Source organism: Lysobacter sp. K5869 (assembly GCF_018847975.1).
GTDB lineage: Bacteria > Pseudomonadota > Gammaproteobacteria > Xanthomonadales > Xanthomonadaceae > Lysobacter.
Genome location: NZ_CP072597.1, coordinates 1,141,790 through 1,199,460 on the forward strand (window position 1 = coordinate 1,141,790; position 57,671 = coordinate 1,199,460).

Genomic DNA, 57,671 nt, shown 5'->3' on the forward strand with positions numbered 1-57,671 from the left:
GCCAGCGCGGTCGGGGTCGGCCAGCGGCGTTCGACCAGGGCGTTGAACAGCGAGGTGAACATCGGCGACAGGGTCACCACCACGGTGAAGATGCCGGCCGGGATCCGCGCCAGCACCCAGTTGCCGACCAGGGCCGAGCCGGTCACCGCGATCAGGCCGGCGATGCCGTAGAAGCGCAGCGCGGCCGGGTCCAGCGGCAGGCGCTGGCCGCGGCCGCGCAGCACGGCCAGGATCAGCCCGGCGGCGCCGGCGGTCTGCACGAAGGAAACGATGAACGGGTTCAGCCCGGTGCTCAGCAGGAGCTTGCTGAGCACGAAGATGGCGCCGACCAGGCTGCCGGCGGTCAGGGTCAAAACGAGGCGCAGTGCGGTGGCGTTCATGGCGGCGGGGCGCGGGAGCAGTGAGGACGCGCTCAGATTAGGCGTCGCCGGCGCGCGGATAATCGGCCTCGGAGTGGCTAAACTGTTTCCCTATGTCAACAATCCTGCTGCAGAAGCTGCCGGTGCCCGACCTCGCCGGCCTGCTCGCCTTCGTTCGCGTCGCCGAACTCGGCAGCTTCGTCCGCGCCGCCGACGCGCTGGGGCTGTCCAAGGCGGCGGTGAGCAAACAGGTCTCGGCGCTGGAACGCCGGCTCGGCGCCCAGCTGCTGCACCGGACCACGCGCCGGCTCAGCCTGACCGAAGCCGGGCAGGCCTATCTGCGCCACGCCCAGAGCGCCTTCGCCGAGGCGCGCGCGGCCGAGGACGCGGTCGCCGGCACCCACGCCGCGCCGCAGGGACGGCTGCGGGTGTCGGCGCCGATGACCTTCGGCGCCCTGCACGTGGCGCCGTGGCTGGCCGGTTTCCTTGCGCGTTATCCACAGGTCGATCTGGACCTGCAGCTCGACGACCGCGAGCACGATCTGGTCCAGGGCAGTTTCGATCTGGCGATCCGCCTGGGTCGATTGGAGGCTTCGAGCTTGGTCGCGCGCACGATCGCCTACAGCCGGGTGGTGGTCTGCGCCTCACCGGCTTATCTGGAACGCGCCGGCCGCCCGCAGCGCCCCGACGAACTCGGCGCGTACGACTGCCTGCACTTCACCTTGTCGGCGAGCGGCCGCACCTGGAGCTTCGCCCGCGGCGCCGAGCTGGTGCGGGTGGCGCTGGGCGCGCGCCTGGACGCTAATTCCAGTCTGGCGTTGAAGGCGGCGGCGCTGGCCGGCGCCGGGATCGTGCGCGTGCCCGAGTTCGCGGTCGCGCGCGAGCTGGCCGACGGCGCGCTGGTGCGCGTGCTGCCGGATTGGGAGCTGCCCGGCCTGGACGTGCACGCGGTCATGCCCGAGCGGCGCTACGTGCCGGCCAAGGCGCGCGCCTTCGTCGAGCATCTGGTCGAAGCCTGGATGGGCGGCGGCGGTTGGAGCGACGCGGCGTCGCTGCAGCCGCGCCCGCCGGCCGCGCATCTCAGAAGCTGAGACTCACGTGGTTAGACTAATGGCCCATAACCGCACCTCGAACGTGGATCGCCGCCGCGCCGCGCGCGCCCGCGTTCGCCGTTCCGCCCGCCGCCGCACCGGCTCCGACCGAGCGACCCGATGCCCCTGACCGCCGCCCTCGTTTCCATCGCGTTCGCGCTGCTGATCGGCGCCGTCCTGGCGTGGCTGCTGGCCCGCGCCGGCGCCGCGCGCGCGCAGGAGGCCGCGCGCGCCGAACTCGGCGCCCAGCTCAACACGGCCAACACCGAGCGCGCCCAACTGGCCGAGCGCTGCGCGCGCATTCCCGAACTGCAGGCGCGGCTCGACGAACTCGACGCGCAGCGCCACCAACTGGTGCGCGACGGCGGCGTGCTGCGCGAAGCCATCGGCCGCAGCGGCGCCGAACTCGACAAGGAACAGCAAGCCTTGCAGCGCCTGCGCATGGAGTTCGAACAGCTCGAACGCGAGCGCGACGCGCTGGCCGGCGAGCTCAACCAGCGCAAGATCGAACTCGGCCGCATGGCCACCCAACTCGAAGCCGAGCGCGGCCAGGCGCAGGAAAAGATCGCCCAGCTGCGCGAGGTGCGCGACGAACTCAGCGCGCAGTTCCGCAACCTCGCCAACGAGATCCTGGAAGAGAAGAGCCGCCGCTTCACCGAGCAGAACCGCAGCCACCTGGGGCAGTTGCTCGACCCGCTGCAGCAGAAGCTGGCCGAATTCCAGACCCGGGTGGAAACCGTCTACGACAACGAAACCCGCGACCGCACCGCGCTGGGCGAGCAAGTGCGCCAGCTGATGGCGCTCAACCAATCGCTCAGCGAAGACGCCAAGAACCTCACCACCGCGCTCAAGGGCTCGAACAAGACCCAAGGCGCCTGGGGCGAACTGGTGCTCGAACGCGTGCTGGAGTCGGCCGGCCTGCGCAAGGGCGAGGAATACGACGTGCAGGAAAGCCACGGCACCGAGGACGGCGAGCGCCGCCCGGACGTGACCCTGCACCTGCCGGAAGACCGGCACATGATCGTCGACGCGAAAATGTCGCTGGTCGCCTACGAACAGTTCGTCAGCGCCGAGGACGAGGACACCCGCGCGCGCGCGCTCAAGCGCCACATCGAATCGATGCGCCAACACATGCGCGGCCTGTCGGAGAAGCGCTACGAAGAGCTGTACGGCCTGCGCTCGCTCGACTTCGTGCTGATGTTCGTGCCGGTGGAACCGGCGTTCATGCTCGCCGTGGCCAACGACCGCGGTTTGTTCATGGAAGGCTGGGACCGCAACGTGCTGATGGTCAGCCCGTCGACGCTGCTGTTCGTGCTGCGCACGGTCAAGCATCTGTGGCGGCAGGAAGCGCAGAGCCGCAACGCGCAGGAGATCGCCAAGCGCGGCGCGCTGTTGTACGACAAGCTGGCCGCGTTCGTGGCCGATCTGGACAAGGCCGCGAGCCAGCTCGATGGCGCCAACAAGACGCTGGAAGCCGCGCGCGATAAGCTCGGTCGCGGAAAAGGCAACGCGATCCGTCAGGCCGAAATGCTCCGCGACTTGGGGGTCAAGCCGAACAAGGCGATGCCGGCCAAGCGGGTGGAAACGGCGCTGGATGAAGACGAGGGCGAGAGCGAAGACGATTCGGCGCCGCTGGCCTTGCCGGCGGTCGATGACGACGCGGCTGCGTTGGAGCCCGATGGCCCGCGGCCGATCGAAGGCGCGGCGGGTTTGCCGGAACCCGACCCGAGCTGACGCTGTCGCGTATTCCCGGTAGGAGCGGCGCGAGCCGCGGCTGCGCAACCTCGCTTACGGCGCGAGCGGGCGACCCCGCGGTCGCGGCTTGCGCCGCTCCTACAGGGGGAAACCGATGGTTCGCGGCGGCTCAAAACAAAACGGCCCGGATTCGCATCCGGGCCGTTCGTTCGTCCAGCGCTGCGTGACGCTTCAGCGCACGCCGGCCCCATCCGTCGGCATCACCGGCATCGCGTTCGCCGGCACGCTCGGGTTGCTGTCGTCCTGCAGGTAGTCCGGCAGCTGGGTCTCGCCGTTCTTCTCCAGGCGGTCGCCGAAGATCTGGTAATCGCGGCGCTGCATCCACGAATCGCGCACCAGCGCGTACTCGTCCTCGGCGCCTTCGCGCAGGTTGTCCAGCGGCAACAGCTGGGCGCGGATGTCGACCAGCTGCAAACCCTGCAGGCCGATGCGGATGCGGTCGCGCTCGATCCGGCGCAGCGGGCTCAGCGGAGCGTCGCCGACCGCGCCGAAGGCGTCGCGCACGGTGCGCGGGCCGAAGAACGGCAGTTCCAGGTAACGCGAGCGCTTCCAGCCCCACACGCCCAGGGTCTGGCCGAAGTCCTCGCTGCGGTTGGGCAGCTTGGCCGCGGTGGCCGGGTCGAAGATGCCGCCGATGCCGAGCGTGGTGTTGAGCGCGAACCGGCCCAGCGACTGCGCCGCCTGCTTGGGCTTGCCCTGCAGCAGCGCGTTGACCATCGACACCGGCTGGCCGAGGTTGTTGAAGAAGTTGCTCACGCCCAGGCGCACCGGCCGCGGCACCACCTTGGTGTAGGCGCGCGCCAGCGGCTTGGCCACGCCGCGGTCCACCGCGTTGTTGAAGCGGTGCATCTTGCGGTTGTACTTCTCCCACGGATCGAAGCCGCCGGGCACGTTGGCCGGCGCCGGCAGGGTGGGATCGGCGACCGGGTTGTACTCGGCCTGCGGGTTGCCGTAGAGCGCGTCGAAGTCGCGTTCGGCGTCGGTGCGCGGGTCGTCGGTCGCGGCCGGTTCGGCCGGCGGCGGCGCGGCCGCGGCGGTCGGATCGACCTGGGCGACGGCGTAGTCGAGCGCGTGCGCGTCGGGCGCCGGTTGCGCCTCGGCGCTCGGCGCGTCGGCGGCCGCGACATCGGCCGGCGCGACGCCGGCCGAGGCCAGCGCGCGCGCCGAATCGGTCTGCACCGGCGCGGTCGCGGCTTCGCTCGCGGACGGCCCGGCGGCGCCGGCGTGCGCCGCAGCGGCGGCCGCCAGCGCGGCCGAATCGATCATCAGCGCGGACGAGTCGCCCGGCAGGGCCGGCGCGGCGTCGTTCGCCAGGGCCGGGACGGTGTGCGCGGCCAGGGCCAGGGCCAGCGCGAGAGGGAGTGCGTGGGGGCGCATGGTTGCAGTCTAGTCTTCCGGGACAGCGGTGGGGGCGGCCAGGCCACGTCCGTGGGCGTCGGCGACCGCAACGATGGGGGATGGGCGACAGCGATCCGGCGGCGCGGTCCTCAGCGCCCGAAACCGAGCGATTCGTCCAGGCGATACGCCGCGCGCAGCTCCGCCAGACCGGCCGGTTCGCCGACCACGGCCACGCCCGGCGCCTGCGCGGCCAGTTCGGCCAACAGCGCCAAACCGGCGCTGTCGACCGAGGCCACGCCGGTCAGGTCGAACCGGCGCGCGCCGGGCGCGAGCGGCCGCGCCTGCGGCCACAGCGCGGCCGCCGCCGCGCGGTCGAGCGTGCCGGCGAACGCCAGCGTCTCGCCGTCGCGCCGCACGCTGGCCGCGCCGGTGCTCACTTGTTGCCGCTCGCCTGCGCCTGCAGCTTGCCGGCCTTGATGTCGGCGGCGACCTGGGCGATCGACTTCTGGCTCAGCGGCGAGTCGAACTGGTTGCGGAAGGTCTGCACGAAGCTGACGCCTTCCACCATCACGTCGAACACCTTCCACTGCGAACCGCTCTTGCGCAGCAGGTAGTCCACCGGCACCGGCTCGCCGCCCTGGCGCAGGAACTCGCTCGACACCTTGACGATGGCGCCGCCGCGCAGCGGGGTTTCCGACTTGATCCGCACCTGCAGGCGGGTGTTGAAGTCGAGCAGGGCCGAACCGTAGCGCTGCATCAGGCTGCTGGTCAGCGCGTCGGCGAAGTTGGCCACGTCGGCATCGGCGGCGCCGCGGCCGTGGGTGCCCAGGACCAGACGCGCGGCGTAGTCGCGGTCGAACAGCTGGTTGAACTCGGTGGTGACGAACTGGCTCAGCGCGGCGCGGTTCTTGCTGAACTCGGCGCGGCGCGATTCCAGGGTCGACAGGATCCGCGTGGTGTTGGTCAGCACCATCGCGCTCGGCGTGCCGGCGGCCGGCGCGGTGCCCGGCGCGGCGGTGGCCTGGGCCAGCGCCAGGGACGGAACGCCGGCGAGCAGGGCGCAGGCGAGGAGGGAGGCGGTGAGGATGCGCTTCATGGCTTGCTCTCGCTGGAGGGGGCGGTTTGCTCGCCCTTGAGGTAATCGGGAACGTCGTTGGCGGCCGGCTTGGCGGCATCGCCGCCGGCGGCGTTGCCACCGCCTTGTGCGCCGCCGCCGCTGAACATGTACTTGCCGACCAGCTGGATCAGGTCGATGGCCGGCTGGGTCAGGTAGATCTCGTCGCCCGGCTTGAGGTCGTCCGGGTCGCCGCCCGGGGTCAGGCCGATATAGCTTTCGCCGAGCAGGCCGCTGGTGAAGATGCCGGCCGAGGTGTCGGCGGAGAGCTTGTTGTAGCGCTTGTCGATGGCCAGGGTGACCACCGAGGCGTAGCTCTTCGGGTCCAGCGAAATGTCGGCGACCTGGCCGACGGTGACGCCGCCGATCTTCACCGGCGCGTTCGGGCGCAGCGCGCCGATGCTGGTGAACTTGGCGGTGACCTCGTAATTGTCGCGGCCGAAGCCGAACTTGCCGTTGGTGGAGGCGATCGCCAACACCAGCAGCGAGGCCAGGGCGAGCAGCAGGAACGCGCCGACGGCGAATTCGATGCGGGGACTGCGGACGGACATGGGCACCACCTTGGGGATAAAGCCCGCGCGGATCAACGCGGCTGGGGAAACGGTTTGTCTGTTCGGAGCTACGGCGAAGCGTCGAAGCCCTGTCCCGCGGGCGGAAGAGAGACGGCGGCGAGGGCGCGCGTTGCGCGGCCTCGATCGCCTTGCGTGCCCTCATCCGCCCCGTCGGGGCTCCCTCTCCCGCCGGCGGGAGAAGGACACAGCGGTTACTTGAACAAGAACGCCGACATCACGAAGTTGAACATCAGCACCAGCAGCGAGGCGTTGACCACCGCCTGCGTCGTCGCCACCGAGGTGCCCTCGATGGTCGGCTCGGCGTGGTAGCCCACGTAGGCCGCCACCAGCGCCGCGGTGCCGCCGAACACGGCCGACTTCACGAACGCCATGAGGAAGTCGTCGAAGAAATCCACGCTGTCCTTGAGCACCTGCCAGAAGATGCCGGGCTCCAGGCCGATCACGTGCACCGACTCGAAGTAGCTCGCGCTGATCGCCAGACTGCAGAAGAAGCCGGTCAGCAGCGGCACGCACAGCACCGCCGCCCAGAACCGCGGCGCCACCGCCTTGCCGACCGGATCGATCGCCATCAGGCCCAGCGCGGTGATCTGGTCGGTCGCGCGCATCAGGCCCAGTTCGGCGGCGATGGAGCTGCCGGCGCGGCCGATGAACAGCAGCGCGGTCAGCACCGGGCCGAGCTCGCGGTACAGGCCCAGGCCGAGCATCGCGCTGACCTGATTGGCCGCGCCGTAGGTGTCGAGCGCGCGGTAGCCCAGCAGGGTCACCGACAAGCCCACGAACGCGCCGCCAACGGCGATGATCGGCAGCGAACGCGCGCCGATCTTGTAGATCTCGCGGATCAGCTCGCGGAAAAAGTCGGGCGTGGGCTTGGACGCGCGGAACACCGACAGCGAGAACAGGCCGGCGCGGCCCAGCGAACGGACGACATCGAACAACGCCATTACGCGGCCTCCGAAGTGCGCGGCGCGGCGTCGAAGCCGATCGGGCCGTCGGGCTCGCCGCGCAGGAACTGGCGCACCAACGGGTCGTCGCTGCGCTCCAGCTCGGCCGGGGTGCCGGAGAAGACGATGCCGCCGTTGGCGATGACGATGGCGTGGTCGGCCACCGGCAGGGTTTCGTGGACGTGGTGGGTGACCACGATGCTGGTCAGGCCGAGGGTGTCGTTGAGCCGGCGCACCAGGCTCATGACCACGCCCGAGGCGATCGGGTCCAGGCCGGTCAGCGGTTCGTCGTAGATCATCAGCGGCGGGTCCAGCGCCAGCGCGCGCGCCAGCGCCACGCGCCGGGCCATGCCGCCGGAGAGCTCGCGCGGGAACGCGTCGGCGGCGGCGCTCAGGCCGACCGCGTGCAGCTTCATCAGCACCAGCCGGCGGATCACCGGGTTCGGCAATTTGGTGTGCGCGCGCAGCGGCAGCGCCACGTTCTCGGCCGCGGTCAGGTCGGTCAGCAGGCCGTTGCCTTGCAGCAGCACGCCGATGCCCTTGCGCAGTTCCAGCAGTTCGCGCTGGTTCTGCGGCACCGGCTGGCCGAACACTTCGACCGTGCCCGAGGCCGGCGCGAGTTCGCCGGTCAGCGCCGACAGCAGCGTGGACTTGCCGCTGCCCGAAGGGCCGAGCACGGCGACGATGCTGCCGCGCGGCACGCTCAGATTGATCCCGCGCAGCACGCTGCGGCCGCCGCGGTCCAGGCGCAGGTCGGTCAGGCGGACGATGGGCGTCGAAGTCGTCGTCATGCGGTGCGGCTATCCGATGGGGACGTGCGGGACGAACGCCCGATCCGTCCGAAACCTGGAAAAACGGGCGTTCACAAAACGGCGCAGCTTGGCCCAGCCCGCCTGAACGGGGATGGAGCGCGAACCATTGTCGCAGCTTAGCCGTCCATGGGCGTCGCCGCCGGCGCGCCGGTGGGTCGACCGGTTCGACCCGACCGTCGGGACGGGCTCGCGCGCGGACAGCGCGATTGGAGCGAGGAGCGATTAAAACGGTTTTAAGTCGCGCGGTTAGCGCGCCGGTTTCGCGCCGGGCGCTCGCGCCGAAACCGACGCCGCGGACCGCGCGACCGATGCGCCGCCCGCGAGCCGCCCCGCAGGGTAAGCGCGGATCCGCCCGCGCTGGGTAACGACGCGTAACCACCGCGCACCGGCGCCGCATCGCGCGCGTGCGCCGGTCACGCGCCGCGCAACCGCCCGATGCGCTGCGCGCGCGTCGCGCCGGCTTGCGGCAACATGGCGCCCTATGCCCGCGCGTCCCGATTTCCGTCTCTACCATTCCAATGCGCTGGACGTGCTGGCCGGACTGCTCGCGCAGGAACTGCGCACGCCGGCGCCCGGGCAGCCGTTGCTGGCGCCGGACACCATCCTGATCCCGCAGGTGGCGATGCGCCGCTGGCTGCAGGCGACCCTGGCGCAGGCGCACGGCATCGCCGCCAATCTGGAATTCCTGACCCCGGGCGAATTCGTCCAGCGCGCGCTCGCCGCCAACGTGGCCGGCGGCGAGGACGACCTCGACGCCGCCGCGCTGCGCTGGCGGCTGTACGCGCAACTGGCCCAGCCGGCGCAATTGCGCGAGCCGGCGTTGGCGTCGCTGCGCGGCTATCTGGACGGCGACGACCCGCTCAAGGCGTGGTCGCTGTCGGGCGAGCTGGCCGGCCTGTTCGAGAAATACCAAGCCTGGCGCCGCGACTGGCTGCTGGCCTGGGACGCCGGCCACGAGCGCCACGACCCGCAGGCCGCGCTGTGGCGCAAGATCGCCGGCGGCCGCCGCTACCGCGCGCGCCGCATCGACGACTACCTGGGCCGCTTCGGCGGCGACGGCGAACGCGACGAAGCGCCGCTCGGCCTGCCGCCGCGCTTGTTCGCCTTCGCCACGCTCAACATCTCGCCCGACGTGCTGCGGGTGATCGCCACCCAGGCCCGCGCCGGCACCCTGCATTTCTATCTGCCGACGCCCACGCGCAAGTACTGGGGCGATCTGGGCACGCTCGCCGAGCGCCTGCGCCAGGGCGAACAGGCCGCGTTCGGCGAAGACGACAACCCGCTGCTGCAGGCCTGGGGCGCGGCCGGGCGCGATTTCATGGCGGTGCTGGGCGGTTACGAGGTCGTGCATCCCTCCGGCGAAATCGCCGCCTACGCCGACCCGGAAGAAAGCCGCTACGACGATCCCGCGCGCGACAGCCTGCTGCAGCGCCTGCAGCGCGACCTGCTGCACCGGCGCGCGCTGCCGGCGCAGCCGTGGCGCGCGCAGCTCGACCGCTTCGACGCCAGCGTGCAAGTCCACGCCTGCCACACGCGCTTGCGCGAAGTGCAGGTGCTGCACGATCAGTTGCACGGGCTGCTCGACCCGACTTCCGAACAAGGCCGCCGCTTCGACCCGCCGCTGCAGCCGCGCGACATCGCCGTGCTCGCGCCCGACATCGATCCCTACGCGCCGCACATCGCTGCGGTGTTCGGCGGCTTGGCCGGGCGGCCGGGCTTCATCCCGTATGCGCTGGCCGACGTCAGCCCGCTCGCCGCCGAACCGCTGGCCGAAGTGTTCCTGCGCCTGCTCGCGCTGCCGGTGTCGCGCTTCGGCCTGAGCGAAATCCTCGACCTGTTGGCGACGCCCGCCATCGCCGAACAAGCCGGCCTCGACGGCGACGGCCTGGAGCGCCTGCGCGTGTGGCTGGGCGAAGCCGGCGCGCGCTGGGGCATCGACGCCGCCCACCGCGGCCGCCACGACGCGCCCGGCGACGACGCCTACACCTGGGCGTTCGCGCTCGACCGCTTGCTGATCGGCCACGCCGCGGGCGACGGCGACGGCGACGACGACGGCGCGCTCGTCGCCGGCGTCGCGCCCTACGCCGAACTCGAAGGCGCCGCGCTCGACGCGCTCGACGCCTTGATCCGCTTGCTGCGCGTGCTGGCGCGGTTCGAACGCGGCCTCGCCGCCGAACTGACCCCGGCGCAATGGTCGCAGCGCCTGCTCGGCCTGCTGCGCGCGTTGCTGCCCGAACGCCCGCGCGACAGCGGCGACCAGCGCACGCTCGAACGCTTGCGCACGCTGGTGGAAACCTTCGCCGGCGACGCCGCCGCGGCCGGTTTCGACGGCGCGGTCGCGCCGGAAGTGGTGCGCGCGCATTTCCGCGCCGCGCTGGCCGAGGCCGACGCGCGCGCGCCGCTGCTCACCGGCGGCGTCAGCTTCGGCCGCATGGTGCCGATGCGTTTGATTCCGTTCCGCGCGATCTGCCTGCTCGGCATGAACGACGGCGACTACCCGCGCCGCGACCCGGCCGGCGGCCTCAACCGCCTCGCCGCCGAACTCGGCACCGGCGCGCGCCGCCACGGCGACCGCTCGCTGCGCGACGACGACCGCTTCTTGTTCCTGCAGTTGTTCGGCGCGTCCTCCGACGCGTTCTATCTGAGCTACCTCGGCGCCGACCCGCGCGACGGCAGCCAGCGCGAACCCTCGCCGCTGGTGTCGGAACTGCTCGACGCCATCGCCCGCTACCACGCCGACCCGGCCCAGGCGCGCGCGCAGTTCACCGTGCGCCAGCCGCTGCAGCCGTTCGCGCCGGCCGCGTTCGGCGGCGACAGCGGCGCCGCCGCCGAGCCGCGCCGCTTCAGTTACCGCAGCGAATGGCGGCCGGCGGCCGAAGCCGGCGCGGGCCGCCGCAACGAGTTGGGGCCGTGGCTCGACGACGCGCTGCCGCCGTTGGAGCACGACGGCGGCGAGCGCCGCTTGAATTACCAGGACCTGCGCAGCTTCCTGCGCGATCCGCCCACGGCGTTCCTGCGCCAGCGTTTGGGCTTGCGGCTGCCGGACGAAATCGAAACCGCCGACGACGTCGAGCCCTTGGTGTTGCCGGGCCGCGGCCTGCTGCGCCAGCAATTGCAGCGCGCGGTGTTCGACGATTTGCTCGCCGGCGACGGCGCGCTCGACCGCGACCGCCTGCAAGCCTCGCTGCGCGCGCGCGCGTTGCTGCCGTCGGGGCCGCTGGGGCGGCGCCAGCTCGACGCCCTGCTCGGGCAAGTGCGGCCCTACGCCGACGCGTTCGCGCGCTGGCGCGGCGGCGCGGCGCAGACGCTGCCGTTCGAGCTCGACGTGGACGGCACGCGCCTGCTCGGACGGCTCGACGAGTTGTATCCCAGCGGCTTGGCGCGGCTGCGCTTCGATACCTTGCACGGCCCCTCGCAGATCGCCCACGGCCTGGATTGGCTGGTGCTGTCGGCGCTCGGCGACGCGCGCCCGCTCGCGCAGTTCGCCCAGGCCAGCGACGGCCCCGGCCCGCACCTGCGCGCCGCGCTGCCGCCGCGGCAAGCGCGTGCCGCGTTGGCCGCGCTGCTGCGCCTGCGCGACTACGGCCTGCGCATGCCGTTGCCGTTCCTGCCGCGCGCCGGCTGGCTTTGGTACGAAGCGGCGATGCAGGACAAAGACGGCTGGGGCAAGGCCGAAGCGCAATGGCATGGCGGCCCGCGCCACTGGGGCGAAGGCGGCCAACCCGGCGTGCGGCTGGCGCTGCGCGGGCGCGATCCGTTCGCCGACGCCGATCTCGGCGAGCAGTTCCGCGGCATCGCCAAGCTGGTGTTCGACGCCGTAGTGCTCGGCCGCGATGAGGACGCCGCATGAGCGCCGAACAAGACCCGGCCGTGAGAGACCCATTTCTCGACTTGCCGCTCGACGGCCTGCGCCTGATCGAGGCCAGCGCCGGCACCGGCAAGACCTACACCTTGGCGACGCTGGTCGCGCGCCTGGTGATCGAGCGCGGCCTGAGCGTGAGCCGCATTCTCGCAGTGACCTTCACCGACGCCGCCACCCAGGAATTGCGCGAACGCCTGCGCCGGCGCTTGCTGCTGGCCGCGCGCATCGCCGCGGACGATCCCTCGCTGGACGAAGCCGACGACGATGCCGAGCGCGCGCTGACCCGCGCGCTGGTGCGCGCGCAAGCCGGCATCGAAGGCGACGCGCCGCTGCGCGCGCGCCTGCAACGCGCCGCGCGCGAGATCGATCTGGCCGCGGTGGTCACCATTCACGGCTTCTGCGCGCGCGTGCTGGCCGAGCACGCGCTGGAAACCGGGCAAGCGTTCGCCGCGCCGGAACTGATCGGCAGCGAACGCGAGCTGCACGACGAGATCGCGGTCGACCTGTGGCGCGCGTTCGGCAACGACGCGGGCGAGGCCGAACTGCTGGCGCTGCAATGGCCGGCCGGCCCGCCGTCGCTGGCCGCCGACCTCGGCGCGTTGTTGCGCACGCCGCTGCTGTTGCCGGCCGCGCCGCGCGCGGCGGACGATCCGCTGATCGAGTTGGAGCAAGCCGGCGCCGCGCTGGCCGAGGCGTTCGTAACCCATGCCGACGACGCCTTCGCCGCGCTCGACGCCGCCATCGCCGGCAAAGTACTCAACGGCAACAGCTACCGCGCCCATCTGCCCGCCGAGCTGCGCGCGCAATTGAGCGCCTGGTGCGCGAACGGCGATTACGGCCAGCCGCTGGACGAGCGCGCGCAGAAGCTCGCGCCCGGCGCGTTGGCGTCGAAGGCGAACAAGGGCAAGGAAGCGCTGGTGCCGGCGTCGCCGTTGTTCGACGCGGTGGCGCGTTATCTCGACGCGGCCCAGCGCCGCGAGCAATGGTTGGCGGGACAGCGGCTTGCGCTCGCGCACCGCATCCGCGCGGCGGCGGCGCAGCGGCTGGCCGAACTCAAGCGCGTGCGCCGGGTGCAGAGCTTCGACGATCTGATCGCCGACGTCGCCACCGCGCTGGAAGGCCCGCACGGCGATGCCCTAGCCCAGCGCCTGCGCGAGCAATACGCGGTGGCTTTGGTCGACGAATTCCAGGACACCGACCCGCGCCAGTGGGCGATCTTCCGCCGCGTATTCGGCGAAGCCGCGCCCGACGGCGCCGGGCTATTCCTGATCGGCGACCCCAAGCAAGCCATTTATGGCTTCCGCGGCGGCGACGTGCACACCTATTTGTCGGCCGCCGCGCAAGCCGAGCCGGCGCCGCCGCTGGACCACAACTTCCGCTCGCGCCCCTCGCTGCTGCGTGCGATCGCCGCGCTGTACGCGCAGGCCGGCGCGGCGGCGTTCGTCGATCCGCGCATCCGTTTCCGCGAAGTCGAAGCCGGCGGCGCGGTCGCCGACGCCGACTTGCAGCGCGACGGCGCCATCGCGCCCGCGCTGACCTTGCGCGCGCTGCCGCCGCCCGACGACGGACGCAAGAAACCCGAATGGAGTTCGCCCGAATCGCGCGAACTGGCCGCGCGCGCCTGCATCGCCGCGATCCACGGCTGGCTCGGCGAGGCCCGCGCCGGCCGCGCGACGATCCAAGGCCGCCCGGTGCGCCCGGCCGACATCGCGGTGCTGGTGCGCAGCCACGACGAAGCCGCGCAGATCCAGCACGCGCTGACCGCCGCCGGCATTCCGGCGGTCGCCGCCGGCCGCCGCAGCTTGTTCGCCACCGAACAGGCGATGGAAACGTTGACCCTGTTCGACGCGTTGCTGCATCCCGGCGACAGCGGCCGCCTGCGCGCGGCGTTGGCGACGGTGTTGATCGGCCTGGACGGCGCGCAGGTCGCGCGCTTGGCCGCCGACGAAACCGAACAAGCGCGCTGGCAAGCGCAGGCGCTGCAATGGCGCGAGCGCTGGCAGCGCCACGGCCCGCTGGCGTTGCTGGCCGACCTGTGCGCGCAGCAGGCGCCGCGCCTGCTCGCGCTCAACGACGGCGAGCGCCGCCTGACCAACCTGCTGCAACTGGCCGAAACCCTGCAGGAAGCCGACAGCCGCGCGCTCGGCCTGCACGGCCTGCGCGACTGGTTGCGCCTGCGCATCGCCGAGGCCGACGACGGCGACGAGAAGCAGCAACTGCGCTTGGAATCGGACGCGCACCGGGTGCAGATCCTGACCCTGCACAAGAGCAAAGGCCTCGAATTCGGTCTGGTGTTCCTGCCGTTCGTCGCGCTCGGCCGCGAACCGCGCGCGGGCCGCTGGTGCGAATATCCCGATCCCGAACACGGCCGGGTGATGCAGTTGCAGAGCGAGCTGTTCGACCCGAACGCGCCGGACTGGGACGCCGCGCGCGAACGCGCCGCGCTGGAAACCCGCGCCGAGGATGCGCGCCTGCTCTACGTCGGCCTGACCCGCGCGCGTCACGCGCTGTGGATCGCCACCGGCCCGCTCTATCACGCGCCGCTGTCGCCGCTGCAACCGATGCTCGCCGACATCGAAGCGCTGGCGCGCGAACCCGGCGTCGCCATCGACGCCGGCGCGATCGAACCCCCGCCCGCGCCGTTGCCGCCGGCCGCCGACGGCGCGGTGCCGCCGGCGCGCGAAGCGCGCAGCAAGGCCGCGCGCGACTGGTGGGTCTACAGCTTCACCCAACTCACCAACGAAGACGCCGGCTTCGACCCGGCCGCGCAAGACGAACGCGGCGCCCAGGACGAACCGGAGACCGCGCCCGCCGCGCCGCTGCCCGGCGACGCGCGCTTCGGCGGCAGCCGCTTCGGCAACGTCGTCCACAACGCGCTGGAACGGGTGGATTTCGGCGCTTGGCGCGAGTGGCGCGAAGGCGATCCGGCGCCGCCGCAACAAGCCGAAATATTGGCCTCGGCGATGGCGAAGGAAGGCTACGCCGAGGCCGAAATCGCCGACGGCGTCGAACTGCTGACGTCGCTGGTCGGCCGCACCTTGGTCGCGCCGCTGCCGGAAGGCGCGCGTCTGTGCGAGGTGCCCGAACCCGCGCGCCGCAGCGAAATGGAATTCCACTTCGCGCTCGACGCCGCGCCGGTCGACGCGCTGCTGGCGGCGCTGCACGCGCACGGGCAAGTGCGCGAACGCCGCGCGTTCGGCTCGCGCCGGCGCCTGGAAGGCTTGATGACCGGCAAGATCGACTTGGTCTACGCGCACGAGGGCCGTTATTACGTGCTCGACTACAAGACCAACCGCCTGCCCGGCTTCGACGCCGCGCAGGTCGAACGGGCGATGGCCGAAAGCGAGTACGACTTGCAATCGCTGATCTACACCGTGGCCCTGCACCGCTGGCTGCGTTTCCGTCTGGGCGAGGCCTACGACTACGAACGCGATTTCGGCGGCGTGCGTTATCTGTTCTGCCGCGGCCTCGACGCGAGCGATCCGAACGCGGGCCTGCACGCGGCCAAGCCGCCGTTCGCCTTGATCGAAGCGATGGACGCGGCGTTCGCGGGAGGCCCGCGATGAGTCTGCTCGACGCCCTGTTCCGCGACGGCGCGCTGCGCACGGTCGATCACGCCCTGGCGCAGGCGCTGCGCCGGCTCGACCGCGACACGCCCGACGAGGTGCTGGCCGCCGCGGCCTTGGCCTCGCAGGCGATCGCGCGCGGCCATGCCGCGTTCGATCCGCGCCGCCCGCAGTTGCTCAGCGAAGCGGCGATCGAATGGCCCGAGCCCGACGCGTGGCTGGAGACGCTGGCGCAATCGCGCTGGGTCGCGACGCCCGCCGCCGACGAGGCCTCCGAAGCTGCCGCGCCCTTGGTGCTCGAACGCGGCCTGCTGTATCTGCGCCGTTATCGCGAATACGAACGGCGCCTCGCCGCCGGACTGCGCCGGATCGCCGAGTTCGCGCCGCCGCCGGCCGATCTGGACGCGCTGGCGCCGCTGTTCGCGCAACTGTTTCCACACGCGCACGACGACGACCGCCAGGCGCGCGCGGCCGCGCTCGCGCTGCTGCGATCGCTGCTGCTCGCCACCGGCGGCCCCGGCACCGGCAAGACCACGACCATCGCGCGCCTGCTGGTGCTGCTGATCGCGCAAGCGCGCCTGGACGGCGTGACGCCGCCGCGCATCGCGCTCGCCGCGCCGACCGGCCGCGCCGCCGAACGCATGGCCGAAAGCCTGCGCAACGCCGCCGAGCGCTTGCGCGAATTGCCGGGCGTCGATGCCGATCTGCTCGCCGCGTTGCCGCAGCAAGCCGGCACGCTGCACCGCTTGCTCGGCGTCGTGCCCGACCGCCCGCGCTTCCGCCACGACGCGCGCAACCCGCTGGCCTTCGACGTGGTCGTCGTCGACGAAGCCTCGATGGTCGATCTGCCGCTGATGTGCAAGCTGGTCGAAGCCGTGCCCGACGGCGCGCGGCTGATCCTGCTCGGCGACCGCGATCAATTGCCGTCGGTGGAAGCCGGCGACGTGCTCGCCGCCATCGTCGATGCCGCGGGCGACGACGACGGCTTGCCCGCCGCGCAAGCGCTAGCGCTGCGCCCGTTGCTCGGCGACGCCGTGCCGGTGTCGCCCGCGCCGACCCGGCTCAGCGCCAGCCGCGCGCACCTGCGCCGCGGCTACCGCCAAGCCGAAAGCCTGCAACTCGCGCCGCTGGCCGACGCCGTGCGCGCCGGCGACGCCGACGTCGCGCTGGCCCTGCTGCGCGGCGGCGAACTGCGCGGCGTGCATTTCCACGAAGACGTGCACGACCCGCTCGCCAGCGGCGGCCGCGAGCGCCTGCTGCCCGCGTGGCGCGCCATCGGCGAGGCCGACGATCCCGAACAAGCGCTGGCCCTGGCCGCGCGCCTGCGCCTGCTGACCGCGCTGCGCGACGGCGGCCAAGGCGCCGCGCCGCTCAACGCGCGCATCGAAGAAGCGCTGGCCGGCGCCCACCGGCCCGCCTACTTCCACGGCCGCCTGCTGCTGATCACCGAAAACAGCTACCGCCACGGCCTGTTCAACGGCGACATCGGCGTCTGCCTGCGCGCGCGCGCCGCCGACGGCCGCGAAGACCCCGCCGCCGGCACCCTCGCCTGGTTTCCCGGCGGCCCCCAAGGCCCGCGCGCCTTCCACCCCTCCGCCCTGCCCGCCCACAGCGGCGCCTTCGCGATGACCGTGCATAAATCGCAAGGCTCCGAATTCGACCGCGTGTGGCTGCAACTGCCGCGCCAGGACGCGCGGCATTTGTCGCGCGAGCTGGTCTACACCGGCCTCACCCGCGCCCGCGGCGAACTGCATCTGGCCGCGAGCGAGACCGTGCTGCGGCTGGCGCTGTCGCGGCATGCGGCGCGGGTGTCGGGGTTGGCTTGGCGGTTGGGGTGAGACGCTCAGTCCGTGGTTTCGGATTCGTAAGCGATGTGCGCACGGCGATTCTTCGCCCGTCCTTCCGCGCTAGCGTTGTCGCCGATGGGGCGGGCCGCGCCGAAGCCCTTGGGGGGATTCAGCCGCGCCGGTGGTATGCCGTGATCGATGAGCCATCGATGCATCAGTTCGGCTCGGCGCAGCGACAGGCGTACGCAGGCTTCGCCACCGCACTCCTCGGTGTCGGTGTAGCCGACGACGCGCAGCCGCTCGTCAGCCGGCACCGTCGGAATCATGGCCAAATCGTGCCGTAGCGCGGCCTCCGACAGCTTCGGCAGAGGCGCCGATGCCGGCAGCAGTGGTTCATCGATTCGAGGTTCGCCCGATTCGAAATGGATACCGTGGAAGTCGTCGGCGTTGATGAAGACCTGAGTACGGTCCGCGGGTAATTCCTTCGACACAGGTTCTTCGTCGATCCAGACCTCGACGCGACGCGAGATATTTCGATCGCCTTCGGCGTAGATTACAGAGCCCATATAAGGACCATTACCTACCGCTCTCAGCCTCGATCTCGAAATTCCGTTCGCGACCAACCAATCGATCAGTACCTGCGCGCGCCGCTGCGACAGCGCGATGCATTCGGCGCCCGCGCATTCGATATCGTCCGTCGACCCGACCACTTTCACGGGCATGGAACCCAGGCGCTCGATCAGCCTGAGATTGTCGCGCATGTGCGCGCGCATGAGCCCGGGTCCCATCATCGATTGATATAGGCGCTCGCCCGCCACCGGGTGGCCGCTGCGGAACTGTGGCGAGAAGAATTCCGGTCCCTCCGGGTAAAGCACGTCCGCGTAGCGTACGTGCGAGGCCGCGCAAGAGGTCAGAAAGGCGAGTAGAACGGCTGATGCCGCCGCCCGCACGATTCGATCGGCAGTGGCGCCGCACTCGATATGCGCTATCGCATTCGTCGATATCATGAAGCCCTCAAGTACGGGTCTGCCTCACTCATAGCTGATATATGCGCGCCGATTGAGCGCGCGCCCCGCTTCAGTCACGTTGTCGCCGATGGGTTGTTCTGTGCCGAAGCCTTGTGGCCGGGACAGCCTCGTTCTGTGCACGCCGTGATCGACGAGCCAATCGGCCAGAAACTTGGCCCGGCGCAGGGACAACTCACGGCAAGCGACCCCGGAGCACTCGGCCGAATCGGCGAAGCCGGCGGTTCCCAGAGCGATGTCGGTGGGCGCCGCTTTGAGCAGTTCCAAGTCGCTTTTCAGCGCTGCTTCGTCGGCGGGCGATTGAAGCGCCGCAAGGGAGGGCGTCTCGCCGGCGCGAGGTCGGCCCGCCTTGAATGTGATGCCGATGAAGTCGGCGGGGTCGGAAAAATAGATCCGATGGACGTTGTCGCTTATTGAGGATGAGGGAACTCGCTCGGTCGCGTGCGCGAAAATGGCGAATGCAAAACATGCGATCGCAATCAAAGTGATGTGCCGGCAAGATGTCATGAGCAAGCTCTTCCTTGATCGATGTTCATGCGTCGCGCCTCAGGCATAGAAGAACCGCTGCGTAGATTGTTTGGGTCGTTTGTTCGAGGGTGGATCGCCGCTAAGCGTCGAGGTGCCGGATTGTCTTATTGGAGCGCTCGCGGCCATGCGTCGTTAGAAAGAAGATCGTACTTGCTCAGGCCCCTCTCTATACCCAACGGAATCCGAAGAACGACGTGATTTAGCACCTATGCGGATCGGCTTGTATAGCGAAGTTCGTATGTTCGCTCAATCGACAGACTGCAAAATTTCCACTCGCCGATTTCTGGCTCTTCCTTCAGCGGTCTCGCCTATATCTAGTGGCATGACACTGCCTCTTCCATTGGGAGGATTGAGCGATTTCGGAGATATGCCTCTCGAAATCAGCCACCGGTAAACCAATTCCGCTCTCGCGGCTGACAGGTCTTTGCACGCGACTGCGTTGCATTCGTTGTAATCCGTGTAGCCGATCACATCGAACTTTAGGTGCGGATTGTTTTCTATGATCTGCTTGTCCCTTACCAACGCTTTCAAATCGAAGCTGCGGCTAGCCAATGCCGACGCCAGTGACTCGTTCGTCCGCGGATGCCCAGACTTGAATTCGACCGAAGTCGTGGACAGCCCACAAGATGACGATGGCAATTCTCCTTGAGTCGAATTATTAGAGTGAGTCCGAGGCAGTTGCGTGCAAGAGCAGGCGGTCGTTAAAAAAATGGCCAGGGCTGCCGATCGGATCGATGTAGCACTTGCGCTGACCGTCATCGCAACTTCCTTCCATGCAGGCATTGATGGTGCTCCGTGCGCGCGGGAGGTCACCTGAGGTCTCGACTTCGGCCGACTATGCGCTGGAGCCGGCGGCATTTTTCGTGGAACTTAGGACGAGCCCGCATGCTGCTTAGGGGCCATGCCATCGCTGAAATCAGGCTCCAATCGGCGTCCCTAAAAGACTGCAGTAGGGAATGGAATTCCAATGCGCGAGCATGGCGATCTCTCTCGTCGGAGCGTCAGCATCGAAGACTGATGCGACTGTCCGCGCCACCTCTACGGCGTGAGCTTAGGCAGCTTCTCCGCCGCGGTTTGTACGATCCCAAGCTTCTTTCCGAAGCGCTCAAAGAAATCCGGCTCCTCGATGCCTATGCCGTAAGTCTTGCCCAATTCGGATGTGACATAAGGGGTGTCATAGGAAATAAGTCTGAAATAGGTGTTGCGCGGCTGGGCTAGCACTACAGCATCCGCCGAGAAAACTATTTCCTTCGATTTATTTATTTTCCCGGCGATGATGTAGTTCTCCGAAATCAAGATCGGGGCGGGCCCGCAGAGCTTTACTTTTCTTCCAGGGCGGATATCGCCTTTTAGCGCCTGCCGAACTCTCATTAGATATATGGCGTTAGGGTTTTCACCAGCGCATGAGCCGAGGCTTGCGCTGACAACAAGGCCGGATACTACGGTATCTGCATCTTCGTAGACCGAACTGAGTGGGCGAGTAATGCCATTCTCCGCGTGGCTTTCGACGGAAACTGCAAGAAGAATAAGAAAAACAACGGGCACCATTTTCATTGCTGTTTGTCCTTTTGATCGATATTCCGATGTCCCCCGGCAGGAAATCCAAGCGACCTCTGGAAGTTGTCCGCGTCAATTTCATACGCTGATCCAGGGCCCATATGCATCCTTGCGTCGCGTTGTTCATTGTAGATTAGGACGTTGCCGGCAGTGAAGTGATGGATCTCATGGAGCATCATGCCCAAATGGAAGCCCGCCCATAAATTTGAGAACGGCGTGGCGTTAATGATCATGTCGTAAGTGGGCGGCTTTGTAACGAAGGCCTTCTCAGCTCCGGTTTGCTCCACGGACATATAAACACTCATTTTGTTGAATATTTGGACGTGCTCGTTCAAGCCCCGTTCGCCTAGTTCTTTTCCTGCGCGGTTGAGTGCGTCAGCGGCTTTTTCCCGTTCGGGATAAAGCTCGTCGGCTTTATTTGATCCAGTTGCTAGCGGAACTGGTGTTTGCGACCGAGCGTTGTACGACTGAATAACCGTTATGTCACTCGCCGAAAAGGTCTTTGTATTGAAGCAGATGCGAGTGCCTGTGCGCGGCTCACAGCGCCCATCCGGATCAGTGAATTTATATGGGTTGTTCAATGCATAGGTGTAGCGGCCGAATCCACCGCCGGTTTTTGTATCGGTCATTACCGGGTCGACGCTAAGGAATCGTCCGATTTCTGAATCAAAGTAGCGTTGTTGCATATAGGACAAGCCGGTTGCCGAGTCGCTTACGTGCCCGGTGTATCCAGGGCCGTCCGAGGGAAGGCGATTGGTTAGGCGCCCGTATGGTTCGTATTCGCTACGTTCGACCACGTTCTGGCTGCTATCGGTCACGGCGACCGGCGAACCCAGCCCATCAGTGTGGATGTACTCCACCACGACTTGAGCTCGAGCTGAGAGCGAAGAAGTTACAAGTGCTACGGTCCACGCCCACTTCGGAATGTTCCTTTTCATTGTATTCGCCTCAATCCATCGGCTCAGTGCGTCGGGTCGCGGGATATGCCGGCGTCGACCACGCCGAGCACCCACCCGTCCCGCAAGCGCGCACCGCATAGTTCAACGCGCAGTACTGTCCGCTAGAGGCCGAAGCCACCTGCGTCGCCGCGCCGCGATACAGCAGCGCGCCGGTATCCGCCGACTGCAACTCATAGTTCTGTGTTTTCGCGGAGGCGTTCCAGCGCACCGTGCAGGTGTCGTTGACCACGCGCCCACGCAACGTATTGCGCAACCAGTCCGCCAGCGTGATGGCGGGTGCCGCGGGCGGCAGGTCCACGGTGATGAAGCGCGCCTCCGAATACGGTCCGCAGCCGGGGTAGTGGCATCCACGCGCGCGGTAGGCGTAGCGGCCGTCGCCGCGGCCGCTGATGGTCGCGTTCGGCGCCCAGTCTTGGTACACCATCGTCCAGGCGCCGCCTTCGCGGCTTTCCTCCAATTGATAGGACGTGGCGCCGGCGACCATGTTCCAACTCAATGCATAGGTGCCGGCGTTGCTGGTGGCCTCCAGATTGATCGAGGGTGCGGTGGTCGGCGGTCCCGTCACCGCGACGCTGACCTCGGCCGAAGTAGCGCCGCAGCCGGCGGCGTTGCAGGCGCGCGCGCGATAACGATAGGTTCCGGTATCGCCCCCGACGATGGTGCGACTCGTGTCCGCCGACTCTTGGATCAGCGTCCAACCGCCGCCCAGCGCGCTTTGCTCCAGTTGATAGCGATTCGCCCCGCCGACAGCGTTCCACGCGACGACGAAACTGCCGCGATCGCTCTGCGCCGGCGCGCTCAAGGTCGGGGCCGAACCCGGCGGGTACAGAACCGAGACGTTGCTGACGGCTGAGGTCGGACCGCAGCCCGCCGGGTTGCAGGCCTTCGCGCGATAAGCGAACTCCCCGTAAGGCTTGGCCGAGAACGCCTGCGCGAGCGCTGCGCCGCTGTAGGCCGTGCTCCAAGCGCCACTGTTGAAGCTCTCTTCCAGCGCATAGTCGGTAGCGCCGCCGACCGCGGCCCAGCTGACGTTGTACAGCCCGTTCAATGCCGTGGACGGTGCGGCCAATACGGGCGCTTCGGTCGGGGGGCGTTGCACTTGCACGGTCGCCTCCACGCTCCACAGGCCGCAACCGCCACTGCCGTTGCAGGCGCGCACCCGATAACCGTAGCCGCCGCTGACATGCCCGGAAATCGCGCGGCTGCGTTCGGTGCCGCTGTATAGCGCCTGCCAGGCGCCGCCGTTGGTGCGTTCCTGCAACTCGTAACTGCCGGAAGCGGTAACGTTGCTCCAGGTGACGGTGTAACTGGTTTGCGAGACATAACTGGGCGCGGACAACACCGGCACATCGGGGGCCGTCGGCGCGGTCGCCTTCGCCACCAAGCTCCCGTTCAAGTGGAAGTAGGCGGTGTCCTTCTCCTTGCGGAAGTCGCGCTGATAGCGCAGCACGCCGTCCTGGCTGTACATCGAGACGATGCGGCCGAGCGAGGGACTGGTGGACAGCACGCGACGGCCGTGGGCGTCGTAGCGATAGGATTCGGCATCCTTGGCTTCGCGCAGGCGGTTGCCGAAGTCGAAATCGAACGACTGGCCGTTCTTGTTGCGCAGGTTGCCCTGCTCGTCGTAACCCAGGCCGATTACGCCGGCGCCGGCCGGAGTCTTGACCAGTTCGAGCTGGTTCAATCCGTTGTAGTGGTAGACGTGCTGACGACCCGGAACGATCGCCGTGCCGGCAACGTCGACCGTGCGCAGATTGTCGAGCGCGTCGTAGCTGTAGGACGCATTGCCGAACATCGACGACGCGGCGGCCGTCAGCCGGTCCAATCCGTCGTAGGTCATGCTGCGGTTGCCCGGCGCGCCCGCGCGGCCGTCGCTGATGGCGGCGACGTTGCCGTTGGCGTCGTAGTCGTAGCTGTCGTCCAGCACGGTGGCCGTGCCGGCGTCGCGGCTGCGCTCGGCGAGGCCGCGCGCGTTCTGCTGCAGGGTATGGACGATGCCGTTGCCATAGACGAAGCGCGCCATGCCGCCGTTGGCGAAATAGCTCACCTCGCTGGCGTAGCTGCCCGAGCGCGTGGGTTGGCCGAGGCCGTTGGTGTCGTAGGCGATCTGTTGCCCGTTGGGATAGGTGTGCGAGGCGAGTTTCCCCTCGTTGGTATAGCCCAGTCCGAAACCCCACTCGAAGCTGTCGAAAATCATTTGCTCGGCGGTCGGCAAACGCAGTTTGTTGTACGAGTAGCGGTTGGTGACCGTGTCGCCGCCGGCCTTGTTCTGAGTCGCGATTTCCTTAGGCAGGCCATCGGGGTAGTACGTCCAGGTCTGGTTGCCGCGGCCGTCCGGGAAGCTCAAGGTCTTGACGCGATTGCGCGCGTCGTAGGTGCGGCCGACCGCGCGGCCGGAGGCCAAGGCCTCGTCGCGATTGCAGTTGTCGGTCGCCCCCAAGGACAGGCCGGACGCGCTCCAGGCGGGATTGTTGGCCGCGTCGTAACCGACCACGGTGGCGCCGGTTTCGGGTTCGACGGTCTTGCACAGGCGATGCTGGCCATCGAAGACGTAGCTTCGGGTGACCTGCGTCGCTCCATCCTCGCTGCTGCGACGAATCGCGGTCGCGGCGCCGAGAACGTCGCGCCAAATGTTGGTGCGCGCCCCTTCAGGATGAACGATCGACACCGGCGCGTCGGTGCTGGGTTGGTCGAAGGTCTGGTAGGCCGTGGTGGTTTGGGACTGGCGCGGGTTGGTGGTGCGGGTGAGGAACCCCGCCAGATACTCGGTGCGCGTGCTCAACCGACCCAATTCGCTGTCCTGCTGAACCAGCGAAACGCGGCCGAGGGTGTCGTAGTCGGTGTAGGCGCCCTTCAACGTCGTGGAGAAGACATCGGGGAAGGCTTCGGCATAGCCCAGCGGATAGCTAGCGAAAACCGTGCGCCCTTTTTCGTCGTAGCGTTGCACGCTCGCGCGCAACGTACCCGGGATGTCGGCGCAGTCCCATTCGTGGGTGAGGACCGGCCGCCAGAAGCCATCCAGGAACACGTTCTTGCAGTAGCGTCCACCGACGATCGTGGTGTGCTTCCAGTGGCCCGGTGCGAGGCCGTACTCCGTCGTGTCCCGGCGGGTCAGGCTGATCTCGGTCGAACTCCATGTGTTGGTGTCGCCGGTCGGCGGCGTAACCGTATTCAACCGGCCCGCAGGATCGTAGGCGTAGCTCGTGGTGTAGCCGTTTTCGTCGGTCACCGAACTCAGCCAGCCGTTGTCGTCGACTACGGCCGCATCGCTGCTGGCGTCCGCGTACTGGATCGATTGCGGCACGCCGCGCTTCCAAGAGCCCAGAGTGGTGACGTTGCCGGCGCCGTCGGTGACCGTCGCGAGAGTGCCGTCGGCGTTGTAACCGTAGCTTTCGATCAAGCGGCCGAATGCGTAGCGTTGCGAAGGCCGCGCCTGCGCGTCGTAAGCGGTTTGGGACGTTACCCAGCCGGTGTCGGAGTTGGTTTCCTTGGCGGGCTGCCCCAACACCCACAGGGCGAGATCGTCGTGGTACTCGGTGGCGGTGGTGCGGCTGCCGTCGTTGGCGGTGCCGGAGGACCATGCCGTCGTGTTGGTCGGCCGCGCCAGTGCATCGAAGGCATTGATGGCGCGGTTGAACGCGGCGCCGTCCTGTTGCGTGGACACGTTCTTGAGCGGCCGGTTGGAATTCGGCAGCTTGTCCGCGTATTCATCGCCGTTCGTGCCCATCCAATCGGGAAAGGGCATGCCGCCGGCTTCGGCGTCGCCGACATAGGTGTTGAGCGCGGTGCGGTAGGTCGTGCCGTCCTTTTTGGTTTCGACCTTGAGCAGTTGCCCCTCGTTGATGTCGCGGTCGCGCCCGAAGGTGTGGACGTTTTGGGTGCCGTCGGGCTCGGTGACGGTTACGGTCTTGTAGTTCGGGGCGGGCGGCGCGTACTTGGCGTTCCAGCCCGCACCGATATCCCATCGCGACTCGTCCTGCGTTTGATAGCCCTCGCCCAGGCCGTCGTAGCCGTAGCGGTAGACCTTCTCGGCGACGCCCGCGGCGCTGACGTGCTTCTCGACGATCGACCACGTGTCGTGGAAGGTGGAGTAGCGGTTGCGGGGACTGTTGTCGTTGATGCCGGTCTCGCAAGAGAAGGGCACGTTGGTCCGACCATGCCGCATCGACTTGAAGACGTACTCGGCGACGGCGCCGGAGGGATGGGTGATGCGCGCCTTGCTGAGGGTGTCTTTCAAAATAGCGCCCGGCGAACAGGGCACGTTTTGTTTGATATAGGTCTGATTGGTGTCGGGATTGAGGAGATACTCGGCGACGTCGAGCCGGAAGGTGCCGAGTTGTCCAGGGCCTTCGTACTTCCAGGCAGTGCCGTCCGGGTTTTGAATGTTGCCGCCGTCGCCCGACGGATAAGCGAAGTACCAGGTCCGGCCGTTGGCCGTGGCCGAGAGGAGGTTGGTCTGCACGTTCCCGGCGAACAGGTACGGCGCCGGATCCGTGTAGGTCATCGTGATCTCGCGCCCGTCGTTGGCGTAGATCCGCTTGGGATGGTCGTACTCCCACTCGTACTTCACCCAGTTGCCGAAGCGGTCCTCGATCTTGGTGACGTAGAGCTTGAGTTTGTAGCGGTGGAGCAAGGCATTGGAGACGTTGTATCCCCAGGGATGGGTGATCGACGAATAGCGCCGATAAACGAGCCAGTCGAAGGTGTATTTGCTGCCGTCGGGCGCATAGCCGACGAGGCCTTTGCCGGGGCCGTTCTGCACGCTGGGCAGTTCGGAGAAGTACCAGCCGTCCTTGGTGGCGAAGGTGTAGGTCACCGAATTGTTCGGCTTCACCCGTTTGGGATCGTCGGTGATCTTGAGCAAATCGCCGCCGCCGCCGCCGTTGAGGGTCAGGCGGTTGCCGCTCCAGAACATCGAGTAGTCGAAGTCGACGTAGCCGTTGTTGACCGGCGACGGCACCGGCACCCAGCCGTTGGCCTCGGCGCTTTTGCTGTGATGCACCGCGCCGACATAGGGGATGTCCAGATCCCAGTTGCCGTTCAGCGGTCCGCCCGTGATGTCGTGCGGATCGAGGAAGACGCCTAGCGCGACCAGCAGCGCGCTGTTGCCCGGCAGCGAGATCACGTCGTGGCTGAAGCGCACGGTCCCGTTGAACAGATTCACCTTGTCGCCGAAAGCGTCGTCCGACAGGGGCGAGACGTTCTCGGTGGCGCGCACGCGCTTGGCGTACTCGTTCGGCCAGTCGGTGTTTTGGGCGCGCGCTGGGCTGAGCGCGAACGCCAAAGCGAAAAACAGCGTCCAGGAGAAACCGAATCGCAGCGCGTCGCTGCGAAGAAATCGTGCGTTCATAAAATTCATGAATTCATCCGTGTGATCCGGCCGTTGCGGCTGGAGTCGATCGTTCAGGGCGTCCGTGGCCTGCCCCGGCGCGATGATCGCAGGAGCTGAAATCGTGATGCAAGGCTGATTTTTTGTGCGTCGCGATGCGCGTGATTTGCCGGTATCGTTCAAGCGCAAAAAGCATGCGGTGCGCGCAACTCACACAGCCACCCAAAAAAAACCCCGCCGCCTCGACCGCGAGACGACGGGGGATCCACACAACGAACTGGTTCGGCGCGCAGCGCCTGCGGGTTACGCCAGCGCGGCGTCCTCGTCGCTCGGCGTGTCGTCGCGCTTGGCCGGCGCGTCGGGTTTGGCCGCGCCGCGCGATTTGCCGGGGCGCTTGCCGCCGTCCACCGCTTCGGCGATGGCTTCGATCGCTTCCACCACCGGCACCGCGATGGTGCGGGTTTCGCCGGCTTCCTTGGCGAAGCCGTGGGCGAGCGCGGCTTCGGCTTCCTCGGAAGCCTTGCGGAAGCGCTTGGCGTCGGGGCACAGCACCTGCATGTAGTCGGCGTCGAAGTTCAGGCGTTCGACCAGGAAGTCGACGAAGGCGCGCACTTTCGGCGATTGCACCTGGCCGCGCGGGAACACGGCGTTGAACTCGTACTCCGGGCCGGTCCAGCCGGCCAGCACGCGCTGCACGTAGCCTTGTTCGGCGAAGGCCTTGACGGTGACGTCGGCGGCCAGCATCAGCGCTTCGCCGCACAGCAGCGCGCCGCGCAGCGGGCCCGGGTCGTTGGCGACCATGACCGGGTCGATCACGTAATCGACGGTGCGTTCGCCGTCGCTGAGCGGCCACACGTATTCGTTGTTGCTGCGCCGCGACTTGGGCATGGCCAGGGTGCGGTGGTGGCGCAGGTCGTCGGGGTGCAACGGTTCGCCGTGGCGCGCCAGGTAGTTCGGGCTGGCGTAGATCTGGGTGCGGAACACCGCGAGCTTGCGCGCGATCAGGTTGGAATCGGGCAGCGCGCCGACGCGCAGGGCGACGTCGATGCCCTGGTCGATCATGTCGACGGTTTCGTTGCTGAGGTTCATCTCCACCCGCACTTCCGGGTGGCGGGCGTGGAATTCGCCCAGCAGCGGCGCGATCCAGGTGATGCCGACCGAGTACGGCGCGGTGATGCGCAGCCAGCCGCGCGGGCCGCCTTGCAACTGGCCGACCGCGCTTTCGGCCTCGTTCAATTCGCGGGCGATGCGCTGGCAGTGTTCGAAGTAGACGTTGCCGGCCTCGGTGAGGCCGAGCTTGCGGGTAGTGCGGTGCAGGAGCTGCGCGCCCAGGCGCGTTTCCAGTTCCTGCACCTTGCGGCTGACCGTGGTCTTGGGCAGGCGCAGCGCCTGCGCGGCGGCGATGAAGCTGCCGCTTTCGACCACTTTGACGAAGATCAGCGTGTCGTTGAGATCGTGAGCCATGGGGGTATGGACTCCTGGTTCGATGGCCGGAACACAGCGCCGCATGCCCGGGATCGGTCAGCGATTGTGTTCGAACGCGAGACGGAAGTTGTGTCGATGTGTACGTGCAGCGATGACGCGGGGTCGGCAGCGATGCGCGGTCGTGGCGGGCGCGTCGGCGACGCGGTACCGGACGCGGCCCGCCGGAATGGGACCGGCGCAGTCCATTGGGTTGGCGCCCGCCGGCTCCTGCCGGCGCGGTGTACGTGATGACGGCTGTCACCGGCGTGGATTGATCGCCTCCACTGCCGCCGTCGACGGCGAACGCCGAAAGTGGCGCCGTCGTGCGAAGCATCGCGTGGCGGGCCCCTTCCGCGAAGTTTGGGTTGGGGGCGGGCCACCCGGCCTTCAAGGGGGCCGGACCGAGATTGGACCGTTGCCGGGACAATTATTCCCTGAATCCCGGGCTAATCAAGACCCGTTCGCGTCTCTACTCTTTGCCGCACATCGTCACGAGGTCCCCCCGCCATGTTGACTCCACGCCAAGCCCGATACGCCTTCCTGCCGGTGATGTCGGTGGCCATGTCCGCCCTGATCGGGTTGGCCGTGGTCGTGTTCCGCCAAGGCCTAGCCCAGGGCGCCGAAGAGGCGTGGATGCTGGCCTGGGTGCTCGCCTTCACCATCGCCCTGCCCGCGGCCATGCTGTTGATGCCGGCCGTCGGCGCTGTGCTCGCGCACTACACCCGGGATGACAAGCGTCACGGGATCGTCCCGGTTGTGGGAGAGAAAGTCCCAGGGGCGGGACAATGAAAGCCCCTTTGGTTGTACTCGGTGCCACCGGCGGCGTTGGCCGCGGGGTCGTGCAGGCCGCGATCGACAGCGGCCGCCCGGTCATCGCGGTCGCGCGCCGGTCCAGCGAACTCAAGGCGCTCAAGGCCGGCTACCCCGACGCCGACCTGACCGTCGTCACCGGTTCCGTCGCCAACGACGCGGCCGGCGCCAAGCTCGCGCGCGCCCTGCGCAAGCTCGGCCGCCCGCTCGCCGGCGTGGTCGCGGCGGTGTGCGGCGGCGCCGAGCGCGGCCGCCTGCTCGACAACCCGGCCGAGTTCCTGCGGCGCAAGCTCGACGAGGACCTACTCCCCCACCTCGCCGCGGCGCGCCACTTGCTGCCCCTGCTGGCCGAACGCGACCGCGGCGGCACGTATGTGCTGATCGGCGGTCCCGGCAGCGAACACCCGTGGGCCGGTTACGGCCACCGCTCGATCGGCGCCGCCGCGCTGCGCATGCTCGCGCGCGTGCTGCACGACGAAGCCCGCCAACTGGCGGTGCGGGTGCAGCTGCTGGCCGTGGACACGCCGGTGTGCACCGAGTTCAACCAACGCCATTCCTGCCCCGAATGGCCCAGCGCGCTGTCGGTCGGCCAGCGCGCGATGGCATTGATCGATCACGACGTGAGCGAGGAACCGCCGCGTCCGATCGTGCCGTATGCGTTGCGCATGCCGGCGCCGACCTTGCTGCCGCCGCGGGCGAGCGTCCCCCCTCCGCCCGCCAGCCGCGTCGACGACGCCTCGCCAGCCCGCTCCGCCGACCCCGCTCCGCGCTCCGCCGCCCCGCCCACTACCAGCCGCCACACCGTACCCAAGACGGTCCCGCTTCAGGCAACTGCGCAAGAACCGGATTGTTCGCCGGACGACACCCAACAACGATGTCTGCACGACGCGCGCGCCCTGCTGAAGTCGCTGACCGCACCGAATCCCAAACAGGAACCCACCCCACGATGAGCACCCGTCACTTTTCCGTCCGCTCCGGCAAGCCCGGCGTCGGACTCTCCGTGCTCGCGTTGACCGCGAGTCTCGTCATCGCCCTGGCGGCCGTCGGTTGCGGCAGTCAGGCCGCTCCGCACGAAGGCGGCGCGCCGCCGCCGCCGGAAGTCAGCGTCGCCCAGGTCCTGAGCAAGCAGGTCCGGCAGTGGGACGAGTTCACCGGCCGGGTCAGCGCGCCCGAATCGGTCGAGCTGCGCGCCCGCGTCAGCGGCTACGTGGATCGCGTCGCCTATAAGGAAGGCCAGGACGTCAAGAAGGGCGACCTGCTGTTCGTGATCGACCAGCGCCGCTACCGCGCCGAACTCGCCCGCGCCCAGGCCGAACTGGAACGCGCGCGCGCCGAAGCGCGTCTGGCCCAGACCCAGGACAAGCGCGCCCAGACCCTGGTCGAGGCCAAGGCGATCTCGCGCGAAGAGTTCGAGACCCGCCGCGCCGCCAGCACCCAGGGCGACGCCGCGGTGCGCGCGGCCGAAGCCGCGGTCGCCTCGGCCCAGCTGGACCTGACCTTCACCGAAGTGCGCTCGCCGATCAGCGGCCGCGCCGGCCGCGCCCTGATCACCGTCGGCAACCTCGCCTCGGCCGATCAGACCGTGCTGACCACGGTGGTCTCGCAGAACCCGATGTACGTGTACTTCGAGGCCGACGAGCAGACCTACCTGCGCTACAACGATCTGGCCCGCAAGGGCGAGCGCGCCGGCGACAAGAACCCGGTGCGCGTCGGCCTGGCCGGCGAGAGCGGCTACCCGCACGCCGGTACCGTGGACTTCACCGACAACCAGCTCGACGCCAACACCGGCACCATCCGCGCCCGCGCGGTGTTGCCGAACGAAGACCGCGTGCTGTCGCCGGGCCTGTTCGCGCGCGTGCAGATGGAAGGCAGTGGCGACTTCAAGGCCATGCTGGTCGACGACAAGGCGGTGCTGACCGATCAGGACCGCAAGTACGTCTACGTGCTCGGCCCGAAGAACGCCGCGCTGCGCAAGGACGTGGTGCTCGGCCGCATGATCGAGGGCCTGCGCGTGGTCCAGTCGGGTCTGGCGCCGGACGACAAGGTCATCGTCCACGGCGTGCAGAAGGTGTTCTTCCCGGGCATGCCGGTCCAGCCCAAGACCATCGCCATGGGCGCGCCCGCGCCGGTGCCGCAGGCCGCGCAGGCGGCCGGGTCGAAGTGAGTCCGCGATCGAACACACCCTTCCGAACCGGTTGAGCCGTCCGCTGCGGTTGCCGCGCACGCGGGAACCCAGGGCTTTCCGGGCGGGAACGTTTGACGCCTTCGGATTCCCGCGTTCGCGGGAATGACCGGCGCAAGCGCTCCGCCCGATCCGGTTCAAAAGCAATCAAGGCCGATCCCGCCTCCAACGGGCCGGCCGGGGACCCATGCGGCTCATCGCCGCACCAAGGAATCCGTCATGGACTTTTCCAAATTTTTCATCGACCGGCCGATCTTCGCCGCGGTGCTGTCGATCGTGATCTTCGCCGCCGGCTTGATCGCGATTCCGATTCTGCCGATCAGCGAATATCCCGAAGTGGTGCCGCCCTCGGTGGTCGTGCGCACGGTCTATCCGGGCGCCAACCCCAAGGTCATCGCCGAAACCGTCGCCACGCCGCTCGAAGAAGCGATCAACGGCGTCGAAGACATGATGTACATCAAGTCGGTCGCCGGTTCCGACGGCGTGCTGATCACCACGGTGACCTTCAAGCCGGGCACCGACGCCGACGACGCGGCCGTGCGCGTGCAGAACCGGGTCAGCCAAGCGCTGGCGCGACTGCCCGAGGACGTGCGCCGCCAGGGCGTGACGACGCAGAAGAAGTCGCCGGTGTTCCTGATGGTGGTGCACCTGACCTCGCCCAACGGCAAGTACGACACGCTGTACCTGCGCAACTACGCCCGCCTGCACGTCAAGGACAATCTGGCGCGCCTGTCGGGCGTCGGCGACGCGCAGATCTTCGGCGGCGGCGACTACGCGATGCGCGCCTGGCTCGATCCGGACAAGGTCGCCTCGCGCGGCCTCACCGCCGGCGACGTGGTCCGCGCCATGCGCGAGCAGAACGTGCAGGTCTCCGCCGGCCAGCTCGGCGCCGAGCCGATGCCCAACAGCAGCGACTTCCTGACCCTGATCAACGCCCAGGGCCGCCTGCGCGACGAGAAGGAATTCGGCGAGATCGTGATCAAGCGCGGCAACGACGGCGAAGTGGTGCGTCTGTCCGACGTCGCCCGCCTGGAACTGGGCGCCGGCGACTACAGCCTGCGTTCGCAGCTCGACGGCAAGAACGCGGTCGGCATCGGCATCTTCCAGGCGCCGGGCGCGAACGCGCTGCAGATCCAGGAGCAGGTCATCGGCACGATGAACCAGCTCTCCAAGTCGTTCCCGGACGGCATCAAGTACGAAGCGGTGTACGACACCACGATCTTCGTGCGCGACTCGATCAAGGCGGTGGTCTCGACCCTGCTCGAAGCCGTGCTGCTGGTGGTGCTGGTGGTGATCCTGTTCCTGCAGACCTGGCGCGCGTCGATCATTCCCTTGATCGCGGTGCCGGTGTCGGTGGTGGGCACGTTCTCCGCGCTGTACCTGCTGGGCTTCTCGATCAACACCCTGAGCTTGTTCGGTCTGGTGTTGGCGATCGGCATCGTGGTCGACGACGCGATCGTCGTGGTCGAGAACGTCGAGCGCAACATCGAGGAAGGCCTGAGCCCGCTCGACGCGGCGCATCAGGCGATGAAGGAAGTGTCCGGTCCGATCGTGGCGATCGCGCTGGTGCTGTGCGCGGTGTTCGTGCCGATGGCGTTCCTGTCGGGCGTGACCGGCCAGTTCTACAAGCAGTTCGCGGTCACCATCGCCATCTCCACGGTGATCTCGGCGATCAACTCGCTGACCCTGTCGCCGGCTCTGGCCGCGCGCCTGCTCAAGCCGCACCACGCGCCCAAGGACGCGGCGACCCGCCTGATCGACCGTCTGTTCGGCTGGCTGTTCCGTCCGTTCAACCGCTTCTTCGCCACCAGTTCCGAGAAGTACCAGGGCGCGGTCTCGCGCACCCTGAGCAAGCGCGGCGCGGTGTTCGTGGTCTACGCGGTGCTGCTGGTCGCGACCGGCTTCATGTTCAAGATCGTGCCGGCCGGCTTCATCCCGCTGCAGGACAAGCTGTACCTGATCGCCGCGGTGAAGCTGCCCGAGGGTTCCTCCATCGCCCGCACCGACGCCCTGCTGAGCAAGGTGACCGACGTGGCGATGAAGACCGAAGGCGTGCAGCACTCCATCGCCTTCCCGGGCCTCAACGCGGTGCAGTTCTCCAACACGCCCAACACCGGCGTGGCGTTCCTGCCGCTCAAGCCTTTCAGCGAGCGCAGCCGCAGCGCGGTGGAGATCACCGCCGAGCTGAACCAGAAGATCGGCGGCTTCCAGGAAGGCTTCACCTTCGCGCTGATGCCGCCGCCGATCCTCGGCCTGGGCAACGGCGCGGGCTACCAGATGTTCATCCAGGACCGCAACAACCTCGGCTACGGCGCGCTGCAGAACGCGGTGAGCGCGTTCCAAGGCACGATCATGCAGACCCCGGGCATGGGCTACGCCAACAGCACCTATCAGGCCAACGTGCCGCAGCTCGACGCCGAAGTCGACCGCGTCAAGGCCAAGGCGCAAGGCGTGCCGCTGACCGAGCTGTTCGACACGCTGCAGACCTACCTGGGTTCGGCTTACGTCAACGACTTCAACCAGTTCGGCCGCACCTGGCAGGTCATCGCCCAGGCCGACGGCAACTTCCGCGACAGCGTCGAAGACATCGCCAACCTGCGTACCCGCAACGACCGCGGCGAGATGGTGCCGATCGGTTCGATGGTCACGATCAAGCAGACCTTCGGTCCCGACCCGGTGCTGCGCTACAACGGCTACCCGGCCGCCGACATCGCCGGCGACGTCGATCCGCGCGTGATGTCCTCGGCGCAAGCCATGGACGTGGTCAAGGACGTGGCGTCCAAGGTCCTGCCCAATGGCATGGACATCGAGTGGACCGACCTGAGCTACCAGCAGGCCAGCCAGGGCAACGCGGCGCTGATCGTGTTCCCGCTCGCCATCCTGCTCGCGTTCCTGGTGCTGGCCGCGCTGTACGAAAGCTGGACCCTGCCGCTGGCGGTGATCCTGATCGTGCCGATGTGCATGCTCTCGGCCCTGCTCGGCGTCAAGCTGACCGGCGGCGACAACAACGTGTTCGTGCAGGTCGGTCTGGTGGTGTTGATGGGCCTGGCGTGTAAGAACGCGATCCTGATCGTCGAGTTCGCCCGCGAACTGGAACTGCAGGGCAAGGGCATCGTCGAAGCCGCGCTGGAATCCTGCCGCCTGCGTCTGCGTCCGATCGTGATGACCTCGATCGCCTTCATCGCCGGCACCGTGCCGCTGGTGCTGTCGCACGGCGCCGGCGCCGAGGTCCGCTCGGTCACCGGCATCACCGTGTTCGCCGGCATGCTCGGCGTGACCCTGTTCGGTCTGTTCCTGACCCCGGTGTTCTACGTGGCGCTGCGCAAGCTGGTCGGCAACAAGCTGGTCTCGCACGGCGACCACCACAATGTTTCGGAGACGGTCCATGCGTAATCTCAAACTGCCCGCGGTCGCGCTGCTGACCCTGGCGCTCGCGGCCTGCGCGGTCGGTCCGGACTATGTCCGGCCGACCCTGGCCACGCCGGACAAGTTCGCCCGCGCCGACGCCGAGGCCGCCACCGACGGCACCGCGGCGCCGGATCCGGCCGCCGAGTTCTGGCGCGAGTTCAACGACCCGGTGCTCACGCGCCTGGTCGAGGAATCGCTCGGCGCCAACCACGACCTGCGCATCGCCCTGGCCAACTACGACCGCGCCAACGCGCTGTTGCGCGGCGCCAAGTTCGACCGCTTCCCCACCATCACCGCCAGCGCCACCGGCAGCGACACGCGTTCGAGCTCGGACCAGATGCCCGGCGCGAGCAACGACGCCCGCGACAACAAGAGCTACAGCGCGCAGGCCAACGTGAGCTGGGAACTCGACCTGTTCGGCCGCGTGCGCCGCAACGTCGAATCCCAGCGTGCCGACACCTGGGCCAGCGCGGCCGACCTGCAGGCCATGCAGGTGTCCATCGTCGGCGAAGTCGCGCGCAGCTACGTCGAGTTGCGCGGCCTGCAGGAACGCCTGCGGGTCGCGCGCGAGAACGCCGAGAACCAGAAGGAAACCCTGCGTCTGGTGCAGGCGCGCTTCGACGCCGGCCGCGGCACCGAGTTCGACACCTCGCGCGCCCGCGCCCAGCTCGAAGCGACCTTGGCGCGGGTGCCGAACCTGGAAGCCCAGGTCGCGGTGACCGAGCATCGCCTCGCCGTGCTGACCGGGCAGACGCCCGATTCGCTGGTGGCCGAGCTCGATCAGGCCACGCCGCTGCCGGCCTTGCCGGCGCGGCTGGACGCCGGCACGCCCGGCGAGCTGCTGCGCCGCCGTCCCGACGTCGCCGCCGCCGAGCACCGCCTGCACGCGGCCACCGCGCGCATCGGCGTGGCCACCGCCGATCTGTTCCCGCGCTTCACCTTGTCGGGTTTGATCGGTTCGCAGGCCATCGACACCAGCGCCTTGTTCGAGCGCGCCAGCGAAACCCGTCTGGTTGCGCTGGGCATCGACTGGTCGTTCCTCGACATCGGCCGGGTGCGTTCGCGGATCAAGGCCGCCGACGCCACCGCCGAGGGCGAACTGGCGCGTTACCAGCAAAGCGTGCTGCTGGCGCTGGAAGACACCGAGAACGCGTTGGTGCGCTACGCCCGCGCCCGGGTCGAGGATCAACACCTCGAACGCGCCGCGCAGGACAGCCTGAAGGCGGCCAAGCTCGCGCGCGTGCGCTACGAGGCCGGCGCCGCCGACCTGTTCGAGGTGCTCGACGCCGAACGCACCCAGCTGCAGGCGCAGGACGCCTTCGCCGACGGCCGCACGCGTTCGGTCACCGGCGCCATCGCGCTGTACAAGGCGATGGCGGGTGGTTGGTCTTCGCGCGAGCCGGTGCGCGAGGGCGTGGCGCGGCGGTGATCGAGCGGGAATGGTGAAGCGGGAATAGGGAATAGGAGCGAGGAATGGCGGGTCGCGTTAGCGATCCGTCGGACCTCGCGATGTCGAGCAACGCGTTGCGGACAAATCGCGCCGTAAGCGACACCCACCTCCGACACTCACCCTTCCCTGTTCCCCAATCCCCGTTCCCTGGCTTTTTCCGACCGACGACTCCGGCCCGCGGCGCGGCCCCTCCCCTCTCTCAACCGCCGCGGGTCGCTCGTCGGTCCTTTTGAACGCTTACGGCGCGGCGTCCTCGCCGCGCCGTCCACGAATCGATTCGCCCGGGACGCGTCGCGCGCTCCTCGCGGTGGGGCGCGCGCGGCGCGCCCGGGCGGTCGGTTCCTGCATGCCGCGGCCGCGCAGGCCGCGGCGCCGCTTTCCTCGGTCCGACGGGCCGGTCGCGGCGGCTTGCGCGGCACGGCATTGGGTTCCGGCCGCCGCGCAGTGCGCGGGCGCGACCTGGTAGCGCGCCCGCGCCGCCGCTGCCGCGGCCGTCTCGTCGGCTTTTTCGCGAACGCATCCGAGGTTCCCGCTTGCGTTCGCGCAAGCGCGGCGGACCCGCCGCCTCAGTCGACCCGCGCCGGCCACGCCGTCCGCCGGCTCAGCCGCCGACCTGCGCGACCCAATGATCGAGGTTGTAGTAATTGGTCACGCGCACGATGCGGCCGTCGCGGATCTCGAAGAACGCACCGCCCGGCAGCGCGTACTTTTGCCCGCGCGCTTCCGGCAAGCCCGGATCGGTGGCGAGATATTCGCCGTGGACCACGTACTCGGCCGCGGCGCGGGTGCCGTCCGCGGAGGCCATCACCACGATGTCGCGCAGCTGTTCGCGGTAATGCCGCGACATGCGTCGCAGGAACGCCGCGAACGCGTCGCGGCCGCTTTCGCGCGCGCCCTGGTTGAGGTCGTGGACGACGTCGTCGGCGAGCGTGTCGAGCATGCCGTCCCAGTCGCCGCGGTTGAAGGCGGCGTAGTAGGAGAGCACCCGTTCGGTGGCGAGGTCGTGGCGGCGCGGGCCTTCGGTCATCGTCTGCGGTCCTGCGGAAGTCGGGGCGGGGCAGGCGCATGATCGCGCATTCGCGCCGGGGCGACGAGTCGCGCCAACGAACGAAAGCCCGCGCGAGGCGGGCTTTCGTCGGCGATGCGGCGAGCGGCCGCCGCGCTCAGGACCGCACGCGGTTCAGATCCGCACCATCGCGCGCTGCCGCTGACGCAGCAGGCTGATGGTCAGCACCGCCGCGAGCAGCGCGGTGGTGACCACGAAGATGCCCACGCCCAGATAGCCGCCGCTGACGCCGCCGGCCGCCGCCGCGGTCTTGTCGGGGATGAAGCTGGCCGCGAGCATGCCGGTGTAGTGCATGCCGCACACCGCCACGCCCATCACCAGCGCGCTGCCGAGCATCTGGCCCCAGCCGCGCAGGTTGAACGCCAGCCACAGGGCGACGATCGAGGCGACCACGGCGATCGCCGCCGAGGCCACCACCAGGCTCTGGTTGTAGACGGTGTCGGCCGGCATCAGCATCGCGCCCATGCCGGCGTAGTGCATGCCGGTCACGCCCAGGCCCATCAGCACGCCGCCGACGATCAGCTTGCCCCAGTTGAAGACGCCGGTGCCGGCGATGGCCAGGCCGGCCATGCACGACACCACCGCGACCACGGCCGAGCCCAGGGTGACGGGCAGGTCGTAGGTCACCTCCACGTTCATGCGGCAGGCGAGCATGGCGATGAAGTGCATCGCCCAGATCGCGCCGCCGCCCATGGCGATGCCCGCGGCGGTGATGGCGCGCCAACGCGCGCCGCCGGTGGCGCCGGGAATGCCGATCGCCAACTGCAGGGCGGTGAACGATCCGAGCACCGACACCACATAGGAAAGGATGACGAGCAACGGGTCGTGGACGCATTGAATCGCTTGATCGAGCGGCATGGCGAACCCCCTGGTGGATGGGTTGTAGTGGGATAGGAACGGCAATCGGCTGCTCAGGCGCCGTCCCGCGCCAAAGCGGCATCCCACGCCGGCGCGTGCGTCGGCGCGTGGCGCCGCGGCGATCCCGGCCGCGGCGGTCGACCGGTCTGTCCGGTCAGGCTTCGAACTCGAACCGGCAGGTCTCCGCGCCGGTGTTGCGGCACTGGCTTTCGACCACCCGCACGTTGCCGCCGTGCTGGCCTTCGAGCAGGCCGCCGAGCATGCCGCGCAGGAAATGGCAGCACTCGCCATGTTCGCCGCGATGGCAGAAGGGGCTGTTGCGCACGCGCAGGACGTCGTCCTGCAGTTCCGCCTGGACCAGCTGGCGCATCGCCGGCAGCGCGATGCGGCGCACCGAGTCGCCCAGGGGCAGTTGTCCGCCGAGCGCGAAATCGCGTTTGTAGACCCAGGCGCCGACGCGTTGGCCGATGTAGCGCAAGGTCGCCTCGCGCTGGGCCGGCGGCAGCTCGCGCTCCAGCGCGACCAGCTGCAGCAGGATGTTGGGATAGTTGCGGGCGAGCTGCGGCAGCAGCGTTTCCACCCGTTGCATGTCGATCGGGGCGGCGCCGGCCGGCATCGGCGGCGCGGGCGCGACCGGCGGCGCGGAGGCCGCGGCGGGCGCGTGGTGGCCGTCGCCATGCCCGTTGCCGTTGCCATTGGCGCGCGCGGCCGGCTGCGCCGGCGCGCTCGGCGCGCCTTCGTAAGGCGAGGCCTCGAAGCTCTGCACCAGATGATGGGTGCCCAGCTTCTCTTCCAGCACCAGCAACTGCTCGGCGGGACCGCGCACCACCATCACCAGCACCACGCCTTCGTCGCTGTTGAGCATGCGTTGGCGCAGCAGGGTGAAACCGTTGGCGATGACGACCTGCCCCAGGGCGAGCAGCAAGCCGTCGCGGCGCTCGGAGACCACGCGAAACTCGACATCCACCATGCAGAACTCCCCTGGCCTGTGCGCGGGTCCGTGGCACCCTGTTCGGGCGTTCGGCGCGTCATGACAGGGACTGGCGCGCGATGGCGCAGCGTGCCAGTTGCGTTAACAAAAAACACTAACGCAGATCACAGAAAAGCCCTGGTTTTGTGCGTTTTATGCGGCGCGTGTTCGTCTGCTCAACACGCGCCGCATAACAAACGCAAAGCACATCGCGAACCGGTCACGATGCGTTCGCGGCGAACCATTGCGCGGCCAGATCGAGATCGACGTTGCCGCCGGAGACGATCAATCCGACGCGTTTTCCCGAGAACGATTCGCGATGGGCGAGCACCGCCGCCAACGGCACCGCGCCGGACGGTTCCACCACCAGTTTCATGCGCTCCCAGATCAAGCGCATCGCCGCGAGCGCTTGCGCGTCGTCGACCAACAACACCTCGCGCACGCGTGAGCGAAGGATAGGGAAGGTGAGCGTGCCCAACTCCGCGCGCAATCCGTCGCACACGGTGTCGGCGACGCGGCCGGTGATGCGCCGGCCTTCGGCCAACGAGTCGTGGGCGTCGCGCGCGCCCAGCGGCTCGGCGCCGTAGACCGCGATGCCGGGGTCGGCGCCTTGCGCGGCGATGGCGGTGCCCGACAGCAGGCCGCCGCCGCTGACCGGCGCGATCACCGCGTCCAGGCCGGGCGCGGACGCCATCAGTTCCAAGGTCGCCGTGCCCTGCCCCGCGATCACCCGCGGGTCGTTGAACGGGTGCACCAGCACCCCGCCGGTTTGCGCCAGCACCTGCGCGGTGACTTCGTCGCGCGAGGCCTGGCCGGGTTCGCAGAACACGATCTCGGCGCCGTAAGCGCGGATCGCGGCGAGCTTGACCTTGGGCGTGTTGTGCGGCGCGACCACGGTCGCGCGGGTGCCGCGCAAGCGCGCGGCCAGCGCGATGGCGCCGCCGTGATTGCCCGAGCTTTGGGTGACGATGCCGCGCGCGGCTTCTTCGTCGCTGAGCGAGAACACCGCATTGCAGGCGCCGCGGAACTTGAACGCGCCGCCGCGCTGCAGGTTCTCGCATTTGAAGTAGAGCCGGCAGCCGGCCAGTTCGTCCAACACCTTCGAGGTGAGCACCGGCGTGGCGTGCGCATGCGCGGCGATGCGCGCGGCCGCGGCGAGGATGTCGGTATACGCCGGCGCGCCGGCGACGGAAAGCGAAGAGTCGAGTGCGTTCATCCCCCAAGCGTAACGCAGCCCCGCCACCCCAACACCCGCCCGACCAAGAAGATCCCCACCCACGCCAGCCCCCCCAGTTCCCCAACCCCCATTCCCGCTCTTGCTCCTATTCCCGCTCCCGCTCAGTCGTGTCGCAACGCCGCGATCGGATCCAGCCGCGCCGCCTGCCGCGCCGGATACACGCCGAACGCCAGACCCACCGCCGCGCAGAACGTCGCCGACAGCAGCACCGGCAGCGGCGCCCATGCCACCTGCCAACCGGCGAAGGCGGCGATCAGGTACGCCAGCAACACGCCGAACAACAGGCCCAGCGCCGCGCCGGCGACGCAGATCACCGTCGCCTCGCGCAGGAACTGCGCGACCACGTCGCGCCGGCGCGCGCCCAGCGCGCGCAGCAGGCCGATCTCGCGCCGGCGTTCGAGCACGTTGGCGAGCATGATGTTCATGATGCCGATGCCGCCGACCAACAGGCTCACGCCGGCGATCGCGCCCATCACCACGCGGAAGATGCGCTGGGTCTTCTGGTGCTGCTGGAACAGTTGCTGCGGCACCACCAGCCGGAAATCGGCGCTGCCGGCATGGCGCTGGCCCAGCACCGTCGACAGCACCCGCGCGCCGGCGGCCAGTTGCGAGGGGTCGCCGAGCCGCAGCAGGAAGCGGTCGACCTCGTCCTCCTGCGGATTGAACTTGAACCGCGCCCGCGCGCTGGCCAGCGGCACGTACACGCGGTTGCTCTCCAAGCCGAGCTGCACGCCCTCGAACTGGTCCTTGCTCAAATCGCGATCGGCGAGCACACCGACCACTTGCAGCCACACGTGATTGACCTTGAGATAACGGCCGAGCGGATCGAGGCCGGGAAACAGATCGGCCGCGGCCTGATGGCCGAGCACCGCCACCGCCGCCAGCGCGCGGTCGTCGTCGCCGGTCAGCGCGCGGCCCTTGGCCACGCGCAGCGAAGAGAGTTCGAAATAGTCCGGGCTCACGCCGCTGGCCTGCGCGTCGCTGTGGCCGTTGTCGCTGAACACCGAATGGGTGCGGATCGGTTTCTCGGCGGCGTAGCGCTGCGCGCCGGGCACCACCGCCAGCGCCGCGTCGGCGTCGGCCAGGCTCAGGCCGAGGCTGCGCGCGCGCACTTCGCGCAGGCTGTTCTCGTCCTGCTGCACCTTGGCTTCGGCGATCAGATTGTTGAGGCCCAGGCTCTCCACCAAGCGCAGCGCCTCGCGCCGGCTGCCCTCGCCCACCGCCTGCATCGCCACGATCGCGCCGACGCCGAAGATCAGGCCGAGCAAGGTCAGCAGCGTGCGCAAGCGCCGCCGCCACAGTTCCTCGACCGCTTCGCGCCAAATCGGCGGCAGCCAGTTCAAGGCGCGGCTCACGGACGCACCGCCTTGGCCGGCGAGGCCTTCGGCGTTTCTTTCTTTTCCTGCGCGGCCGCTTCCTTGGCCGCGTCTTCGGCCTTGGCCGTCGGCGCGTCGATCGCGCCGGCCTCGGCGAGCAACACCTCGTCGCCCGCGCGCAAACCCGAGAGCACCTGCGAACGCGCCGGCCCGCGCACGCCGAGCTTGATTTCGCGACGCTGGAAACCCGCGCCGTCGCGGACCCGGACGTAATCGCGGCCGTCGTCGCTGTCGATGGCGACGTTGGCCACGCTCAACGCCTGGGGCGCGTCGAGCAACACCACGCGCGCCTCCAACTGCTGGCCCGGCACCAGCCGGTAGCGCGCGATCGCTTCGGCCGGAATCGGCGCCTTCATGCTCAGATACTTCACCGGACTCTGCTGATTGCGCACCTTGGCCGCGCTGGCGACCCACGACAGTTCGCTCACGATCTTTTGCTCCGGCCGGCCGACCGGAAACATCTCCACGGCGTTGCCGACTTTCACGCCCTGCGCTTCGATCTGCGGCAAGCTCAGGTCGAGTTCCATCGCCGAGGCGTCGGGCAGGCTGCCGTAGTCGAAACCCGCGCGCAGCGTCGCGCCGACGTTGGCCTTGTCGCCCTGCCAGTTGACCGCGAGCATCAGCACGCCGTCGTTGGGCGCGCGCAGCTCCAGCGCGTCCAGATCGGACTGGCGGGTCTTGGCGGCGATGTCGAAGGTCGCGCGCTGCGCGTCGAGCACCGCCAGTTCGGCGTTGCCGCGCACGCCGGACTGGCCGCGCTGCCATTGCAGGATGTCTTGCTTGGCGGTGAGGAAGCTGCGGTCCTGGACCGCGTCGAGCACTTCGTTGCGCGCCAGCGTGCTCAGGTCGGCGCTGGCGTAGCGCTCGGCGATGGCGAGCTGCACCGCGACTTGCGACAGATCCACCGCGACCTTGCTCTGCGCGGTGTTCAGATCGCCTTGCTTGGCCGCGCGCGCGAGTTCGTTGCGCTGCAAGTCGATCAGCGTTTGCGCGAGTTCCTGCTTGCCTTGGTCGGCGGAGAAGCGCGCGATCAGATCGCCCTTCTTGACCGCGCTGCCTTCCGGCAGCATCCATTCGACCTGCCGCGTCGCCCAGTTGCGTCCCGGCACGTTGAGCGGCGTGGCCTTGGCCGATTTGAGTTCGCCCTCGCCGCGCACGCTCAGGCGCAGCGGCGCCGGCGCGAGGGTTTCGGTCGCCGCCGGCGCGATCTCGCTGGAACACGCGCTCAGCCCCAAGGCCAGCGCGGCCGCGAGCGCGGCGCAAGTCGCCGCGCGCCTCATCGCCCTGCCCCCGCGGCGATTTCCACCCGCACCGCCTGGCCCGGCCGCAGCGGCGCGCGCGGATCGTCGAGCTGCACGTCCAGATCCAACACTGGCACCGGCTGCACCTGCGACTTGCTGCGCACCGCGCGGCCGACCGACGCGACCTTGCCGCGCACCACGCTGCCAGCGCCGCCCTCGACCACGATCCGCACCGGCGCGCCGACCTTCACTTGCCCCAGATCGCGCTCGGCCAACTCGGCGCGCACCGCCAGCGTGCCCATGTCGGGAATCTCGGCGACGACCTGGCCGACCCAGACCTGCGAGCCGACGTCGAATTTCTCGCCCTCGAAATTGCTCCGGTGCATCATCAGCCCGTCGCGCGGCGCGATCACTTCCAGCGCCTGTTGCGAGCGCTGCAGGCGATCGACGTCGGCCTGCAGCTGATCGCGCTCGGCCGCGAGCAAGCGTCGCTCTTGCTTGCGCTGTTCGGCCGACAGCGTCTCGCGCTTGCGCGCCAATTCCATCTTGCGTTCGGCCTGTTGCCGCGCGACCACCAGCTTGCGGTACTCGATGCCGGCGATCAGTTCGGCGGGTTGTTCGGTCTTGCGCTTGGCCTTCTCCAGCGCGGCCTGCGCTTCGGCCGTCGCCAATCGTTCGGTGCGTTCGCGGTCGGCCAGTTCCAGATCGAGCTTCTGCAGCTCGCTCTGCTTTTCCTTGAGCTGGCTGCGCTTCTCGGTGAGTTGCTTGATCACGTCGCTGCTGTCGAAGCTGATCACCGGCTGGCCGCGCTTGACCGGCGTGCCGTCGGGCGCGAGCTGGGTGATGTTGAACTGCCACATGCGCTCGATGTTCGGCGGCATCAGCGGCGAGGAGCGGCGCGCGTAGACCTCGCCGTCCACGCGCAGCGGCGCGGCCGCGGCGGCGAGCGACATCGCGCTCAGCGCGAGCGCGGCGGCTGCGGCGACGAGGCGGCTCATCGGCGCGCTCCCGCCGCGGTCACCCGCACGCTCATGCCCGGCAGCAGCGCGAGGCCGTGGCCGGCGGGCAGGTCGATGTCGATGGCGAAATAACGCCCTTCGCCCCATTCGGACTTGCGGTCGGGCGCGCCGGCGATCGCGCTGATGCGCCCGCGCAGGTCGCGTTTGGGCAAGGCGTCGAAGCTCAGCGTTACGTCCTGGCCTACGCGCAGGCCGGTGCGGTCGGGCTCCAGCGCCCACGCGCGCACCTGCATCGCGCCGCCGCTGCCGACCACCTCGCCGGCCTTGCTGCCGGGCATGGTCGAACTGCCTTCGTCGATGCGCCCGCCGATCCAGTTGTTGTTGAAGCCGTGCAGGACGATGCCGTCGCGCTCGGCGCGCACTTCCGATTGGCGCAGCAGCACGGCGTAGTAATCGCGCTGCACGGCGAGCTTGCGCGTCTCCAGATCGCCGTCCTGGCGCCGGCGCGCGACCGCGGCGCGCGCGGCGTCGAGCAGTTCGCGCTTGAGCCGCTGCTCGCGCGTGGTCTTGTCCAGCTCGCCTTGATGGCGGTCGTAATCGAGTTGCGAGATCAGCCCGCGCGGAATCGCCGCCTCGATCTTGGCGGTCGCCAACGCCGCATCGGCCTCGGCCAGCGCGACTTCGGCGTCGACCGCTTTGACTTCCAGTTCGGCCAGTTCCTTGGCCGACTTGGCGCGGGCCTGTTCGATCTTGGCGTCGAGTTCGGGAATCTGGGTGCCGGCCTGGCCCGGGTCGATGCGCAGCACCACCTCGCCGGCTTTCACCGCCTGCCCTTCCGGCACGTAATAACGGATCGACACCGGCGCGGTGTTGGCCTGCGGCGTGTAGATCGGCTGCGCGCCGACCGAACGCACTTCGCCGGTCAGCACCACGGCCGAGGCCGCCGGCGCCAACGCCAATGCGGCCACGAAGACGAGCCCGCGCGCGGCCATGCGCTCAGGCCGCCCGCGCATGCGCGCTGTCGTGTTCGATCCGGCCGTCGTGCAAGCGCACCTCGCGCGGCGCGCGCGCGGCCAGGTCGCGGTCGTGAGTGACCAGCACCACGGTCTGGCCGCCGGCGTGGACTTCGCCGATCAGGTCGAGCACGTCGGCCGCGCTTTTGGAATCCAGGTTGCCGGTGGGTTCGTCGGCGAGCAGCAGCGCCGGTTGCAGCAGCAGCGCGCGAGCGATCGCGGCGCGTTGTTGCTGGCCGCCGGACAACTCGCTCGGCCGATGGCCGGCGCGCTCGCCCAGGCCGACCCGCGCCAGCAAATCCAGCGCGCGCCGCGGCGCTTCGGCCGGCGGCTGGCGATGGAAGCGCAGCGGCAGCAGCACGTTTTCCAGCAAGGTCAGCCGCGGCAGCAGATGGAAGCTTTGGAACACGAAGCCGATGCGGCGGTTGCGGATGTCGCTGGCGGCTTCGTCGTCGAACTCGGCGACATCGCGGCCTTCGATCAGATAGCGCCCGCGGGTCGGCCGGTCCAGGCAGCCCAGGATGTTGAGCAGGCTCGACTTGCCCGAGCCGGACGCGCCGGTGATGGCGACGAACTCGCCCGCGCCGATCTTCAGGTCCACTCCGGCCAACGCATTCACCGCTTGCCCATTCATTTCGTAGCGACGATGGACCGCATCCAATTCGATCATCGATAACCGGGCCGGGATTAAGTGAAAGGAACGCCGCGCGGGTGCCGCCGTCGTGGTTGCGACCCGGCGCGCCCGAGGAAGGTTCCCGCGCCGGCGCGGGTCGGCGCAATCCCCCTTTTGTCAGAAGTTGTATCGGCGGCCGCGGCGGCGCCGCGCGCATGCGTGTCCGCCCGGCGCGGCGGGCAACGATTCATGAACTAGGAATGTGAACCCGTACCGCAATCGCGCGGGTCTTCATCGATAGTTTATGGATCGACCCGCCGAGCTCTTCCATCGCGGAACAGGCGCAGGCGGATCGGATGCGTGCCGCAAGGCCGCTTTCGATTCCGCCGGCCGATCTGCCGAACGGACTCACGGATCGACAGGCCACGATGGCCGCCCGCCACCCGGACGCGTCCGCGCGTTCGGCCACCACGATCCACGCGCTCGCGTCGGCGCTCATCTCAGGGGGAATTCCCATGCGTAAGTTCTCGGTCGGTCTGATTCTGTGCCTGGTGCTGCTCACTGGCTGCTATCCGCCGCCCGGCATCGACCCCACCGCCAAGCAGCAGGGCGCGTCGCATGTGGACCTCAGCGGCCAGGCCGCGCAGCCCGAACGGGCCTGAAACTGACAATTCCGGGTCGGGCGAATTAAGCCCGAGTTCAATGCTTCAGGCAGAATCTGAAACCCTATCCGGGGGGTCTGCCATGATCCGCAAACTGACAATTCCGCTTCTCGCCGCCGGCCTGCTGGCCGGCTGCGTCTCCGATTACACCGTCCGCGGCGGCGGCGGTCCGGGCACGTATTACTACGGCCGCCCGAGCGTGGACTACAACTATTACGGCGGCTACGGCGGCTATTACGGCCCGGGCTACGGCTATTATCCGTACGGCGAGTCCTATCGCTTCCGCTACGGCGGCTACTACGGCAACCCGTACTACGGCTACGGCGGTTACCCGTACTACTACGGCTATCCGCGCTACTACCCCAGCCGTCCGCACCAGCCGAACCCGCCTTCGAACAATCCGCCGCGCAGCGACGGCGGCATGCCGTGGCGCGACACCCGCCCGGTCGGCGGCGGCGCCTGGGGTCCGCGCAATCCGGGCTCGGGCATGCAGCAGCCGCGCTCGATGCAGCAGCCGCAAATGATGACGCCGCGCGCCCCAGCGATGCCTTCCGCGCGCCGCGACGGCGGCCGCGCCTGGCGCGACGTGGAGCGCTGAATAGGCGGAGGCGGATGAATCCGCTGAATCGGACACCGGCCATCGGCCGTTTACGACCGTTCAAGACGCTACAAGGGGCCTACGGGCCCCTTTTTCGTCGGAACTGGAACGGTGCGCACTTGCGTTCCTGACGAAGTGACAGCAATCTACCGCTACTGACCGCTTACGTCGTATTTGGACGTTTTCGGTAAGCACAGGCTTCTATGTCGGCGCCTGGCGAGGAATCACGGATCCCCCCTGTTCCGTCCCCGTCAGGCGTCGGCGCCCATTCCGCCCCATGCGTGGGTGCGATCGGAAAGCGCGCGTATCTACGCGCGCTTTTCTTTTTGGGTCAAAGGGTTAGGGCGAAGGCCCGGAACGGGCGTCGCGGCGGCCGCGAGGGCGCAAGGCGGGCCGGCATCGGCCAAAACGCAGGCAATAAAAAGGGGCCGAATGTCCCCCGACATTCGGCCCCCGGCTTCCCCCGCGAGCGCTTGGCCAGCCCCTGTTCCAATTCCAGCCGGCGTCTAGCGCCTGCCCCGCAAGGTGCATGGTTATCCAAGCATGAACCGTGCCAACCACGTGAACGTCGTGCCGCTGGGCGGCGTGCGATCATGTCGACCCGCACCTTGCCTCGCCACGCCCGCGTTCGTCCGCGTCGGCGGGCGTTCCCTTTTCCGCCGCCTTAGCGTCTTCGCGCAGCCGAGTCCGCCGTCATGAGCGATTCCTTCTATCAGTTCGACGTCATCGTGGTCGGCGGCGGCCACGCCGGAACCGAGGCCGCGCTGACCGCGGCCCGCGCCGGCGCGCGCACCTTGCTGCTGACCCACTCGATCGAAACGGTCGGCGCGATGAGCTGCAACCCGGCCATCGGCGGCATCGGCAAGGGCCATCTGGTCAAGGAAATCGACGCGATGGGCGGGATCATGGGCCGCGCCGCCGATGCCGCCGGCATCCAGTGGCGCCGGCTCAACGCCAGCAAGGGCCCGGCCGTGCGCGCGACCCGCTGCCAGGCCGATCGCGCGCTGTACCGCGCCTTCATCCGCCGCGCCGTGGAGGCCCAGCCGGGCCTGAGCCTGTTTCAGGCCGCGGTGGACGACATCGAATTCGACAGCGGCCGGGTGACCGGCGTGGTCACCCAGACCGGGCTGCGCTTCCGCGCGCCGGCCGTGGTGCTGACCGCCGGCACCTTCCTCGCCGGCAAGGTCCACGTCGGCCAGACCACCTACGCCGCCGGCCGCGCCGGCGACCCGCCCGCGACCGCGCTGGCCGCGCGTCTGCGCGAGGGGCCGTTCGTGGTCGACCGGCTCAAGACCGGCACGCCGCCGCGCATCGACGGGCGCAGCCTGGACTACTCGGTGATGGAAGAGCAGCCGGGCGACGATCCGCGTCCGGTCATGTCCTTCATCGGCAGTCCGGCCGACCATCCGCGTCAGGTCTCGTGCTGGATCACCCACACCAGCGAGCGGACCCACGAGCTCATCCGCGGCGCGCTCGACCGCTCGCCGCTGTACACCGGCCAGATCGAGGGCATCGGCCCGCGTTACTGCCCCTCGATCGAGGACAAGGTGGTGCGCTTCGCCGAGAAGGCCAGCCATCAGATCTTCGTCGAGCCGGAAGGGCTGGAGACCTTCGAGATCTACCCCAACGGCATCTCGACCTCGCTGCCGTTCGACGTGCAGCTGGCCCTGGTGCGCTCGATCCGCGGTTTCGAAAACGCCCATCTGACCCGGCCGGGCTATGCCATCGAATACGACTTCTTCGACCCGCGCGGGTTGAAGAGCACGCTGGAGACCAAGGCCGTGGCCGGCCTGTTCTTCGCCGGCCAGATCAACGGCACCACCGGTTATGAGGAAGCCGCCGCGCAGGGTTTGCTGGCCGGCCTCAACGCCGCGCGCTTCGTGCGCGGCGATGAAGGTTGGAGCGCGCGCCGCGATCAGGCCTATCTGGGCGTGCTGGTGGACGATCTGATCACCCACGGCACCAGCGAGCCTTATCGCATGTTCACCTCGCGCGCCGAGTACCGCTTGCAGCTGCGCGAGGACAACGCCGACCAGCGCTTGACGCCGGCGGCGCGCGAGATGGGCTTGGTCGACGACGCGCGTTGGAGCGCATTCGAACGCAAGCTCGACGCGGTGGAGCGCGAAACCGCGCGCCTGGGCGCGGTGTGGGCGGCGCCGAACAACGCGCTGGGACGCGAAGTCGCGCAGACCCTGGGCATCGAAGTCAGCCGCGAAAGCAGCGCGCGCGATTTGCTCAAGCGGCCGGAGCTGGATTACGCCAAGCTGATGCAGGTGGCCTCGTTGGGGCCGGGCGTGGCGGAGCTTGAGGTGGCCGAGCAGGTCGAGATCGGGGTGAAGTACGCCGGTTACCTGGACCGCCAGCGCGAAGAGATCGAACGCCAGCAGCGCAACGAGAACACGCCGATTCCCGAAGCGTTCGATTACGCCGGCGTGCGCGGCTTGTCGGCCGAAGTGCAGCAGAAGCTCGAGCGCGTGCGGCCGCAGACGGTGGGGCAGGCGCAGCGCATTCCCGGGATGACGCCGGCGGCGATTTCCTTGCTGCTGGTGCACCTCACGCGCGCGCGGCGTTCGCGGGTGGCGTGAGTGGGGCGGGGATGCGCGAGGGTGCAGCCTCGTTGCGGTTCTGCGCCGGTCTGCCTGTTTTCGCATTCGCGACGAATCGATATCGCGGTTGCGGGGGTAGGAGCGGCGTAAGCCGCGACCGTGGTGTAGCCGGTCGCGTCGTAGGCGCGGTGTCGCGGTCGCAGCTTGCGCAGCTCCTACAGTCGGTTTTCGGAGCTGCGCGAATGTCGGGTTGCGCCCTGTAGGAGCGACGCGAGTCGCGACCGTGGTGTAGCCGGTCGCGTCGTAGGCGCGGTATCGCGGTCGCAGCTTGCGCAGCTCCTACAGTCGGTTTTCGGAACTGCACGAATGTCGGGTTGCGCCCTGTAGGAGCGACGCGAGTCGCGACCGCGGAGTCGCCGGTCGCGTCGCAGGCGCGATGTCGCGGTCGCAGCTTGCGCAGCTCCTACAGTCGGTTTTCGGAACTGCGCGAATGTTGGGTTGCGTCCTGTAGGAGCGACGCGAGTCGCGACCGTGGTGTAGCCGGTCGCGTCGTAGGCGCGGTGTCGCGGTCGCAGCTTGCGCAGCTCCTACAGTCGGTTTCCGGAGCTGCGCGAATGTCGGGTTGCGCCTTGTAGGAGCGACGCGAGTCGCGACCGCGGAGTAGCCGGTCGCGTCGCAGGCGCGATGTCGCGGTCGCAGCTTGCGCAGCTCCTACAGCCGGTTTTCGGAACTGCGCGAAGGTCGGGCGGCGCGGTCGCGCCGCGATTCGTCAATACAGCTTGCGTTCGCTCTTCGGCGGTGGCGACCACTGGTACAGCCAGGTTTCGCTGAGCGCGCCGCGGGCGTCGCGCAGGAACAGGCGCAGGTCGAGTTGGTCGGTGCCGTCGCCGGGCGGGACGGCGTCGAACATGACGCGGTAGCCGCCGATTTCGTGCAGCGGACGGCAGGAGACGGTCTCCAGTTTGCCCTTGGAGATCTGCACCACCGGTTCGACCGTGGCGTCGCGCTGGGCCAGCGCGGCCAGTTCGCCGCCGGCGAAGTCGACGGCGAAACGCCAGGAGAAGGTGTCGCGCTTGAAGCCGATGCGTCCGCCCAGGCCGGTGCGGGTGGCGACGCAGTGGGCGAGCTTGGGCACCGCCGGCGGCTGCGCGCCCCAGTACAGGCGATAGCCGTACAGCAGTTCTTGCCCGGCTTGCGGTTTTTCGCGCGGGTTCCAGAACGCGACGATGTTGTCGAAGGTTTCGTCGAGCGTGGGAATCTCCACCAACTGCACCGAGCCCGCGCCCCAGCCGTGCTTGGGTTCGACCCACAGGCAGGGGCGCTTGTCGTAGAACACGCCGTCGTCCTGGTAATGGTCGAAGTTGCGGTCGCGCTGGAGCAGGCCGAAGCCGCGCGGGTTGTCGTCGGCGAACATGTTGAAGCGCAGGTATTCGGGATTGCACAGCGGGCGCCAGATCCATTCGCCGCTGCCGGTCCACATCGCCAGCCCGTCGGTGTCGTGGATTTCCGGGCGCCAGTCCCAGTCCATGCGGCGGTCGTTCTCGCCGACTTGATACATGCTGGTGCACGGGCCCAGGCCGAGGCGTTCGATGGTCTTGCGCGGGTACAGCGCGCAGTCGATGTCCATCAGCAGCACCTCGCCCGGGGTGATGGCGAAGCGGTAGGCGCCGGCGACGCTGGGCGAGTCGAGCAGGCCGTAGACCACAACCGTGTCGGAGTCCTTGGCCGGACGTTCCAGCCAGTAGGCGACGAAGTCGGGGAATTCCTCGGCGTGGCCGCTGCCGGTGTCGATCGCCAGACCGCGCGCGGACTGGCCGTACTGGCCTTCCACGCCGACCGCGCGGAAGTAGCTGGCGCCCAGGAACGCGGCGAAGTCGCGCTCGGGGTCCTTGCGGGTGTTGAGGCGGAAGCCGGCGAAGCCCAGGTCCGGCGGCAGCGGCGTGCCGGGTTTGAGGCCGCTGGCGGCGCGGTCGAACATTTCCGGGTCGTAGGCCAGCTCGCGCGCCTGACCGTCGGCCAGCTCGAACATGCGCACCGGCGATTTGAAGAACAGGCCCAGGTGGAAGAACTGGGCGAGGAACTTGCCGTCGCCGCCGCCCCACAGCGCGTGGTCGCGGCGGAAGCGGATGGATTGGTACTGATCCCAGTTGAGCGCGGCCAGCGCCGGCGGCAGCGTGGTGCTGCGCGGCACGTAGGCCTTTTGCGCCAGCGCGCGCGCCTGGCCCTTGAGCGTGGCGTAATCGAACGGCTGCGGCGCGCCGAGCTTCTTCGGCGCGGCCGGGCCGGCCAGCGCCAGCGCGGGCAGGGGCAGACCGAACGAGGCCAGGGCGGCGGCCGCGGATTTGAGGAACTGGCGTCGGATCATGGGGCAGGCGACGTCGTGACGGGGGGATGAGCATGCTAGCCAATCCGGCCGGGGCGGTGGTTAGGCCGGTGTCGAGCCCGGCGGCGGATCGCGTGGGCGGCGGCCTTCATCCCGGGGCCGGCATCGCGCCGCGAACGCGAACGCGGTCGGAGTCCGGCGCCGGGCGAACCGCCGCCCGCATCGCCGGCGATGCGGCGCGGGGCAACGGGGTTCGGCCCGAGCCCGGAATGGGTCGGAAACGCTCCCGCGCCGCGAAGTCTTAGAATATCGCCATGCTTCGACTCACCGACCTTCGCCTGCCGCTGGATCACAGCGAACGCGCGCTCACCGACGCCATCGCCGCCCGCCTGGGCATCGCCTCGGCCGACATCGCCGGCCACACCATCGCCAAGCGCAGCTACGACGCGCGCAAGCGCGGCGGCATCGAGCTGATTTATTCGCTCGACATCGATACGCCGCGCGAGGCCGAGATTCTGGCGCGTCTGGGCGAGGACGCGGCCGAGCCCGGCGCCGCCGCACCGGCCGCCGGCAAACCCGCGGCCCGCAAACCGGCCGGCAAATCCTCGGCGTCGGCGAGCACCGGCAAGGTCCTGCCCACGCCCGACACCGCCTACAAGTTCGTCGGCCGCGCGCCCGCGTCCCTGCCGCTGCGGCCGATCGTAATCGGCATGGGCCCCTGCGGCCTGTTCGCCGCCTTGATCCTGGCGCAGATGGGCTTTCGCCCGATCGTGCTGGAGCGCGGCAAGGCGGTGCGCGAGCGCACCGTCGACACCTTCGGCCTGTGGCGCAAGCGCGTGCTCAATCCCGAATCCAACGTGCAGTTCGGCGAAGGCGGCGCGGGCACGTTTTCCGACGGCAAGCTCTACAGCCAGATCAGCGACAAGCTGCACCACGGCCGCAAGGTGCTGACCGAGTTCGTCCAGGCCGGCGCGCCGGAAGAGATCCTCTACGTCAGCAAGCCGCACATCGGCACCTTCCGCCTGGTGTCGATGGTCGAGAACATGCGCGCGACCATCGAATCGCTGGGCGGCGAAATCCGTTTCTCGCACCGCGTCGAGGATGTGCTGATCGAGAACGGGCAGGTGCGCGGCGTGATCCTCGCCGACGGCAGCGAGCTGCGCGCCGATCACGTGGTCTGCGCGCTCGGCCACAGCGCGCGCGACACCTTCAAGATGCTGCACGAACGCGGCGTCTACATGGAGGCCAAGCCGTTCTCGATCGGCTTCCGCATCGAACATCCGCAGTCGGTGATCGACGCCGCGCGCTTCGGCCCGCAGGCCGGCCATCCGATTCTCGGCGCGGCCGACTACAAGCTGGTGCATCACTGCCGCAACGGCCGTTCGGTCTACAGCTTCTGCATGTGTCCCGGCGGCACCGTGGTGGCCGCGGCCAGCGAGCCCGGCCGCGTGGTCACCAACGGCATGAGCCAGTACTCGCGCAACGAACGCAACGCCAACGCCGCGATCGTGGTCGGGATTTCGCCGCAGGACTATCTGCCTTACCACGGCGACAGCGAGCCCGGCCGGATCTCGCCGCTGGCCGGCATCGCCCTGCAGCGGCATTGGGAAGCGCAGGCGTTCGCGCTCGGCGGCGGCGAATACGAAGCGCCCGGACAACGCGTCGGCGATTTCCTCGCCGGCCGCGCCTCGACCGCGCTCGGCGCGGTCCAGCCTTCGTACACGCCGGGCGTGCGCTTGAGCGATCTGGGCCAGTCGCTGCCCGATTACGCGATCGCGGCGATCCGCGAAGCGCTGCCGGCGTTCGACAAGCAGATCAAGGGCTTCGCCATGGCCGACGCGATGTTGACGGGCGTGGAGACGCGCACGTCTTCGCCGCTACGCATCACCCGCGGCGCCGACGGCCACAGCCTCAACACCCGCGGCTTGTTCCCGGCCGGGGAGGGCGCCGGTTACGCCGGCGGCATCCTGTCGGCGGCGGTGGACGGCATCAAGGCGGCCGAGGCGGTGGCGATGAGTCTGCTGGGCGGGATCGACCGCGCGGCCTGAGCGGCGCGGTGGCGTGAGGCGGCGCGACGATCGGGTCCGCCGTCGGTCGTTGCGGCGCAGCGCGACCGGATTCGGATCGGGCCGATGCGCCTGTTCGGGCGCGTCCCGGATTGTCCCCGGCTTGCGCACGCCATGTGCGCAATCGGTCGCCCCGTACCGGCGGCGCGAGTCCATGCCCAATGGCAGGGGGCAAGCGCGGCGCGTTGGCTAGGATGTCCGATCCCGTCTTGTGCGCCGCGCCGGAGTCCGCCATGTCCCGACCCTCCCTAGCCCTGCTGCCGCTGCTGATCGCCGCGGCGCTGCCGTTGTCGGCCGCCCGCGCGCAGACCGCGGCGCCGCGCGATACGCCTTATCCCGGCACGCTGCAATTGGATGTCGACGCCAGCGACATCGCCCGGCGCGTGCTGCGCGCGCGCCAGCGCCTGCCGGTGCAGGCCGGGCCGCTGACCTTGCTGTTCCCGCAGTGGATCCAGGGCAATCACTCGCCGACCGGGCCGATCGACAAGCTCGCCGGCCTGCGCGTGCGCGGCAACGGCCAGGCCATCGCCTGGACCCGCGATCCGCTCGACGTGTACGCGTTCAAGCTCGAAGTGCCGCAAGGCGTAAGCGAGCTGGAGATCGAGTTCGACATGCTCACCCCGACCGCGAGCAATCAGGGCCGGGTGGTGATGACCGCCGACATGCTCAACGTGCAGTGGAATCAGGTCGCGCTGTATCCGGCCGGCTACTACGCGCGCGGCATCCAGGTGGCGCCGAGCCTGAAGCTGCCGGCCGGCTGGCAGGCCGGCACCGCGCTCGAACTCGACGCGCGTCAGGGCGACACCCTGCGTTTCCGCCCGGTGCCGCTCGACACTTTGATGGATTCGCCGGTGTTCGCCGGCCGCCACTACAAGCAGATCGATCTGGCGCCGGGCGCGAAGATTCCGGTGCGGCTCAACGTCGTCGCCGACGCGGCCAAATTCCTGGACGCCAAGCCCGAGCAGCTCAAGCCGCATCGCGAACTGGTGAATCAGGCGGTCAAGCTGTTCGGCTCGCAGCCTTACGATCATTACGATTTCCTGTTGTCGCTGTCGGGGCAGATGAGCGGGATCGGCCTGGAGCACCACCGCTCCAGCGAAAACGGCGTGGACGCCGACTATTTCACCGGCTGGGACGGCGCCGGCCAGCTCGGCCGCGACTTGCTCGCGCACGAGTACACCCACGCCTGGAACGGCAAATTCCGCCGTCCCGCCGGGCTGGTGAAGGGCAACCTCAATCAACCGCTGGGCGACAGCCTGCTGTGGGTCTACGAAGGCCAGACCCAGTACTGGGGTTATGTGCTGGCCGCGCGTTCGGGCTTGTGGAAGCCGGAGTTCGCGCGCGACGCGCTGGCGCTGGTGGTCGCGCGCTACGCCGAGGATCGTCCGGGCCTGGGCTGGCGCACGCTGCAGGACACCACGCTGGATCCGGTGATCGCGATGCGCCGGTCCAAGTCGTACCCGAGCTATCAGCTCAGCGAGGACTACTACAGCGGCGGCCAGCTGGTGTGGTTGGCGGTGGACGCCAAGCTGCGCGCGCTGACCGGCGAGAAGCGTTCGCTCGACGACTTCGCCCGCGGCTTCTTCCACGGCGCCGACGGCGATTACGAGGTCAAGCCGTACGAATTCGAGGACGTGGTCGCCGCGCTCGACAAGGTCGCGCCGTTCGACTGGGCCGGGTTCCTGCGCGAACGCCTGGACGCGCGCGCCGCGCCGCTGGACGGGCTGGCCGCGAGCGGCTGGAGGCTCAGCTTCGGCGATACGCCAAGCGAAGCCGGCAAGCTCGCCGAGAGCGACCGCAAGCACACCGACCTGACCTATTCGCTGGGCATGACCTTGTCCAACGACAACAACGTCGGCGCGGTGCGCTGGGACGGCCCGGCCTTCGACGCCGGCATCGCGCCGGGCAGCACGGTGCTGGCGATCAACGGCTACAGCGCCAGCGGCGAGCGGCTCAAGGACGCGGTGAGCGCGAACAAGGACGGCAAGCAGCCGATCGATCTGATCGTGCGCAACGGCGACGTGGTGCGCAGCGTGCGCATCGATTATCGCGGCGGCTTGCGCTATCCGCGCCTGGAACGCATCGACGGCGCGCCGGACCGGCTGTCGAAGATTCTCGCGCCGAAGTAAGCGGCGCGGTGGCGCGGACGGGCCGACGCATCCGCATCGGCCGGCGACCGTCCGGCGTCCGACCGGCGGCGGCGCGCCCGCGCCGCCGCTCGCGCGACAATGTCGCGTCATGAACGAACCTATCGAAAGAGAACCCGCGCATTACCTGTTGATCGACTTCGAGGCCACCTGCTCCGACGACCGCTCGCTGCCGCGCGAGCAGATGGAGATCATCGAGATCGGCGCGGTCATGGTCGAAACCGCCTCGCTGCGCGTGGTCGACGAATTCCAACGCTTCGTCCGTCCGGTGCGCCATCCGCAGTTGACCGCGTTCTGCACCCAGCTCACCAGCATCACTCAAGCCGATGTCGACGCCGCGCCCGGCTTCGCCGAAGCGGCGGCGGCGCTGAAGGCGTGGCGCGCCGCTTACCCGGATCTGATCTGGGGCTCGTGGGGCGATTACGACCGCAATCAGCTGCGCCAGGACTGCGGCTTCCACCGCGTGCCCGACCCGGTCGGCGCCGAGCACCGCAACATCAAGCGGATGTTCGCCCAGCGCGAAGGCTCGGGCCGAAAGTTCGGCCTCGACGGCGGCGTGCGCCGCGCGCGGCTGGAGTTCGCCGGCACCCACCACCGCGGCATCGACGACGCGCGCAACATCGCGCAGTTGTTGCCGTATGCGTTGGGGCGCGAGCCTTTTCCGCGCGAGCGGCGCTGAGCCGGTTGTCTGCGGTGCCGGTCGCCTGAGAGGCCGGCTGCGCGACCGAGTGGCGTCGTCGGTGCGGTGTCGCGGTCGCAGCTTACGCAGCTCCTACCGTCGGTTTGCGTTGCCGCGCGAAAGTCGGGCGACTCCCTGTAGGAGCGGCGTGAGCCGCGACCGCGGGGCGACAGGTCGCGCCGTATGCGCGGTGTCGCGGTCGCAGCTTGCGCAGCTCCTACAGTGGGTTTCCGTTGCAACGCGAAAGTCGGGTAGCTGCCTGTAGGAGCGGCGTGAGCCGCGACCGCGGGGCGACAGGTCGCGTCGTATGCGCGGTGTCGTAGTCGCAGCTTACGCAGCTCCTACCATCGGTTTGCGTTGCCGCGCGAAAGTCGGGCGGCTCCCTGTAGGAGCGGCGTGAGCCGCGACCGCGCAGCAGCCGGTCGCGGCGCAACCCCGATGCCGTAATCGCGGCCCGCTCACTCCACCGCATCGCCCTCGCGCGTCGCCGCCTCGCCCCGCCGCCACAGCATGCTGCGCAACACCCCATCGCGGCGAATCAAGCCGTGATGCAACGCCGCGCCGAGATGCAGCAGCACCAAGCCGAACAAGGCATACGCCAAAGTCCGATGCAGCCAGCGCAAGGCCGCGAACCAGCTCGGATCGAACGGCGCGATCGCCGGCAAGCGCACGCCGCCGCCGAGTTCGATCGGATAGCCGCCCGCCGACAGCATCGCCCAGCCGATCAGCGGCATCGCCAGCATCGACGCGTACAGCAGCCAATGCGAGGCCTGCGCGGCGAAACGCTGCGCCGCGCTCAATTCGCGCGGCAGCGGCGGCGGACGCCGCCACAGGCGCAACGCGAGCCGCAACACCGCCAGCGCCAGAATCGCGATCCCGAGCGGCTTGTGCAGCGCCAGCAACCACGCGTGGCGCTCCGACACGCTCGCCACCATGCCCGCGCCGACGAACAGCATCGTCAGGATCATCAAGGCCATCAGCCAGTGCAGTACGCGCGCCGGCCACCAGAACATTGTCTCGTCGTTGCGATACTCGCTCATCGCGCGGCCTCCTGCGGCGGACGGCCGCCGGCGCGCGCTTCTTCGGCGGTGCGGCGGCGGTAGGACTCGGCATAAGCGGCCGAACGCGCGGGCAGCAGCGGATCGGCCGAGGCGACGATGCCGTCGGGCAGCACCAGCGGGTCGTAGTTGATGTCGCGGCATTCGCCGCTGCTTTGATCCTGCGCGCGTTCGATCACCACGGTGCCGGCGTCGATCTGCTCGCGCTGCGCGGGCCACGTCTGGGTCGCGTCGTCCACGGGATCGTCCGGCGCGGCCAGCGTCGCCCACAGCCGCCAACGCAGCGGCCCTTGGGCGAGGCGGCGTTCCAGTTCGGCGGCGAGCGTGTCGACATCCTGCGCGCTCAGCGG

General features: G+C 69.0%; 41 protein-coding genes and 1 pseudogene (2 of these 42 running past the window's edge). 16 read left to right on the forward strand and 26 right to left on the reverse strand.

The window, feature by feature from the left end; genetic code table 11:
* Positions 1–380 carry the beginning of a DMT family transporter gene (locus J5226_RS04935; protein WP_215838750.1) on the reverse strand. The gene continues 556 nt to the left of window position 1, outside the view, so only the first 380 of its 936 coding nucleotides appear in the window; it begins with the start codon at positions 378–380; the stop codon falls past the left edge of the window.
* A gap of 92 nt (positions 381–472) precedes the next feature.
* Between J5226_RS04935 and J5226_RS04940 the strand changes: the two genes are divergently transcribed.
* Together J5226_RS04940 and rmuC are read left to right on the forward strand one after the other, a co-directional pair.
* Positions 473–1,450 carry a LysR family transcriptional regulator gene (locus J5226_RS04940; RefSeq protein WP_215838751.1) on the forward strand — a complete coding sequence of 326 codons (978 nt, stop codon included), beginning with the start codon at positions 473–475 and terminating at the stop codon, positions 1,448–1,450.
* 120 nt (positions 1,451–1,570) lie between these two features.
* Positions 1,571–3,184 (forward strand): DNA recombination protein RmuC, encoded by a 1,614-nt coding sequence (gene rmuC / locus J5226_RS04945; protein ID WP_215838752.1) that lies wholly within the window; start codon positions 1,571–1,573, stop codon positions 3,182–3,184.
* A gap of 192 nt (positions 3,185–3,376) precedes the next feature.
* Here rmuC and J5226_RS04950 read toward each other — a convergent pair whose 3' ends face one another.
* The 6 genes from J5226_RS04950 to J5226_RS04975 all read right to left on the reverse strand — a co-directional run bounded on the left by J5226_RS04950 (position 3,377) and on the right by J5226_RS04975 (position 7,961).
* Positions 3,377–4,471, reverse strand: coding sequence for a VacJ family lipoprotein (locus tag J5226_RS04950; protein WP_215840318.1), 1,095 nt, complete (start codon positions 4,469–4,471; stop codon positions 3,377–3,379).
* A 221-nt stretch (positions 4,472–4,692) separates the two neighbouring features.
* A complete protein-coding gene (locus J5226_RS04955) occupies positions 4,693–4,980 on the reverse strand; it encodes an STAS domain-containing protein (protein WP_255322995.1) in 288 nt (95 codons plus the stop codon).
* The gene (locus J5226_RS04960; protein ID WP_215838753.1) at positions 4,977–5,639 is read right to left on the reverse strand and encodes an ABC transporter substrate-binding protein; all 663 of its coding nucleotides are present in this window, start codon (positions 5,637–5,639) and stop codon (positions 4,977–4,979) included. Before J5226_RS04960 ends, J5226_RS04955 begins: the two co-directional genes overlap by 4 nt.
* Complete coding sequence (gene mlaD, locus J5226_RS04965) at positions 5,636–6,208, reverse strand: outer membrane lipid asymmetry maintenance protein MlaD (protein ID WP_215838754.1); 573 nt, start codon at positions 6,206–6,208, stop codon at positions 5,636–5,638. Before mlaD ends, J5226_RS04960 begins: the two co-directional genes overlap by 4 nt.
* A gap of 212 nt (positions 6,209–6,420) precedes the next feature.
* Positions 6,421–7,170: an MlaE family lipid ABC transporter permease subunit gene (locus tag J5226_RS04970; protein WP_215838755.1), complete on the reverse strand. Its 750-nt coding sequence runs from the start codon at positions 7,168–7,170 to the stop codon at positions 6,421–6,423.
* A complete protein-coding gene (locus J5226_RS04975) occupies positions 7,170–7,961 on the reverse strand; it encodes an ABC transporter ATP-binding protein (RefSeq protein ID WP_215838756.1) in 792 nt (263 codons plus the stop codon). Before J5226_RS04975 ends, J5226_RS04970 begins: the two co-directional genes overlap by 1 nt.
* 502 nt (positions 7,962–8,463) lie before the next feature.
* Here J5226_RS04975 and recC point away from each other — a divergent pair.
* The 3 genes from recC to recD are packed head-to-tail and all read left to right on the forward strand — an operon-like array spanning position 8,464 to position 17,248.
* A complete protein-coding gene (gene recC, locus J5226_RS04980) occupies positions 8,464–11,832 on the forward strand; it encodes an exodeoxyribonuclease V subunit gamma (protein ID WP_215838757.1) in 3,369 nt (1,122 codons plus the stop codon).
* A complete protein-coding gene (recB, locus tag J5226_RS04985; RefSeq protein WP_215838758.1) occupies positions 11,829–15,410 on the forward strand; it encodes an exodeoxyribonuclease V subunit beta in 3,582 nt (1,193 codons plus the stop codon). The genes recC and recB overlap by 4 nt, the downstream gene beginning before the upstream one ends.
* Positions 15,407–17,248: an exodeoxyribonuclease V subunit alpha gene (recD, locus tag J5226_RS04990; RefSeq protein WP_215838759.1), complete on the forward strand. Its 1,842-nt coding sequence runs from the start codon at positions 15,407–15,409 to the stop codon at positions 17,246–17,248. Before recB ends, recD begins: the two co-directional genes overlap by 4 nt.
* A gap of 5 nt (positions 17,249–17,253) precedes the next feature.
* On the opposite strand, the gene J5226_RS04995 is transcribed toward recD, so the two are convergent.
* The 6 genes and pseudogenes from J5226_RS04995 to J5226_RS05025 form a co-directional block, all read right to left on the reverse strand.
* Entirely contained in the window at positions 17,254–18,204 is a 951-nt protein-coding gene (locus tag J5226_RS04995) for an OmpA family protein (RefSeq protein WP_215838760.1), read from the reverse strand.
* A 24-nt stretch (positions 18,205–18,228) separates the two neighbouring features.
* Entirely contained in the window at positions 18,229–18,729 is a 501-nt protein-coding gene (locus J5226_RS05000; protein ID WP_255323083.1) for an OmpA family protein, read from the reverse strand.
* 1,059 nt (positions 18,730–19,788) lie between these two features.
* Positions 19,789–20,304 (reverse strand): hypothetical protein, encoded by a 516-nt coding sequence (locus tag J5226_RS05010; RefSeq protein ID WP_215838763.1) that lies wholly within the window; start codon positions 20,302–20,304, stop codon positions 19,789–19,791.
* Entirely contained in the window at positions 20,301–21,245 is a 945-nt protein-coding gene (locus J5226_RS05015) for an RHS repeat-associated core domain-containing protein (protein ID WP_255322996.1), read from the reverse strand. The genes J5226_RS05010 and J5226_RS05015 overlap by 4 nt, the downstream gene beginning before the upstream one ends.
* 10 nt (positions 21,246–21,255) lie before the next feature.
* Positions 21,256–26,778 (reverse strand): hypothetical protein, encoded by a 5,523-nt coding sequence (locus tag J5226_RS05020; RefSeq protein ID WP_215838765.1) that lies wholly within the window; start codon positions 26,776–26,778, stop codon positions 21,256–21,258.
* Between the two features lie 372 nt (positions 26,779–27,150).
* Positions 27,151–28,059, reverse strand: a pseudogene (locus J5226_RS05025) (LysR substrate-binding domain-containing protein); the annotation flags it as partial.
* A 507-nt stretch (positions 28,060–28,566) separates the two neighbouring features.
* Here J5226_RS05025 and J5226_RS05030 point away from each other — a divergent pair.
* From J5226_RS05030 to J5226_RS05050, 5 genes are all read left to right on the forward strand, one after another.
* Positions 28,567–28,848, forward strand: a complete 282-nt coding sequence (locus J5226_RS05030; RefSeq protein ID WP_215838767.1) for a DUF2798 domain-containing protein — start codon at positions 28,567–28,569, stop codon at positions 28,846–28,848.
* A complete protein-coding gene (locus J5226_RS05035) occupies positions 28,845–29,819 on the forward strand; it encodes an SDR family oxidoreductase (RefSeq protein ID WP_215838768.1) in 975 nt (324 codons plus the stop codon). The genes J5226_RS05030 and J5226_RS05035 overlap by 4 nt, the downstream gene beginning before the upstream one ends.
* Complete coding sequence (locus J5226_RS05040; protein ID WP_215838769.1) at positions 29,816–31,033, forward strand: efflux RND transporter periplasmic adaptor subunit; 1,218 nt, start codon at positions 29,816–29,818, stop codon at positions 31,031–31,033. Before J5226_RS05035 ends, J5226_RS05040 begins: the two co-directional genes overlap by 4 nt.
* A gap of 237 nt (positions 31,034–31,270) precedes the next feature.
* Complete coding sequence (locus tag J5226_RS05045) at positions 31,271–34,444, forward strand: multidrug efflux RND transporter permease subunit (protein ID WP_215838770.1); 3,174 nt, start codon at positions 31,271–31,273, stop codon at positions 34,442–34,444.
* Complete coding sequence (locus J5226_RS05050; RefSeq protein ID WP_215838771.1) at positions 34,437–35,888, forward strand: efflux transporter outer membrane subunit; 1,452 nt, start codon at positions 34,437–34,439, stop codon at positions 35,886–35,888. Before J5226_RS05045 ends, J5226_RS05050 begins: the two co-directional genes overlap by 8 nt.
* Before the next feature lie 622 nt (positions 35,889–36,510).
* Here the strand turns inward: J5226_RS05050 and J5226_RS05055 are convergent.
* The 10 genes from J5226_RS05055 to J5226_RS05095 all read right to left on the reverse strand — a co-directional run bounded on the left by J5226_RS05055 (position 36,511) and on the right by J5226_RS05095 (position 45,741).
* Positions 36,511–36,936: a ketosteroid isomerase-related protein gene (locus tag J5226_RS05055; RefSeq protein WP_215838772.1), complete on the reverse strand. Its 426-nt coding sequence runs from the start codon at positions 36,934–36,936 to the stop codon at positions 36,511–36,513.
* A gap of 153 nt (positions 36,937–37,089) precedes the next feature.
* Complete coding sequence (locus J5226_RS05060; protein WP_215838773.1) at positions 37,090–37,833, reverse strand: MHYT domain-containing protein; 744 nt, start codon at positions 37,831–37,833, stop codon at positions 37,090–37,092.
* A 154-nt stretch (positions 37,834–37,987) separates the two neighbouring features.
* Positions 37,988–38,803 carry a 4-vinyl reductase gene (locus J5226_RS05065; RefSeq protein ID WP_215838774.1) on the reverse strand — a complete coding sequence of 272 codons (816 nt, stop codon included), beginning with the start codon at positions 38,801–38,803 and terminating at the stop codon, positions 37,988–37,990.
* A 220-nt stretch (positions 38,804–39,023) separates the two neighbouring features.
* Positions 39,024–40,019, reverse strand: coding sequence for a pyridoxal-phosphate dependent enzyme (locus J5226_RS05070; protein ID WP_215838775.1), 996 nt, complete (start codon positions 40,017–40,019; stop codon positions 39,024–39,026).
* 122 nt (positions 40,020–40,141) lie between these two features.
* On the reverse strand, positions 40,142–41,395 hold the full coding sequence (locus J5226_RS25320; RefSeq protein WP_255322997.1) for an ABC transporter permease: 1,254 nt from the start codon (positions 41,393–41,395) through the stop codon (positions 40,142–40,144).
* Positions 41,392–42,696: a hypothetical protein gene (locus J5226_RS25325; RefSeq protein ID WP_255322998.1), complete on the reverse strand. Its 1,305-nt coding sequence runs from the start codon at positions 42,694–42,696 to the stop codon at positions 41,392–41,394. The genes J5226_RS25320 and J5226_RS25325 overlap by 4 nt, the downstream gene beginning before the upstream one ends.
* Positions 42,693–43,655, reverse strand: a complete 963-nt coding sequence (locus J5226_RS05080; RefSeq protein WP_215838776.1) for an HlyD family efflux transporter periplasmic adaptor subunit — start codon at positions 43,653–43,655, stop codon at positions 42,693–42,695. Before J5226_RS05080 ends, J5226_RS25325 begins: the two co-directional genes overlap by 4 nt.
* Entirely contained in the window at positions 43,652–44,629 is a 978-nt protein-coding gene (locus tag J5226_RS05085) for an HlyD family efflux transporter periplasmic adaptor subunit (RefSeq protein WP_215838777.1), read from the reverse strand. Before J5226_RS05085 ends, J5226_RS05080 begins: the two co-directional genes overlap by 4 nt.
* The gene (locus tag J5226_RS05090) at positions 44,613–45,299 is read right to left on the reverse strand and encodes an ABC transporter ATP-binding protein (RefSeq protein ID WP_215838778.1); all 687 of its coding nucleotides are present in this window, start codon (positions 45,297–45,299) and stop codon (positions 44,613–44,615) included. The genes J5226_RS05085 and J5226_RS05090 overlap by 17 nt, the downstream gene beginning before the upstream one ends.
* Positions 45,300–45,489: 190 nt before the next feature.
* Complete coding sequence (locus J5226_RS05095) at positions 45,490–45,741, reverse strand: hypothetical protein (protein WP_215838779.1); 252 nt, start codon at positions 45,739–45,741, stop codon at positions 45,490–45,492.
* A gap of 16 nt (positions 45,742–45,757) precedes the next feature.
* Here J5226_RS05095 and J5226_RS05100 point away from each other — a divergent pair, with 16 nt between their 5' ends.
* The 3 genes from J5226_RS05100 (at position 45,758) to mnmG (ending at position 49,087) form a co-directional block, all read left to right on the forward strand.
* Entirely contained in the window at positions 45,758–45,904 is a 147-nt protein-coding gene (locus J5226_RS05100) for a hypothetical protein (RefSeq protein ID WP_215838780.1), read from the forward strand.
* 82 nt (positions 45,905–45,986) lie between these two features.
* Entirely contained in the window at positions 45,987–46,502 is a 516-nt protein-coding gene (locus J5226_RS05105; protein WP_215838781.1) for a hypothetical protein, read from the forward strand.
* 695 nt (positions 46,503–47,197) lie between these two features.
* Positions 47,198–49,087: a tRNA uridine-5-carboxymethylaminomethyl(34) synthesis enzyme MnmG gene (mnmG, locus tag J5226_RS05110; protein ID WP_215838782.1), complete on the forward strand. Its 1,890-nt coding sequence runs from the start codon at positions 47,198–47,200 to the stop codon at positions 49,085–49,087.
* A gap of 730 nt (positions 49,088–49,817) precedes the next feature.
* Here the strand turns inward: mnmG and J5226_RS05115 are convergent.
* On the reverse strand, positions 49,818–51,413 hold the full coding sequence (locus J5226_RS05115) for a glucan biosynthesis protein D (protein ID WP_215838783.1): 1,596 nt from the start codon (positions 51,411–51,413) through the stop codon (positions 49,818–49,820).
* A 272-nt stretch (positions 51,414–51,685) separates the two neighbouring features.
* Here J5226_RS05115 and J5226_RS05120 point away from each other — a divergent pair, with 272 nt between their 5' ends.
* From J5226_RS05120 to J5226_RS05130, 3 genes are all read left to right on the forward strand, one after another.
* Entirely contained in the window at positions 51,686–53,419 is a 1,734-nt protein-coding gene (locus J5226_RS05120) for an NAD(P)/FAD-dependent oxidoreductase (protein WP_215838784.1), read from the forward strand.
* Positions 53,420–53,670: 251 nt separating this feature from the next.
* The gene (locus J5226_RS05125; protein WP_215838785.1) at positions 53,671–55,566 is read left to right on the forward strand and encodes a hypothetical protein; all 1,896 of its coding nucleotides are present in this window, start codon (positions 53,671–53,673) and stop codon (positions 55,564–55,566) included.
* Between the two features lie 109 nt (positions 55,567–55,675).
* On the forward strand, positions 55,676–56,263 hold the full coding sequence (locus J5226_RS05130) for a 3'-5' exonuclease (RefSeq protein ID WP_215838786.1): 588 nt from the start codon (positions 55,676–55,678) through the stop codon (positions 56,261–56,263).
* A gap of 458 nt (positions 56,264–56,721) precedes the next feature.
* On the opposite strand, the gene J5226_RS05135 is transcribed toward J5226_RS05130, so the two are convergent.
* Entirely contained in the window at positions 56,722–57,303 is a 582-nt protein-coding gene (locus tag J5226_RS05135) for a cytochrome b (RefSeq protein ID WP_255322999.1), read from the reverse strand.
* On the reverse strand, positions 57,300–57,671 hold the 3' portion of the coding sequence (locus J5226_RS05140; protein WP_215838787.1) for a catalase family peroxidase. The gene runs 705 nt beyond the window's last position; only the last 372 of its 1,077 coding nucleotides appear in the window; its start codon lies beyond the right edge, outside the window; the stop codon is at positions 57,300–57,302. Before J5226_RS05140 ends, J5226_RS05135 begins: the two co-directional genes overlap by 4 nt.

Excerpts from the sequence above, each read along its gene's own strand:
- J5226_RS04940 (WP_215838751.1), top strand. The coding sequence starts at position 473 with ATGTCAACAATCCTGCTGCAGAAGCTGCCGGTGCCCGACCTCGCCGGC.
- rmuC (WP_215838752.1), top strand. The coding sequence starts at position 1,571 with ATGCCCCTGACCGCCGCCCTCGTTTCCATCGCGTTCGCGCTGCTGATC.
- J5226_RS04950 (WP_215840318.1), bottom strand. The coding sequence starts at position 4,471 with ATGATCGATTCGGCCGCGCTGGCGGCCGCCGCTGCGGCGCACGCCGGC.
- J5226_RS04960 (WP_215838753.1), bottom strand. The coding sequence starts at position 5,639 with ATGAAGCGCATCCTCACCGCCTCCCTCCTCGCCTGCGCCCTGCTCGCC.
- mlaD (WP_215838754.1), bottom strand. The coding sequence starts at position 6,208 with ATGTCCGTCCGCAGTCCCCGCATCGAATTCGCCGTCGGCGCGTTCCTG.
- J5226_RS04970 (WP_215838755.1), bottom strand. The coding sequence starts at position 7,170 with ATGGCGTTGTTCGATGTCGTCCGTTCGCTGGGCCGCGCCGGCCTGTTC.
- J5226_RS04975 (WP_215838756.1), bottom strand. The coding sequence starts at position 7,961 with ATGACGACGACTTCGACGCCCATCGTCCGCCTGACCGACCTGCGCCTG.
- recC (WP_215838757.1), top strand. The coding sequence starts at position 8,464 with ATGCCCGCGCGTCCCGATTTCCGTCTCTACCATTCCAATGCGCTGGAC.
- recB (WP_215838758.1), top strand. The coding sequence starts at position 11,829 with ATGAGCGCCGAACAAGACCCGGCCGTGAGAGACCCATTTCTCGACTTG.
- recD (WP_215838759.1), top strand. The coding sequence starts at position 15,407 with ATGAGTCTGCTCGACGCCCTGTTCCGCGACGGCGCGCTGCGCACGGTC.
- J5226_RS04995 (WP_215838760.1), bottom strand. The coding sequence starts at position 18,204 with ATGATATCGACGAATGCGATAGCGCATATCGAGTGCGGCGCCACTGCC.
- J5226_RS05000 (WP_255323083.1), bottom strand. The coding sequence starts at position 18,729 with ATGACATCTTGCCGGCACATCACTTTGATTGCGATCGCATGTTTTGCA.
- J5226_RS05010 (WP_215838763.1), bottom strand. The coding sequence starts at position 20,304 with ATGAAAATGGTGCCCGTTGTTTTTCTTATTCTTCTTGCAGTTTCCGTC.
- J5226_RS05015 (WP_255322996.1), bottom strand. The coding sequence starts at position 21,245 with ATGAAAAGGAACATTCCGAAGTGGGCGTGGACCGTAGCACTTGTAACT.
- J5226_RS05030 (WP_215838767.1), top strand. The coding sequence starts at position 28,567 with ATGTTGACTCCACGCCAAGCCCGATACGCCTTCCTGCCGGTGATGTCG.
- J5226_RS05035 (WP_215838768.1), top strand. The coding sequence starts at position 28,845 with ATGAAAGCCCCTTTGGTTGTACTCGGTGCCACCGGCGGCGTTGGCCGC.
- J5226_RS05040 (WP_215838769.1), top strand. The coding sequence starts at position 29,816 with ATGAGCACCCGTCACTTTTCCGTCCGCTCCGGCAAGCCCGGCGTCGGA.
- J5226_RS05045 (WP_215838770.1), top strand. The coding sequence starts at position 31,271 with ATGGACTTTTCCAAATTTTTCATCGACCGGCCGATCTTCGCCGCGGTG.
- J5226_RS05050 (WP_215838771.1), top strand. The coding sequence starts at position 34,437 with ATGCGTAATCTCAAACTGCCCGCGGTCGCGCTGCTGACCCTGGCGCTC.
- J5226_RS05055 (WP_215838772.1), bottom strand. The coding sequence starts at position 36,936 with ATGACCGAAGGCCCGCGCCGCCACGACCTCGCCACCGAACGGGTGCTC.
- J5226_RS05060 (WP_215838773.1), bottom strand. The coding sequence starts at position 37,833 with ATGCCGCTCGATCAAGCGATTCAATGCGTCCACGACCCGTTGCTCGTC.
- J5226_RS05065 (WP_215838774.1), bottom strand. The coding sequence starts at position 38,803 with ATGGTGGATGTCGAGTTTCGCGTGGTCTCCGAGCGCCGCGACGGCTTG.
- J5226_RS05070 (WP_215838775.1), bottom strand. The coding sequence starts at position 40,019 with ATGAACGCACTCGACTCTTCGCTTTCCGTCGCCGGCGCGCCGGCGTAT.
- J5226_RS25325 (WP_255322998.1), bottom strand. The coding sequence starts at position 42,696 with ATGAGGCGCGCGGCGACTTGCGCCGCGCTCGCGGCCGCGCTGGCCTTG.
- J5226_RS05080 (WP_215838776.1), bottom strand. The coding sequence starts at position 43,655 with ATGAGCCGCCTCGTCGCCGCAGCCGCCGCGCTCGCGCTGAGCGCGATG.
- J5226_RS05085 (WP_215838777.1), bottom strand. The coding sequence starts at position 44,629 with ATGCGCGGGCGGCCTGAGCGCATGGCCGCGCGCGGGCTCGTCTTCGTG.
- J5226_RS05090 (WP_215838778.1), bottom strand. The coding sequence starts at position 45,299 with ATGATCGAATTGGATGCGGTCCATCGTCGCTACGAAATGAATGGGCAA.
- J5226_RS05095 (WP_215838779.1), bottom strand. The coding sequence starts at position 45,741 with ATGAGCGCCGACGCGAGCGCGTGGATCGTGGTGGCCGAACGCGCGGAC.
- J5226_RS05100 (WP_215838780.1), top strand. The coding sequence starts at position 45,758 with ATGCGTAAGTTCTCGGTCGGTCTGATTCTGTGCCTGGTGCTGCTCACT.
- J5226_RS05105 (WP_215838781.1), top strand. The coding sequence starts at position 45,987 with ATGATCCGCAAACTGACAATTCCGCTTCTCGCCGCCGGCCTGCTGGCC.
- mnmG (WP_215838782.1), top strand. The coding sequence starts at position 47,198 with ATGAGCGATTCCTTCTATCAGTTCGACGTCATCGTGGTCGGCGGCGGC.
- J5226_RS05115 (WP_215838783.1), bottom strand. The coding sequence starts at position 51,413 with ATGATCCGACGCCAGTTCCTCAAATCCGCGGCCGCCGCCCTGGCCTCG.
- J5226_RS05120 (WP_215838784.1), top strand. The coding sequence starts at position 51,686 with ATGCTTCGACTCACCGACCTTCGCCTGCCGCTGGATCACAGCGAACGC.
- J5226_RS05125 (WP_215838785.1), top strand. The coding sequence starts at position 53,671 with ATGTCCCGACCCTCCCTAGCCCTGCTGCCGCTGCTGATCGCCGCGGCG.
- J5226_RS05130 (WP_215838786.1), top strand. The coding sequence starts at position 55,676 with ATGAACGAACCTATCGAAAGAGAACCCGCGCATTACCTGTTGATCGAC.
- J5226_RS05135 (WP_255322999.1), bottom strand. The coding sequence starts at position 57,303 with ATGAGCGAGTATCGCAACGACGAGACAATGTTCTGGTGGCCGGCGCGC.